Genomic DNA, 56610 nt, shown 5'->3' with positions numbered 1-56610 from the left:
TAGTACGAGAGGACCGGGATGGACACACCGCTGGTGTACCAGTTGTTCCGCCAGGAGCATAGCTGGGTAGCTACGTGTGGAAAGGATAAGTGCTGAAAGCATCTAAGCATGAAGCCCCCCTTAAGATGAGACTTCCCATCACTTCGAGTGAGTAAGATCCCTCAGAGACGATGAGGTTGATAGGTTCGAGATGGAAGCGTGGTGACACGTGCAGTTGACGGATACTAATCGATCGAGGACTTAACTAACTTCTTTAATCGTTGTTTACTCTTATTTAGTTTTTAGGGTACAAACCTTAAAAGCGTTCAAGGAAGTTCGGTTAAAACCGTTCACCTCCTGTGAACAACACCGAACGACCTACGTCGTGTAGGCCTGGTAGTGATGGCGGAGAGGCCCCACCTGTTCCCATACCGAACACAGAAGTTAAGCTCTCCAGCGCCGATGGTAGTTGGGTTTTCCCTGCGAGAGTAGGACACCGCCAGGCAATTATTTTAATTAAACGCTTCACAGTACTTTAATGATAGTTCATCGGCTGTTAGTCGATGGTCGAGATTTGAAGTCTATCTGTGGGGTTATTTATTTGCAAAAATTTAATGGTTTGTTGGTCAAGCGTTATGACACTACCCTTTCACGACGGTAACACGGGTTCGAATCCGTAAGTTACCATGAATTTTCAAGTCGGTTGGGCGACACCATTATTTATGAATAAAAATAAACCTTATAGTAAATAGTATAAATGTGTTGGTTAGTTCGAATCCGCCCTCCACTATATCGATTATTGGGCTATAGCCAAGCGGTAAGGCAACGGGTTTTGGTCCCGTTATTCCCAGGTTCGAATCCTGGTAGCCCAGCCATAATTTTCTAGAATTGCGCACTACTTTTAAATCAGTGCGAAACCTAGGAGAGCATTTTCATTCCACAGTAGCTCAGTGGTAGAGCAATCGGCTGTTAACCGATCGGTCGTAGGTTCGAATCCTACCTGTGGAGCCATTTTTAAACTCTAGACTAGGGGTAAGGCATCGGGTTTTAGATCCCGTGTAACACCGGTTAATCCTACCTGGTAGCCCATTTTATATACATAACAAATTACGAGCCCTTATGGGGCTTTTTTATTTGTAGAAAAAGAAGCAAAAGTAAAACGAATAAACAACCCCTTGTTGGGCTCCTTCTAAATTAGGACCAAAATTAAAGATTCGTCTTTATATGCCTCATAATAAGAAACCGCTCTAAATCATACAGACTGACTCTAGTTATAAAAACTTTCCTGTTTAGACCAATTGCCCCTCAGATCCCCTAAAAGAGTTTTTCGATATGCATAAATTGGACCAAGATATACAAAATCGCTAGTACAAAGACGAGAAGCAAAAACAGAGAGCCAAATATAACAAACAGGTAAGAAGATTGAAAGTACTGCGCTTGAATTTGTTTTCTTTTCTTCAAATACTGAAAAGCTGCCATGATCATGACAGCAACTCCACACACGCTGGATAAGATAGTAAGCAGGACAGCGAGTAAATCACTTAAGGCATGACTTTGGCCGATTGTTAAATGGAAAGTAATCGTTATAAAACCGACGCCAATGATGGCGATTGCTGTCCGTATCCAAGCTAAATACGTGCGTTCATTCGCTAAATGCTGCTGTGCAAACTTTAGTTGATTTTCTTCTTTTTCTTTATTCCAATCTTCACTTGCCATCTCTTACAACCCACCTAGATAATTAGAAATTCTGTATCCTCTAATAGATATGAGGATCTGCGACACAGCGAAACCCAGTATTTCCTGTAGAACTGTCTGGTGTATTGGATGACCTTGCCGCCACCCGGTAACGATTACAGTATGAATGATGACAAAGATACGACCCTCCACGTGTCACCCTGCTTACGCCGAGCTTCGGCCCATTCGGATTATCATTTCCGCCTTTTTGACCAGGTTGATCCGTGAACCAGTCGTTGCACCATTCCCATACATTTCCAGCTGTTTGATATAGTCCAAAGCCATTCGGAGGAAATGATTTCGCGGGGGCTGTAGCAAGGTAGCCATCCTCTTTCGTATTCATCATTGGAAAATCTCCTTGCCAAATATTACAGACATGCTTTCCTTCTGGCATTAATTCATTTCCCCAAGGGTAACGCTTTTGTTCCAATCCACCTCGTGCCGCATATTCCCATTCAGCCTCCGTTGGCAATCGTTTCCCTGCCCAGTTGCAATACGCAACCGCATCATTCCAGGACACATGAACGACTGGATGGTCCATTCTATTCTCAATCGACGAATCAGGGCCTTCTGGATGATCCCATGCTGCCCCTTCAACAACCACCCACCATGGTGTATTTGCTACAGCATGACTAGCATGCAGCAACGTTGTTTCTGATAAAAGTAAATGAAATACAAAAGTCCAGCCGAATTTCTCAGCGTCTGTCACATAACCAGTGTCCTCTATAAACGCTTTGAATTCCGCATTGGTTACAGCACAGGCATCGATGTAGAATGGATCAACTTTTACCTCACGAATAGGACCTTCCGCATCTGCGGGAAACCCCTCTTGATCTTCTGTACCCATTTTAAATGTTCCGCCTGGGATAAAAATCAGTTTATCTCTTTCTATCTTATTTGCTGATTGTTTTACTTTTATACTCTCCGATTCTTTTGCCTTGTTTGTCTGCAGGCGACTGACACTGCAGCATGATGTTTTTTTCATTTACGGTCACTCCCAATCTCCCAACCTTTACCCTTCATACCATTCCGGTAAACATAAAGAAAATAATGATACTTATATTCTTAATAGAAGCTGAATGCATATAAGTCAAAATGCTTTGTTCTGTAAAATTTCGGGTATAGCTAGATAGTAGGTAATAGGTAATTTAACGGAGGTGGATTATGTTGGCAAACAAAAAACCAAACATTGTACTTATTTTTGCAGATGACTTAGGATATGGGGATGTTTCTTGTTTTAACCCTGAGTCAAAAATTCAAACCAAAAACATCGATACACTAGCAGAAGAGGGGATGCGATTTACGGATACCCATGCGACTTCCGCCTTATGTACCCCGTCTCGGTACGGATTGTTAACTGGGCGTTATAATTGGCGTTCCAGCTTGAAGAGCTTTGTCGTGCCAGGAGATTCTCTGGCCTTAATTGAACATGACCGTAAGACAATTGCCCATTTACTAAAAGAAAACGGATACAACACAGCAGCTATCGGAAAATGGCATTTAGGTTTGAACTGGCAGTTGAAGGATGATTTTGATTATGAAAAATATGGATTAAACCCAGATGAATTTCCTGATATAAAAACGCGAATGGGCCGTGATGGCATTTTTGATATTTCTGAAGGCCGAATGGACTTTGAAGGATTGGATATTGACTATTCCAAACCTATTACCTTTGGGCCGAATCAGCTGGGATTTGATTATTTTTATGGAACACCTGCATCGCTTGATCAGCCACCATATGTCTATATTGAAAATGACCGGGTAGTAGAGGAGCCGACTGAAGTAACAGGGGTATTCAGGCTTGATCGGTCGGGACCAAGTGAACAGCAGGCATGGCAAAATGGCGTAGCTGCATCTAATTTTGTTCATTCAGAAGTTCCGGATAACATGCAGAAAAAAGCATTAGAAGTGATTGATATGTTCGCAGAGGAGGATAAGCCATTTTTCTTATATTATCCAACTCATTTGGTGCATGGTCCGCTACTGCCGAATGAAGACTTCGAAGGGAAATCAGGTCTTGGGCCTTACGGTGACTTTGTCCTTCAGCTCGATCATTATGTTGGAGAAATAATGGCTAAGCTGAAAGAAAAAGATCTCTTTGAGGATACAGTTTTTATTTTTACAAGTGATAACGGTGCTTCAGGTATCTGTGATTTTGATGCGTTGAAGGAACATGGACATAATCCAAGTTATATATTTAAAGGACTCAAAGGAGATATTTGGGAAGGCGGACATAGGGAACCAACCATTATTTCCTATCCAGCAATGATCCAAAAAGGCAGCGTTTCCAACCATATGATTAGTTTGGCTGATATATATCGCAGTATTGCAGAAATCATTGATGCCGAAATACCGGATGATACTGCAGAGGATTCCATATCCAATGTTTCCTTATGGCAAGGGGAAAATGAGCCAGTACGAGATGAAGTCGTACATACTTCCGCCAATGGAGGATTTTCCATTCGACGTGGAGATTGGAAGCTCGAGCTGGTTAATAATGGGGGAGGGCTAGCTGATTCCCGTAAAGGAGCAGGAGGACAATTGTATCAGCCTACCGAATTATACAATTTGAAAGAAGACATCAGTGAAACCAACAATGTCATTGATGAGCACCCAGAGCTTGTGGAAAGCCTCAAACATTCATTGACAAAATACATTGTAAATGGCCGCTCTACTCCAGGGACTCCACAGGAAAATAATCGAAACAACCCAACAGGAGAATGGCCGCAGATTAGGTGGATGGAAGGGTATGAAGCGTATATAGAAAGGTTTAAATATGATTGAACGAAGACGGTATATTTCATTAAGAAGAATAAAAGTTGTTCACAAAAACTCACTAACATTTATAGACGTAGTGGGTTTTTAATTGGACAAGGTTTAAGTGTTCACTAAAAAAGAAGTAATCGCAAAACCTGGTCACAGGGGCGATTACTTCTTTTTATTTAGAAATTTATTTGGATGGCAATTCCTCAATACTGTCAATATCCATATATTCCGGTACAACAAAACCTTGTTGTGCTCCTTCTAAATTAGGGCCTAAATCAACAATCTCATCTTTATATGCCTCATAGTAAGATGCCGCACCTACAGGAAGCCAAGCGATTAACATTCCATCCACTTCTCCTTGAGAAAGACTTTCAAACGCGATTCCCATATCAAGAGGTGTTAATTCGACGGTATATCCCAATTCTTCAAGCACAAGCGCCACGACATTTGTGGAAGCAATTTCTGTTTCATAATTCGTATATGCCAATTCGATGGTCTTATTATCAACCGGTTCAATACCTTCTATCCAAGCATCGACTCTATCTCGATTGTTTTCGATCCATTCTTTCGCTGCATCTTTTGGTTCAACCGAATCATCCTGTCCAAATTTGGACATCACTTCATTCATGTCTTCTACTTCCCAGTAGAAGTTGTCTAAAAACTGATATGCGGATGGATGCTCCTCCTCTAAACCGAGACGAGTCATGGTATGTATATTTTCAGATGCACCTAATGTCCCTTTTGGGTCCTCTAAAAATTTCAAATCATATTCACTGAACATCCAGTGCGGCTGCCAGAGGGTAACAACAATAGGTTCTTCATCTTCAATCGCTTGCTGTAATTCCGTTATCATTGCTGGTTCTGTACTTGGCAATAGTTCAACATCCAAGTTGTATGATTCAATTGCTTTTTCTGCTATATTCATCGTTCCGGACCCCGGCTCAATCCCAACGATTTCTTCAATTTCAGCTGCCGCGTTTGCTTCGGTTGTATTCTCACCGGCAGATTCTGCTTGGCACCCTACTAACACCAGAACAATACTGATGCTTAGGAGAGTTATTGTTTTCTTTAATGACATGATTCTAGAAAAGCTCCCTTCTATAGATGTAACCTGTTATGTATTTCATTTCCGTTAAACTTTTCGGAGATAGTTAGTATGTTAAAGGAAGATTAAAAATAGCACAAAGCTTTATTACATCGATTCTAGGGCATTTTAGCGGATTAAAGTTATTTATTGGGAGTAAGGGCTTTTATTGTCAGAATAACTCTGGAATGATGGGGAAAACTTGGGTTTGCTGTTTTGCTTAAGAAAGAACTATCTTTGAAGTTACAACTATTCTTATTGAATGAATGAAAAAAAGGGCAATATAATGTTTGCTAGAAGTGAGGAACAGTTCTCCTCATTTAAAAGAAACACTAAGCCCCAACATGATCCCTTATTTATTCTTCTGGCAGTTTTGAATCAAACCTATTGCTTACTTGTATTTGAACTTTGTCAGTCTTTTTGTTAACTGACCTTTCCATCTTGGGGGCGTTTCCTTTTCTATGCTCATTAGCAATAAAGGCAATAATAATCATCAATGCAACCACAAAATACGAGGATATTGCCAATAAGGCTGTTCCAAGTCCTGCCTGCATTCTCCCGCCATAATAAAGCAATGCCCTCATCCCATCTACCATATATCTCGTCGGTAAAATTAAGCTGAAGATGTGGTGAATGGCCGGAAGTGTTGATAAAGGAACTGCTCCTCCACTTGAAAAAATGCCCATAATATTTACCGGGAACATGACCAACATTCCCCAACCCCCAAATAACAAAGCAAGTGATTTAAATAAAAATAACATGGTTAGTGAACAGAAAAAGCTGAATAAGAAAATAACCCAAATACTTGAGGCATGTGAGCTTCCGAAAAAGCCAAAAACCGCTAACTGTGAAACAGCGGCTACAGAAAAAGCTAAAATAATGATTAGAAGCAGTTCTGTTTTAAGCATTTCCGCCCCACTTAAAGAAACTCCCTCCTTTTTCAGTGCGCCGTTTCCACGAAGGAGATATCCGTGTATCATATTTGTGCCCATTATTCCTGAAATAGAAGCAATAAGAATCAGGACGAACGGTGTCATTCCGTTATAAAGATGAACTGGAATTCCCAGTACATTTTTCGTTGTAGCTCTTACAGGAACTTCTGCTAAAGCTATCTGGTCAGCAGGTATGGATCTATCCTGTTGATTAAGTTCCTTTTTCAAGTTACTACTAAGTTCGCTGGATGCCGCATAGACGATCGTTTCTAGAGCTCTACTCGCAATCATAGATGCCGATTGGCCGATCCCTTCATTCAATAATATTTCTAGGGTTGCCGCTTCTCCTATTCCGTTTCCATTAATAAGCAGATTGTTAATCTCGGAAATATGCTTAGAAAAGTCCTCGGGAATAACGAGTGCACCATATGCTTTATTATTCATTAAATCATGCAATGCTTCTTCTTTATTATCAACTACACTCCATTTAAATGAACTTCCATTTTGTTTTTCAATTAAATTTACTAAAATAATATCTCCAGCAGGTCCTTTGTCTTCGTTTGCAACAATTAATGGAGCGTTTGTTAAATTTTGGATACCACCACCAAATACAGGTAAATAAATACTTATCATAATAAACATAAGAAGTGAAATTAACCAAATTGGAAACCAGGTAGAACTTAATTGAATGATTCTTTTCACGATGGCTCTCCTTAATTTCAATTTCTTGTTGAAAAAATCTTTCACTAGACATAAACGATTTATTTTTCAACTATACCTTTTCTTTTTTTGTATGTATGTAATTTCTATTATGTTTCCGTTCGTACTATTTATTTATCCTATTTATTTTAAGGACCTGAGAGACTGGTACTTCTGCCAATTTAATCGATAATTAGATTACAACCGCGAAAAATAAGATAAAATGTGAAGTAAGATATTGTACAGCTCATACTTCGCATTTTACTTTTTTATTGTTAAACTATAAATATATCAACGAGAGTTAATAGCAATAGCGAAGCGCAATTCATACGCAGGAGAGTTAACTAAGAAAATTGTGCAATACGATAAAATATAATAATAATAATATAAAATTTCACTTAGAATCCATCGTTATCAAGCGCCAATATTAAGTAGGCTTTACGATTGCTTAAATAAAGACTATATTAATAGATATCAAATTGGCGGAAAAGTCTTCCAATATATCTAACTCGCTCGTACTATTAATAAATTCTTAGGTGGGGGAATATGAAGTATGAGATTAAAATTGTATATTCTTATCGTAATAATGGCTTTAGCTGTCCTTGGTTATGGTATTTATTATACTGGGACACAGGCGGCATCGGACAAGCTGATGGAAGCATTATCAACTGAATTGATAGAAAGTGGAGAGATGGAAAACATCAAGCAAACGATTGAAAGTGATCCTGAGTTAAAGGTTTTTTTAGATGACGACTCCAAGTCAGTTGATGAAAGTAAGTTACCATTTACCACCAAAGAAGAAGCCACTAGAGCAGTAGTTAATAAGATAGGAATACCAAAACTCCAAGACATGCAATCCAAAGTACAGCAAGGTCAAATGACGAAGGAAGATCTCATACAAGAAGCCGAAAGGAATTTTACTGAAGAAGAAATAGCAGCATTGAAAGTAATAGCTTATAAGGAACTTTATAATAAATAAGTTTTATCGCATGTATAGAGTTGGTAAGGCTTCTCCATAGTGATGTCTTTTTCATTAAGGTTATATTTTAGTGGTGGTTTTAGTTATGAATAGATTAATCGTTACTTGGCGGTATCTAAAACACAATTGTAATAGATATTACAGATTCTGTTTTAACCTTTCCCAGTTCGTATGTAAACAGTGTACCATGAGTTTTCATGTAACCATATTAAATCAATCCATTAATATTCTTTTTAAAAATGTAAATACAGATGAGAGTATGTAGCTCGCCGTGATTCGGTAACTATTGTGCAATTATCTGTAACTTATTTATATAATTTAGCGATTGATTTAGATGACAGAATTCTTTAGGTTGGACCCCAATCAGATATATATGTCGAATAGCAGTTCAGGGTACTCCCACAAACTGCTTTTTTAATTTGCCTTTGAAAATTTGCTAATGATTCCTGTAGTAGTAAGTCCAATTGTAATGACCATGATTAACGAGTAGCTAAAAGAAACTTTTTGTATCGTAAACCATCCAAATAGTAAGACCATACAGTCTATAAGGAAAATAAAAATTCCTGCGTTAATAGCAGTTATATTCGATAATATTAATGCAAGGAGATCTGTTCCCCCTGTACTAATGTCGTTTAGTAACAGTATCCCTACACCAGTTCCAATAAAAACTCCACCGATAATGGCTCCAGTAAGAAGGAATCCACCACTAGGATTCCAGTATGAGATCGGATGGAAGAAATCAATGAAAAGGGCGGATACTAAAAGACCGTGAACCCCGTTATAAAAAAAGCTTCGATTATAAAAGAAGGCAATTAAATATAAAGGGGTGCTTAGTATTATAATCGTTAATCCAGGTTTAACTCCCAATGCGTATTTTGCAATTAAACCAACTCCCATAATACCGCCATCCAATAGATGATTTGGAATCACAAATAAATTAATTCCCGTAGCAATCAATATACTTCCAAGAAGGATGGCAATTGCTTTTTTTAACATGTAAATTCCACCTTGTCCAAATCGTCTCTGATATTAATCATATGATAAAAAGACTAAGGTAGAATTTAAATTTGGTGGGTGCTTTCTCTAAAAGAATTCAAATCATAGCCCTTTTCTATGATGTCACCTTACATTTTTGAGTAATCGGAAAATAGTATGGAAAGAGGGTTAAAAGGTACCCTCTTTCCTAGCAGTTGCCATGCTCCTAATAAGGAATATATAGAATTTTTCACGATAATTTTTACGTTTATAAACTTTTTTCTAATTTAAAACTATTTTTTACCATTTTAATGTTAAGGACCGTTGAATTCATGTTCTCTCCCTTTTACTCAATAGAATCCCTTAATTTTCTTCTCATTTTATCCATCCATGTTTTTTCTGGAAATACTTCTAGTAATGAGTCGGCAAATTTGGCGATATCATCCCCGACTACGTCTCGTACACTTAAACCATCGCCTGCACTAATCTCAAACATCTCTAAAATGTTTTTTAAAAGCTCCAGCATTCCTGAACCTTTAGCATAGCTCCACATATAGTTTTCAACTGCTTCCATACACTTTGAATCGAATGGAACAGCTTAATAATAAGCAATGACTTCTTGGTAAAAAATAGGATGAATAACTATTGAAAATAAAAAAGACTGGACCTATATTGGATCCAGCCTGAGCTATGATTATTTGTTGTTCCATTGAACTCTCTTGTGTTGAAGGGATTTATTCACAAAGAAGCATTATGATAGTATGGAATAATAATAAGTGGCAGCTTGTTTACAGACGTTCTGAGAGTAAATCATCATTCCATACTATCCTTCTAGTGAACTTGGCCCTCTGACGAACTTAATGTTGTATTAAGCCTTCTATAATGAGAATGATTTATAATCAAACCCGTTCATAGAATTGTTTTAACAGTAACATACATTGTTTATCCAATAATGAGTCGCTCTTTTGGATAGTGATGCTTATGTTTGACTGTCTTGCCCCCTATAAAGAATAAGAAGGTAAATATCCCGATTTTGCCTATAAACATTAATATCATGATTACGACTTTTCCGCCAGTACTCAGGTCAGGTGTAATACCGAGCGAGAGCCCCACAGTCCCAAAGGCAGAGGCAACTTCGAATAAAATTTCCATTAATGAAAAGGCTGGCTCCATACATACTAGAATGATAACTGATACAATGCAAAGCAACATCGCTGTCGTAAAAACGATGAATGACTTGATGATATCTTCATCAGCAATTTCCCTTTTGAATACTTTTATTGTTTTGTCCCCCTTCGCAAAATAGTATATGGCGAGCAGCATAATCGCAAACGTGGTTGTCCTGATCCCACCACCAGCACTGCTAGGGGATGCTCCTATAAACATAAGAAAGCTTAGAAAAAAATGAGTAGGCAGCGAAAATTCGCTGATGTCGGTAATGGCCATCCCACCAGTTCTCGATGATATAGAATAGAATAAAGAATACATAAAAGATTGATGCCAGGTCTTGTCTGCGTAAAATTGACTGTACTCCATAACAAAAATGACAATCGTGCCGATTACAATCAGAAGTAAAAAAGTAACCGTTGTGATTTTCGTAAACAAACTAAACCGGAATGGACTCTTTTCCTTATGCCTAAGCCATTCTCGCACTTCCATTAGAACCGGGAATCCAAGTGAACCGATAATATAGAACACCATATTAAAGGTCAGGACGAAATAATCTTTTGCAAATGGGATTAGCGATTTCCCTGTAATATCAAAACCAGCGTTTGTCATGGCACTTACTGAGGCAAAGAACCCCTGTAAATAAGCCTCTTGCCAAGTTGGAAAGAATTTCATGAAATAGGTACCTATGACAACAGCCCCTATTAGTTCCATCGCTACAAAGAAAAGGAAAATCATTCGTATGAACCGGACAATTCCGGCAACATTGATGCGGTTCTGCTCTGTTGTCATGAGTATTCTTTCCCTGATTCCTATTTTCTTTCCTAACACAAGCCATACCATCGTTCCAAAAGCCATAATTCCAATTCCACCGAACTGAAGAATGACGGCAAAAATAAATGTTCCAGGGACACTAAGCAGTTGACTTATATCAATTGGAGATAATCCAGTTACAGTTACGGCGCTAATCGAAACGAATACTGCATCAATAAATGTTAATTCTGCGTTCGGCTTTTGAGTTATAGGTAACAATAATAAAATGGTTGAAACCATCACGGCTATCAGGTAATACATTACAATGATTTGAGCTACTGTTAATCGTTTTTTTAAGTTTTTTATATTATTCATACTTATCCACTTCATTATTTTTTATTAAACCAAGTTTGGTTAATCCTCATTACAAATCTTCTACTTTTTCTTATTCAGTTAAACAAAAGCCATTAAGTATAAATGATGCTTGAATTACTCTTCTTTCCTACAGACGTATTTTAGGTGATAATATCTTCAATTAATAGGATGGACTTAGATTAATCGAATACCACCTGTGTGATTGTAAGATATCATCTTTTATATGTCTTACATCCCTTTTTCCTGAAAGCGTACAAGATCTACTTTATGACCTATAGCTACAAGTAAGTCTCCTTCGGAAATCTTTTCATCAGGAGAAGGAGAAACCACAACTTCCTCCCCTCTTTTGATAGCCAATATGGTACATCCGTATTTCGCACGTATATCTAATTGTTTTAACGATTTATTATCATTTTTTTTAGTCGCCTCCAACTCTACGATGCTATGATCCTTTGAAAGTTCCACATACTCGATGACTCTCGAAGAATCCAGCTGATGAGCAATACGAATCCCCATTTCATATTCAGGCTGGATGATACGGTCAGCGCCAATACTTTCTAGAATTCTTACATGTTTTTGGTCATGAGCTTTTACCCAAACTTCCTTCACACCTAATTCTTTAAGAATTAATGTACATAGGATACTTGGCTGAATGTTTGCCCCGATTGTGACAATGACTTTTTCAAAATTTCTTATCCCAAGTGATTTTAAAGCATCTTCATCGGTTCCATCTGCATTCACCGCATAGGTTGCATATTTTTCAATATTTATAACCCTTTCCTTGTTAATATCAATTGCTAGGACATCATGGCCCAGCTGATATAACTCTTTGCAAATACTGCTGCCAAATCTCCCTAACCCAATTACTGCATACTGCTTCCTCACTGTTTCTCCTCTTTTCTGTGTGCAACACCAATAAAAAAAGACCACAAAGAGTGGTCCTCGGCTTAACCGTTGACCCTTCTCTCGGAATTGCAAATTAACGCCTACGAGGTTAGCTGCCGGATTAGGGACTGAGAGTATCCCTTCTTACCAATCAGTAAGATTCACCCCTGAATAACAACCTGTTATTCGATGGTTCCCCCGCTCATAAAAATAATTAAGCGACTAAAAGGTGCTTGGATTTTCGTTTTGTTTTAATAAGATATAATCTACTCCGATTATTTTCCGTTGTCAAACTCTTCTTTGGCTAATTCTTTGGTCTATTAGGTGTATAAGCAGGAGATTTATGACATCTTAACGAATATTAAATGAATGTAAAAAATAAGTAAGCGCTATACAGCCGGAATAATTTTTTTTGAGAGTGTAAAGGTACTTGTCATTTCCATCTTATTTACCCAAATACTAGGATATAGAACCATTCTATTAACCATGAATCTAAGTCAGATCGCACACTAGTAACACACATCCGATACTTTAGGTCCAAATGGAGATTGTTAAGTAATATGATGTTTTGTTGTTATATTGAGTAACATAAATTATGTGTTGTGAGTATATTCACAAATAAGACAGAAGAAGGTAATAATGTCATTAATAAAGAGTATCCTACGAGGTGATGGGAGATGTTGAGTAATATTGGTGTTTCAGAATTAATTCTAATTCTTGTAATTGCATTAGTTGTATTTGGTCCATCTAAATTGCCGGAAATAGGAAAGTCAGTGGGAAGAGCATTAAACGAATTCAAAAGTGCTACAAAACATATCATGAATGATGTTGACGAATCATCTAAAAGAGAAGAAAAAAATAAGTAGTCAGAGTTGGAGGAAGGGCTATAACTTTAGATAAAAGAATAAATACAAAAATTTCTTATAAAAATGATGTTTATGTATTTGGACAGGGGGTATATAAAAAGTACATCAAACCGTAAGAGGTTTGAAAGCACTTAGCAACTTAGATGGCAACGGAAAAAGTGGTTCATGATCATCGCATACCGACAAATGTTTGGAGAGAAAAAGGATAGCTGGTTTTCTGTATATATTGCAGGGGACAGCTATTCTTTTTATTGTTTGAAAGCAGCGGCAACACTTAAAAATATATAGAACACCTACTAACCGTATTTTGCCTTTGGAGCTAGTATTGTTGCTGAAGATATGGTAAGTGCCTACACAGAAGTTTCGCGTAGTGAGATTTTTGATGACTACGTAACCGTCTCTTCCTGGCAATCTCGTAATGAGGTGTCATTTTCATTGCATGATTTTCCCAACTCAACCATAATAAATTCATATTCTTACTATGAGGAGGATATGTTTGAAGAAGGTTTTGATACTACTGTTTATTATTATCATGTTAATGATTATAATAATTACTGCTTGTACTGAAGATGAAGTAAGTGAACCGGTCGAGGTCGAACAGAATGATTCTCCTGAACAGGGTACAGTTGAACCGACCCAAGAAGAACGGAATGAACAATTAAAAGAAGAAGCGATTGAAGCAGATTTTGAAAAAATTAATGGAAATGAAGTTGAAGAAGGTACCAAGTTAAAAGCTTCTGGTGAGATTACAAACATTTTTCCGGAAGACTTACGAGGCGGGGACTTCATGCTATCCGTTGAAGAAAGTGAAAATGAAAATGGTGTGTATCATGTAGTTGATATGAAAACTGAAAAAATCCCTATAGAAGAAGGTCAGGTTGTTACAGCGTATGGTGTATACGATGGCAAGGATGAATCAGGTATGCCTATCATAATAGCAACGATAATTGAATAGAAATACAAGAGGCATTCACATTGTGGGTGTCTTTTTTATATGTAAAGGAGCGTGTTAATCAAGACAACAAATATACTCAGCAATAGATACTAATATGCAACTGTCTGAGGAAGGGAAACTAAAAGAAGTAGTTGAGTTAGTTAAACAATGTCTAATCAATGATAGTATCTTTGTTATTTCTTAAGACTCGAAAAAATAGTTTGTAAAAATTCATAATATATTATAAATTTAGACTCGTTTTATAGTACAATGGAGAAACCAATTCAGATTATTTAATATCAAGTGTTATTTACAGCTGTATGAACATATACATTTTATTTTAAAGAAGATAATAATTTAAGGGGATGAAAAGATGAAGACACGTGATCAATTTAGCAAGGAAATTATAGCGTTACATAAGGATATTGTTACCTTAATGAATATGTCGGGGCAAGCACTCATTGATGCAATCGAATCCTTTTACAATCGGGATATTGATAAGGCTAAACTAATCATTGAAAATGACAAAGATATTGATCGACTCGAAATGGAAATCAATGATAAGACAATACTGCTGATTGCAAAACAGCATCCTGTTGCGACTGATCTTCGCAGAATCATTGTTGTGCTTCGAATTGTAACTGATATTGAACGAATGGCAGACAATGCCAAAAATATTGCTTGGTCTACCATTCACTTAGGTAAGGATTATAAAGCTACAGGTGTTCATGAAGAATTAAAAAAAATGCAGATATTGACTCTGGAAATGCTTGATCAATCGATTCATGCATTTGAAAATGATGACATTATGATTGCAGGACAACTTGGAATCATGGATGACCAGGTCGATAAGATTTACAAGGAAATTGTCAGTGAACTATTAGGAGAGAAAGCAACAGATCCTGATCAAATCCAATATGTTATGCAAGTAGTTTTAATTGCTCGATATCTCGAAAGGTTTGCTGATCACATTACAAATATAGGAGAAAGCATTATTTATCTTGTTAAGGGTGTAAACTTTAGTTTAAACTAAAAAGCTAGAACACGAGCGTAGATACCCGAAACAACGTAACAAAAAAATGAATGTTAATTTACTTTAGTTTTAAATAATGGCGCTTTCCTGTATTGGGAAGGCGCCTTTTCATGCTGTAAACTATCAAGAAACCTGATAATTTTTATGTCCAAACACTGTCTTATTCCCTTTAGGTTATACCCATGGAATGGTTAAAGAACAAGAGTAAGAGAAGATACCTCCAAAAACAATGATTATGATGTTCTTTTCTAAGGATAAGGTTCTTAAAAAAGGAAACAAATAAGTGGGGATAGAGATTATTAAAGTGAGGTGATAGAGATGAAATTGAAAAAATTAACTATGGGTATGGTTATTGCATTCCTATCTACAGGGTTATTGTTCGGGTGTGGGACACCAAATGATGAACAGGAGCCAGACCCAACTGAAGAACCTTCTGAACAACAACAGCAAAATGAAAACGATATGGATGGAAATGGTAATCAGTAATTGATATTCAGTGTATACTACCTATGTCTGTTGACTACAACAGCAGGATACTACAATCTAAATAATGTACTGAGAGTATGTTTACTTTGGCGCCTACCTGCACAGGAAGGCGCCTTTTCATACTATAGCCATTAGAGTAATTTTTATGTCCAACGACTGTCTTACCCCTTCAAACTCCGAATTAGTAGTGTTTTCAGTAACCGATACGATAACTGAATTCTCATAGATCTTTTCAACAATACTTTTTATCTCGGGCTTAAAAGAAAATTTCATCACCAATTCCTGCAATATTCTTCTTCTCCATTGTTTGTTCCACCTTTACATAAAGAATCTGTTGGATATTAGATTTTTTTACAATAATCTTTTTTTTACGAAAGAACATCCTATCATTATTGATGTTTTGTTTGTCGTAATGCACAAAAAGTTAGGGTGATGTTAAAAAGAGGCTGGTTTTAAATCAGCCTCCGGGATATCTTATTGTATATATTGCGGTTCCTCTTGTTCCATTTGCTGGATTATTGGCTCTATATTCTGTAAGATTTCCTGTGTTTGCTGGGCAGCATTTTGATACAGCTCTTGTGCTTGTTTGTTATCTGTTTCAAGTGCAAAACCTGAATTTCTGTATTAACTTAGTAAATTATTTTTTGATGGTAATGTTTTTAAAAATGAAAAAACTAGTTGACAGGTAGGAATAATGGGATTAAAATATAAATAATTTTAATGGCCTATAAAATAGCTTTATGGGTTTTACTCTCCATCTTGTGCACATGGTTGAGTACAGTTAAACAACTGTCATTAAGGGGTAATTTCTCTTTTTATAAATTAAATAAGGCATATCCGATTGGAAAACCAAAGGATACAGAAAAATCGTTTTATACGATTTCTGTGTCCTTTTTGTTTTTAATGAAGAGAATTCGGATATTATTCATAGCTCAGAAGTAAAAATTGGAGAGAAATTAAAGGGGTGTGAGAGATGGTTCAACTAAAAGAGGTGTACATGGAAAAAAAGAAATTAGTAAACGATAAAATACCAAGGAAAAAGAAAAAGCGGCATAAAGTATGGAATATAGAAACGCTAATTACTATTTCCACATTTACTTTCATTTTACTTGCTTGGTTTGTGTTAACGGAATTAGAATTCGTTTCATCGTTAATTATGCCTTCACCGGCCACTGTATTACAAAGCTTTCAAGAGGTGATAACGACTGGATATAAAGGAAATTCATTATGGGTTCATATACTCGACAGCATGACACGTTTACTAACTGGATATTTTTTAGCAGCTGTTTTAGGTATACTGCTTGGGCTGGCAAGTGGATACAACAGAAAAATACGAGCTGTTTTCGACCCAATCGTTGAATTTTATCAATCATTACCACCACTTGCTTATTACACCGTATTAATCATTTGGTTTGGTATTGGTGATTTATCCAAAGTCGTATTACTATTTCTTGCTGCTTTTGCACCAATGTTTATTGCCTCGATGTCAGGGGTGAAGAATGTTAAAACAGAGTATATTCAAGGAGCGTATAATCTAGGGGCAAATAAATGGCAAACGTTTTTCTACATTATATTCCCAGCAAGCTTGCCTTATATTTTCACAGGTTTGCGAACTTCAATGGTTGCTTCTTATGGAACGCTTGTTGCTGCAGAGATGGTAGCAGGTGTAAGTGGTTTAGGCTGGATGGTCATTGATGCAAGTCGATTTATGCGGAGTGACATCATCTTCATGGGATTAATTGTTATGGGAATTATTAGTATTATTTTAGACCGTTTATTGAGATTTGCAGAAGGAAAAATAGTCCCTTGGAAAGGAAAAGATTAAGAGGTGATCAGATGGTAAACTTAGAAGTGAAAGCGAAGGTATTAGAACTTAAGGATATTCAATTAACCTATGGAACAAAAGGAAGAGATGTGCTGGCCCTTCAAAATGTTAATTTAGACATAGAAGAAGGAGAGTTTGTGTCTATTTTAGGTCCATCGGGGTGTGGAAAAAGCACTTTACTAAAAATTATAGCTGGCTTTATAGAGCCAACCGATGGTTCCGCACAAATTGATGGTTCTGAAATTAATGGGATTGATTGGAATCGTGGGGTGGTGTTCCAGCAACCTGCGTTATATCCTTGGTTAACCGTCGAGCAAAACGTCCATTTCGGATTAAAAATGAGGAAAAAAGAAGATAAAGAAACGGTCCGTTATTTTCTGGATAAGATCGGATTATCCCAGTTTATGAAAAGTAAACCGTATGAGCTATCTGGAGGGATGAAACAACGTGCAGCCATTGCTCGCGTTTTGGTAAACAATCCCCGAGTGCTGCTAATGGATGAGCCTTTTTCCGCACTAGATGCTTTAACAAGGGAACAAATGCAAAATTTACTACGTGATATTTGGAGAGAAACGAAAAAAACAATTATTTTCATTACTCATGATGTGGATGAAGCCTTATTATTGGCCACAAAAGTCATTGTGATGTCCAGACGTCCAGGCCGTATCGTAAAAGAGTTACTTCCAACATTTACAAATCACATCACTGCGGAAGATAATAGTGTTCGCTTTACAAAGGAATTTCAAGAATATCGAGAAGAAATTCTACACCTCATTAATAGCCAATCGTAAAAGAGAGATTAGGAGGAATACATGATGAGATTAAAAAAATGGAGTGCTCTATTACTTTTCATACTTATAGCCACTTTAGTTGCTGCTTGTGGGAATGCAAAATCAACAGGTACAGCTGGATCAGAATCAGCATCTGATGCAGAATCAGAACAAGACTTACCCGAAGTTTTAAATATCGGTTATTTCGAATATATAGATGACAGCTTAATTGTAAAACAACAAGGCTGGCTGGAAGAGGAGTTAAATCAATTGGGGGTTGAAGTAAACTGGATCTCATTCCAAACCGGTCGTGATGCAAATAACGCGTTATTATCAAAAGCGATCGATATCCAAATTGGCATTGGAGATCCTCCTGTAAGTATTGCGGTCGAATCCAAAACTCCTTATGAAATTTTCTGGGCAGGTCAAACAGTAGGTGAGGCAGAAGCGTTGGTCACTAAAAAAGATTCAGGTATTGATAGAATTGAAGATTTGAAAGGGAAACGCGTTGCAACAACGATTGCATCAACTTCGCATTATAGTTTATTAAGTGCTTTGCAATTAAATGGCCTAACAGAAGCAGACGTACAAATTGTTGACTTAACGGCACCAGATATATTATCTGCATGGCAACGTGGTGATATTGATGCTGCCTATACATGGGATCCAATTTTAACTGAAATCTTAAAAGATGGTACTAGGTTAATTTCCAGTGCTGATTTAGCAGAACAGCGCCATCCAACCGGAACGTATGGTGTCGTTCATACTGAATTTGGTGAAAAATATCCAAAAATCGTAGAATTATATATTAAACAACTAATTCGTGCACAACAACTATATACAGAAAATCCGGATGAAGCTGCAAAACTCTGGGCAGAGGGGCTTCACATTAGTGAAGAAGAAGCAGCGAAACAGGCAAAAGGTTCAATTTGGTTAACTCCAGAACAGCAATTATCAAAAGATTTTCTTGGTACTTCGGGGAATATCGGAAACACTGCGGAATCCTTAAAGAAAATTGGAGACTTTTTAGTTGACCAAAAATCATTAACAACAAAATTAGAAGTGTCTTCTTATGAAGCAATTATTAATCCCGTTTATTTGGAAAACGTTGTAAACAAAACAAATAATTAATAGGGGGTTAGGTAGTGGCAGAGAAGCAATTGAAATTAGGCGCATTCTTTATGCTGCCAGGCCATCATGTATCCTCATGGCGCTATCAGGGGACAAAAAAAGAACACTTGTTTAATTTGAAATTTTTGGCAGCACAAGCAAAACTAGCAGAGAAAGGGAAATTTGATATGATTTTTTTAGCAGACCAATTAAATATCAATGACCCAACCTCCACTGGCTTTGAACAAACATTAAATATAATGTATGAGCCATTCACTTTACTAGGCGCATTAGCAGCTGTAACAGAAAAGATTGGATTAGTTGGAACCGCCTCTAGTACACATAACGAACCATATAATGTGGCACGTAAATTTGCTTCGCTGGATCAACTGAGTGAAGGACGGTCAGGTTGGAACGTTGTAACAAGTGGACAGCTATTAGAATCCAAAAACTTTAGTGACGAGCAACCATTAGCACATAGGGAACGATACGAGCGTGCAGAGGAATTTGTAGAGGTAGTAACAAAACTTTGGGATAGTTGGGAAGAGGACGCAATTGTTTATGATCAGTCCAGTGGAAAAGCCATTGATTCCTCAAAAGTACATTCGATTCATCACAAAGGGGAATGGTTTTCAGTACGCGGCCCATTAACCGTTCCAGCGTCGAAGCAGCATCGTCCAATCATTATTCAAGCAGGGTCTTCGGAATCAGGTAAAGAATTAGCAGCTAAAACAGCAGAAGTAGTCTTTACCGCGGCACAAACGATTGAAAATGCTCGAGAGTTTTATCGAGACTTAAAAGGTCGGTTAGTTAAATATGGACGACAACGTGATGACTTGAAAATTATGCCTGGTGTATTTATAATCATCGGCAGAACAGAAGAGGAGGCAAAACATAAAAAACAACAATTGCTTGACCTGGTACCAGAAGAAGCAGGATTAGCACGGCTTAGTGAACATTTAGAATTTGATTTGAAAGGCTACCCATTGGATGGACCATTACCTAAATTACCTTCCATCGAGAAAGTTTCAGGAACACAAAGCCGAGTTGAATTATTAAAAAAGGTAGCCGAGGAAAATAATTTTACAATCCGTCAACTATACCAACATATTGCTGGTGCACGAGGGCAACGGGAACTTGTGGGCACTCCTGAACAAATTGCTGATGATTTACAATTATGGTTTAAAACAGAAGCAGCTGATGGATTTAATATTTTACCATCCCATTTCCCAGACGGATTCCAGGATATTGTGGATTTATTAATCCCCGAACTTCAGCGCAGAGGTCTTTTCCGTAGAGAGTATGAAGGTGATACGTTACGTGAGCATTTGGGGTTAAAAACACCTCCAAACCACTTTATAAGGTTGTCAGAATAGATTTTTATTTTGAGTATAATAGTCGGAATTGATTTTTTATCTACCAGTCGACTGGAGATATTTTTGGGTCTTTGATTTGATCCGGGAATATCTCTTTTTTTGTTAAAATAGATAGGAGGTGACGATTATTTCGGCCCCTAGAAGAGTAGCCTGAAAGGAAAACAGAGGAATAAAAAAGTAGGCCTTGTTGTTTTGGAGTGGCATTTATAAATAGGAAAGAGGAATAGTTATGGGCAATATTGTAATTGTGTCAAGGGGAATCCATCTTGATTATCGAGATCAGAACTTATTCTTTTCTATTTAGGAAACCTTGCCAAACAGGAGTGATTTTCTATTAATTACATTTCTGTAACTGAATTAAAAAGACTTAAATTTCATAACGGTTTATGACGATGAAATTACACAAATAGTAACAACCGAGAAAAAACAACGAACTAAATGAGTAATGCCGATTAGACAACTAAAGGCAGCCTTTGATTCCGACTGGAATGGAAGGCTGCCTTTTGTAATTAAATCGTTAAAGAAACTGGAGGGAAAAAATGAAATTTAAACTTGGAATTCTTGATCAAAGTCCGATTTTCAAAGGAAAGACAGCTGCTAATGCATTTCAACATACCATTCAATTGGCAATAAAAGCAGAAGAGTGGGGTTATTCCCGCTTTTGGGTGTCGGAGCACCACAACATGGAACAGGTAGCAGGTTCATCTCCTGAGGTTTTAATTTCACATTTAATAGCACACACAAATACAATCCAAATTGGTTCAGGCGGAGTGATGCTGCAACATTATAGTCCGTATAAAGTTGCAGAGAATTTTAATGTTTTATCAACGCTCGCTCCTGGAAGGGTAGACCTTGGAATTGGGAAGGCACCTGGTGGATTACCATTATCAACAAAAGCATTACAAAATGGAAATATAAATAAAGGAAAAGACTTTAATGAGCGCTTAGCTTTTTTAAAAGATTTGATTGACGACTCCGTTAAAGATAATCACCCACTATCAGGTATTCAAGCTTTACCAAAGCCAGAAAAGAAACCAGAAATTTATTTGCTTGGAAGAAGTACTAATAGTGCATCCTTTGCAGCTGATTTAAAAGTTAATTTTGTTTTTGCTGGATTCTTAAATAGTGATGAAAAGGTACTTCAAGAAACTGTTTATTCCTTTAAAAGTAATTTTAAAGAAGGAAAATTTATTGTAGCTTTAGCAGTCCTTGCAGCACCTACTCAAGAAGAAGCAGAGAAATTAGCAGAAGATCATAAATTATTCACACTGCATCTACATGATGGTCGGACATTAACCGTTCAATCTAAAGAGCAAGTAAAGGCATATGAAAAACAAGCAGAAGGACCATTTGAAGTACAAGAAAAGGCAGCGGATATTATAGTTGGAACTCCAGAATATGTAAAGGGAGAATTAACACGACTTCACTATCTTTATAAAATTGACGAATTTATTTTGCATACCCCGATTCGTAGATTAGTTGAGCGTTTTCGTTCATTCCAACTATTGAGACCACTTGAGATTACAGCAAAAGTGGAATCAAAACAATCTTGATTGATTATGAAAACTCTGCAATGGAGGGTAGTAGTAATGAGCAATTTAATGAGCAATCCAATCTATGTCAGTGAGTTGGTTAGTGAGGATTTTGAAATCGTTCGACATGTTTTAGTGGAAAGTTACCAACAGTATGAAAGCTATTTCAGCCCTCAAGCGTGGGAGGATTATTCAAAGAGAATCTTTTCATCTATCGATAATCCGAATGTAGATAAAATTCTAGTAGCCAAACTTGACCATGAAATTCTAGGCAGCTTGCAGCTATTTCGGTCTGGAGAAAAGGCATATGAAATTCCAGAACTGCAAATCCAGGCACCTACTATTCGGTTACTCGGAGTTCATCCTCGTGCAAGAGGTCGTGGTGTTGGCAAAGCTTTATTAAATGCCGCCATTCATGATGCTAAATCTCTTGGTAAATCGAGCGTATATCTGCATACAACTGATTTCATGGATCATGCAATCCGAATTTATGAAAAACATGGTTTTAATAGAGATGAGTCAAAGGATTTTTCAAGAGGAAGTATTGTATCGAAATGCTACAGGTTAGATCTTTAGGGGGGGAATTGGCATGTTTCAATGGAAGCTTTTTACTTCCTCTATGAAAGTGCATTGTCATTATTAAATGAAATTCAGGTTAATCAAGATGTAGGAATAAACCGGATTACCGTAGAGAAGTAATTCAAAAATAGGAGTGGAGAAAATGAAAATTAAAAATGTTTTTCTTTTAGCGATGACCATAATTGGATTATTTGTAATAACAGGTTGTGGAACAGGAACAGAGTCAGCTTCCGAAAATGAGGAAGTGACATTGAAAGTTGGTGCATCTTCTATACCTCATGCAGAAATATTGGAGTTTGTTGCACCAGATTTGGAAGAAGATGGGGTGAAACTAGAAATTGTGATTACTACGGATGGTGTTCAAACGAATCAACAGACTGCGGATGGCGATTTAGACGCCAACTTCTTTCAGCATACACCATATTTGGAACAAGTTAACGCAGATAGTGGGTTAGATTTAGTAGTCGTGGAAGGTATTCACATCGAGCCGTTTGGAGTGTATTCAAAGGAAATTAATTCGATTGATGAATTATCTGATGGAGCAGAAATCGCTGTTCCAAATAATCCATCGAACTTCTCAAGAGCACTCTTACTTTTTGCAGACAATGGAATAATTAAATTGGATGAAGCTAAATCAGGTGACTATGTACTAGAAGACATTACAGAAAATAGTAAAAATCTCAAATTCATTCCGGTTGATCCACCACTCTTAGTTCATTCACTTGATGATGTAGAAGCTTCAGCAATTAATACAAATTATGCGTTAGAAGCTAATCTTAAACCTCAGGAAGATTCATTAATTATTGAAGGAAATGACTCGCCATATGTCAATGTACTAGTATCTCGTCACGACAACAAGGATAGTGAACCTATACAAAAGCTTGCTGATGCACTAAAAACTGAAGAAGTTAGAGAGTTTATTTTAGAAAATTACGAAGGAGCCGTCGTTCCAGCATTTTAATGTAGATAATCGTAATAAGGAGGGTTATGTTTGATAGAATTTCACCAGGTTTCAAAGGTGTTTGAAAGTAATGGCAATAAAGTCGAAGCATTAAAAAATATTAACTTAACCGTTGAAAAAGGCGATATCTTTGGAGTAATTGGTTTCAGTGGAGCTGGGAAAAGTACGCTCATCCGCACCGTAAATTTATTAGAATATCCGACATCGGGTAAAGTGATTGTTGAAGGGAAAAATTTAGCAAAACTGTCTCAATATGAAATACGGGAAGCGAAAAAAGACATAGGTATGGTTTTTCAACATTTTAATCTTCTAAACTCTAAAACAGTTTTCCATAACGTAGCAATGCCTTTATTGCTAAGTGGATATAACAAGAAAGCAATAGAAAATCAGGTATATGAGACCCTTCGTTTTGTTGGATTAGAGGAGAAGGCAAAAAATTATCCGGACCAGTTATCAGGCGGGCAAAAGCAACGCGTTGGAATCGCTCGAGCACTTACAACGAATCCTTCCATATTATTATGCGATGAAGCTACATCGGCACTAGACCCGGAAACTACAAAATCAATCTTAAATTTATTAAAACGGATAAACGAGGAGTACAATATTACGATTTTAATGATTACCCATGAAATGAAAGTAATTAAAGAAATTTGTAATCGGGTTGCGGTAATGGAAGATGGCCAAATTATTGAAACAGGAAATGTCTATAATGTTTTTGCACATCCAAAAACAGATACAACACGAAACTTTGTCAAATCCGTCATTCGAGATGAAGTGCCTAAAAGTGTTTATCAACTGTTTAAAGAAAAGGATCATTTTAGTCGTATCTTCAAAATTGAATTTTTCGGAGCAGACTCCGGACAACCGATCGTTTCTAAAACCGCAAAGATTTACCATGTGGAAATCAATGTTCTGTTTGGGAACATTACGGAATTACAAGGGATTCCTTTAGGTAACTTAATTGTGGAGTTAATTGGAGATAATTACGAAATTAGACGGGCAATTGAATTTATCATTAATAAAGATATTGAAGTGAAGGAGGTTTTCGAGGATGGAAGTGAGCACAGAGTTGATATTGAACGCGTTGTGGGAAACGATTTACATGGTTAGTGTTTCACTATTCTTTGGAGGAATCATCGGGATATTCTTGGGCGTGTTATTAGTAGTAACGAGGGAAGGACACATCCTGGAAAATCGGTTGATTTATTCAATCGTGAATCCAATCGTTAATATCTTTCGTTCGATTCCTTTTATTATCTTACTTGTAGCAATTATTCCTTTTACAAGGTTAATTGTAGGTACATCAATTGGAACAACAGCGGCGATTGTCCCACTTGTACTTCATATTGGACCCTATTTTTCAAGGTTAGTAGAAAATTCGTTATTAGAAGTAGATGAAGGAATTATTGAAGCAGCAAAAGCGATGGGGGCGACCCCACTTCAAATCATTTATCGTTTTTTAATGCCGGAGGCTTTTTCATCACTAATATTAAGTTTAACAACAGCGACGATTGGATTAATCGGAGCAACAGCAATGGCAGGAGCAATCGGTGGTGGAGGTCTCGGTGATGTCGCCATAACTTATGGTTATCAGCGTTTTAGTTCCATTACTATTCTAGTAACCGTTGTTATTTTAGTAGTCCTAGTTCAAGTAATTCAGGAGGTAGGGAATAGATTGGAACGAACGGCTAGGAGAATGTAGTTAAGAAAATAAACCAGTGGGGGTCTCCATAATGAGAAAATGGATTTTTCCTATCTTTCTAGTTTTCGGTGTGTTATTAGTTGCATGTTCAACCGATACCAGCGTAGAAACTGAACAAACCAAAGTTAGAGTAGGTATTCGAAGTTCGGAACTTCGAACATGGGAATATGTAAAGGAGCAAGCTTCGAAAGAAGGAATAGAAATTGAAATTGTTAATTTCTCCTCTGCGTATGATCCCAACCAAGCCCTGATTGAAGGGGATATTGATATAAATGCATTTCAACATGTAGCATATCTAGATTCATTTAATGAGAATACGAATTCGGAAATTGTTCCAATTGGGACAACAATTATTGCTCCGCTTGGATTGTACTCTAGTAAGTATGAAGCTGTAAGTGATATCCCAGATGGAGCACAAATAGCTGTTCCAAATGATGCACCTAACTGGGGAAGGGCATTATTACTATTGCAAGAGGCAGGACTATTAACTGTTGTTGCAGATTTTGATGGATTAGGTGGAAAAGACAAAATTAAGGACAATCCAAAAAACATTGAAATTGTTCCTGTAGATAGTGCAAATACACCTCGTGTAATGGAAGATACAGCTGGTTCGATAATCAATAACGGGGTCTCTTTAGAGGCAGGACTAACATTAAAAGATGCGCTTATTTATGAAAACCAAACCTCAAAACCATATATAAATGTTATCGCGGCTAGGAAACAAGATAAAGAGAATGAAACGTTTCAAAAGATAGTTAAAATTTATCAGTCAGATAATACAGCCACATTTATTGAAGAAACTTATAAAGGAAACTATCTTCCAACAAGTATTACTTTAGAAGAATTAAGTACGTATAAAGAAACCTATTCGAATAATTAAAGATTGGTATTGATTATCCTAGAAGTAATATAAAAATCGTTTAGGGAGAGAAAAAATGATAATAAGACAAATGAAATTAGCAGCATATTTAATTGGAACAGGTATGCATGTTGCCTCATGGCGACATCAAGCATCAAGTCCAAGTGCAAGTATTGATGTGAAGGTCCTGCAAAAACTAGCACAAATTGCTGAAAAAGGGAAATTTGACCTTGCGTTTGTTGCAGATAGTTTAGCAATCAATCATGAGTCACATCCACAAATATTAAACCGATTTGACCCGCTTATACTAATAACAGCCTTAGCTTCGGCAACAGAGAAAATAGGTATTGGGGCCACAGCTTCGACAACATACAACGAACCATATACACTCGCACGCCAGTTCGCTTCAGTCGATCATATAAGCAACGGTCGTGCTGCATGGAATGTAGTGACAACGGCCGATGCAACGGGACAAACAGCATTAAATTTTAGTCGAGAAAAGCATTGGGAACATGATCACCGCTATGAGCGAGCGGAGGAGTTTGTAGATGTTGTGAAAGGATTATGGGATTCCTGGGAGGACGACGCTTTTACTTATAACAAAGAAACTGGTGAGTTCTATGATCCCGATAAGGTACATGAGCTTCATTATAAAGGTGAATATTTCTCAGTAAAAGGACCACTAAATATTACGAGGTCGAAACAGGGTCAGCCAGTAATTATTCAAGCAGGAGCGTCAATTCCAGGACAAAGACTGGCAGCCCGTACCGCAGAAGTTGTTTTTACTCATTGGGATAATATCGAGGAATCCAGACAATTTTATCAAAAATTAAAATCACAATTAAAGGATTTTGGCAGGAGTGAAGAGGAACTTCACATCCTCCATGGGATATCACCGATTGTAGGTGAAACGGAAGAAATTGCACAGGAAAAACATAATGAGTTACAAAAATTGATTGATCCACATGAAAGTTTAAAATTTGTTTCTGGATATATGGGAAACGTAGACTTTTCTAAATACTCCCTAGATACACCGGCAAGAGAAGTGGATTTTCCAAAAGTTAATAGTATCCAAAGCCAATTCAATGAAATGAAAAAGATTATTGAGGAAGAAGATCTCAAAGTTGGTGATTTATATACAAGATTTTTTGGTGCAGCTAAAAGAGATAGATTTATTGGTACACCTACTCAAGTAGCAGATGAAATGGAAAAATGGTTTAACGAAAAGGCCACAGATGGTTTTATGATTCAGTTCCCTCTATTACCAAGGGATTTGGAGGATTTTGTTGAATTAGTAGTTCCCATATTACAGGAAAGAGGTTTATTCCGACTTGATTATGAAGGGGACACATTACGCGATTATCTTGGTTTAAAGAAACCAGAAAATCAATTTGCAACAGAAAAAGATACGATTTAGATTAAAATACTTTGTCTTAGATGCTTTATTGTTAAAGGTCGTTATCAAAAAACTTATATGAAATAAGGTTAACGTATGGAAAAGGGATTAAGGAGGGTGTTTCTAAAAAACGTCTAATGAAGACCTTTTGTAGTCACCCTCTTTTTGTGGTTGCTTTTTATAATTGGTCATCTATTTAAAATAAGAGACTTTTTTCAAAGCAACACAAATCGGAACAGCAATGATAATTCCTAATACATTTTGAACGAGATCCCCTGGAATAGAAGCTAAAGGTGCAATCCAATTACCGTATAGAATGCTTTCGCCAATGTAATATACAGCAATCATAAATGGAATGGAGACAATGGTTGCCACTAAATTTAAAACGATGCTATTACCTTTATGACCATTTAACCAAGCAATTCTACCAACGATGTATCCCTGCAAACCACGGGCTACAATAGTAATAGGCGCCCACAATACCCAACCCCCAACCATATCAAATAACCCCATACCTATCGCACCAGCAAGAGCTCCTTTTTTAGGACCAAATAGGATAGATGCAATAAACAACATAGCTGTTCCTAGATGAACTAGACCCCCATTTGAAGCAATTGGCAGTCTGATATTTAAAAAGACAGTAGAAACAAACACAAGTGCAATTAACATAGATGTTATAATTAAATCTAGAGTTTTTTGACGTGAACTTAAATGACTTTGAGTATTTTGCATATCTTTTACCATCCTATTATAATTTCCTATAAATTTAGCAAAAGACTGGTATTTATGAAAGTGCCAATTTAATTAAAAACGTTGGGGTCAGTTTGGGTGTTTTCTACATTCTTTTCTTTGTGATAAGATAAATGAAGTTTATTTTGGCCAAGTCTATGGAGGTTAGTATGAAAAAAGTTGCTGTATTACAGGATTTATCATCTTTTGGAAAATGTTCATTAACAGCTGCGATTCCGGTGCTTTCGGTAATGGGAGTGCAAGCAATTCCTTTACCAACGGCTATACTCTCTGCACAAACCGGTTATCCAAGTTATTTTTACGAAGATTTTACATCTAAAATGAATTATTTCACAGAGGAATGGAGTAAGCTCCATGTCACCTTTGATGGAATCTATACCGGCTTCGTTACTGGCAGTGAGCAAATCAATAATATTTTTCATTTTCTAGATAAATTCTATACAAAAGAAACGAAATTACTTGTTGATCCGGTAATGGGTGACGTAGGAGAAGTCTATAAAATTTTTACCGATGAATTGCTGGCAGAAATGAAAGAATTGGTAAAACTTGCTGATGTCATCACACCGAATGTAACGGAGTGCTGTTTGTTATCCAGATTGTCTTATGAGAGACTACATAAGTATTCAAATAAGAAGGACTATATGAAAGCCATAGAAGAAGCGGGGAATACCTTGCAGCAGGAAACAGGTGCACAGGTTATTATTACTGGAGTGAATCCGCCATCAGCGGCTTATAATAAGCAGTTTATCGGAAATATGTATTTAAATGGAACTAAAACCTTTTATCGTGCGATGCCGTACAATGGCAAAAGCTATTCTGGCACTGGTGATTTATTTGCATCGGTGGTTATGGGAGGCATGATGCGCGGAGAGGACCTGGAAAAAGCTGTAGAGCTTGCGGAGGGGTTTTTGGCGGAGGCTATCCATGATGCTTCTTTGGAGGGAATTCCTGAAATAGAAGGGGTTAACTTCGAGAAGTATTTGGGGATGTTGTTATAGAAAAGGTTCTCTAATTAGAAGCAGTGATCGATATCGATAGCCATGTAAAAACCTTAGAATGGACTAGAAATTGAGATAATGGTACACGGTGATAAGCACCGTGTACCATTTTGCTATAAATGGGGCAACAAGAGTTTCGTTGGGCCATTTTTGTCTAAAATTCTTAAATATATAGCAATATAGTTTGAAGGATGTAAGAATATTAGAAAAAATGTATCTTGTGAGGTAGAAAGGAAAATGAATAACATTTTGTTTAAGATTATGACTAAATACAATTCCCACAGCGAAGAAGAACAACAGGATATCGTTCAAAACATTTCTTATAGAAAAATATAAAAAGGGAACAATGCTCCTCAGACAAGGAGATGTCCCAAGTAAATGTTATTTTGTATTAAAGGGTTGTATAAGGCAGTATGCTATACAACAAGTAAACAAACGCATGTAAATACATCATTAAATGTTTAATTAGTGTTTAGCATCATTAGATGATAAAAAACAATAGAACTGCAACATTAGATGGTTAATAAATCAAAGCCGTTTACTTCTCTCTATGGATTAGAAATGTGAATCAACCTAATCTTATATGCAATTTAACTAAAAAGTATCAATAAATCAGATTTTTAAAAAACGTACTTGACTTATCGGATTTGTTGGGATATATTATGTTATAACATTTTAATAATTCTTATCAAGAGAAGTTGAGGGGTCTGGCCCTATGAAGCTTCAGCAACCACTGACATTGTCGGAAAGGTGCTAATTCCAGCAAGATTGATTCTTGAGAGATAAGAGTGGAATACATATACGGTAAACACCCTCTTTTCTCTATTTACAGAAAAGGGGGTATTTTTTTATTGCATCCGGCATGGGCAAAGACTTGCTGGTGAAATTACTATAGGACTGGCAGTAAGAATTGTTGGCAAATGACAAGGGTTTTCACGATGAGGAGAGTCTAGACTTTCATGGCAGGTGAGACTGTATACTAGCCCGAGTCCAATACTGGCAAAACCCTACAGTAATTATAGGTTACATAAATTCAAGAAAAACACCTAAGATGCGCTTAGAAAGAAAGCGATCAAAAATTTAAATTAAAAGTTAGGAGCTAATAACATGACAAATAAAAGAATCTACTTAAATGCATTCGATATGAATTGTGCTGGACTTTATTCACCGGGATTATGGACGCATCCTGCTGATAAATCCTCAACCTATAAAGAAGCCGATTATTGGGTACATCTGGCTAAAGTGTTAGAAAAAGGACGTTTTGACGCTATTTTTCTCGCTGATGTTTTAGGAATATACGATGTTTATCAAGGTTCACGTGACGCCGCTGTTCGTCAAGGGGCTCAAGTTCCGGTTAACGATCCTGCTTTTATAGTTCCTATCATGGCTCAGGCAACAAAGCATTTAGGTTTTGGTTTAACCGCATCGACAAGTTACGAACATCCTTATATCTTTGCTAGAAGAATGTCTACATTAGATCATTTAACCAATGGACGTATAGGCTGGAATGTTGTTACGTCATATTTAAATAGTGCTGCTGTAAATATTGGGTTAGATCAGCAAATTAGTCATAGTGAACGTTATGAAATTGCAGATGAATATATGGAAGTAGTTTACAAATTATGGGAAGGAAGTTGGGAAGAAGACGCTGTTCTTGTAGATAAGGAAAGAAAAATTTATGCAGATCCAGAAAAAGTACATGACATTAGACATGAAGGAAAGTATTTTAAAGTTCCAGGAGCACATTTAAGTGAACCTTCTCCTCAAAGAACACCAGTTATTTTCCAGGCTGGAGCTTCAAGTAGAGGAAGAAAGTTTGCATCTAAACATGCTGAGCTTGTATTTATTAGTGCTCCAACAGCAGAAATTACGAAAAAAACCGTAGACTCCATACGTGAAGAGGCAAAACGTGCCGGACGTCATCCAAATGAAATCAAAATCCTTTCATCACTTACACCAATATTAGGTCGAACACAGAAAGAAGCAGAAGAGAAATATGAAGAATATCAAAAACATATTAGTTATGAAGGTGCCTTAGCACTACTAGGTGGATGGACGGGCATTGATTTTTCGGTATATGATCCAAATGACAAAATTGAATATGTCGATAATGATGCAATGAGATCTGTAGTTGAAAACTTCACAAAAGTGGATCCGAATAAACAATGGACAGTAAAAGAATTAGCTAATTTCGTAGGTATAGGTTCTGTTGGTCATGTTGAAGTAGGTACGCCAGAAAAAATCGCAGATACAATGGAAAAGTGGATCGATGAAGTTGGAATTGATGGATTTAATATTTCTTATGCAATCACACCAGGAACCTTTGAAGAATTTGTAGATGGTGTAGTTCCCATTTTACAGGACCGTGGTCTCGTTAGAAAAGAGTACGAAGAAGGCACTTTCCGAAACAATCTATTTGGATATGACCGTTTACCAGACCATCATACTGCAGCTCAATATCGTGAGATTAACTCGAAATTAAAATTATAAGATTTCTATAAATAGAGATTTAGAATAAGCATTTTAATAAGCTATACAGATAAAGCTAGAGGGGATTACAATTTGCCATAATCCCCCCTCTTAAATTAACTATTAACTTTTTAATAGCAATGAAATTTTTTTCGGAGGTTATTTAAATGCTCAATATCAATTTAAAATTAAAAAATATTATATTTTTAATTTACTACTCTTTAATAACTATTTGCATGACATTCCCGGGGATATTTGATTTAGCTAATAAAATCAATCCTTGGGTCTTCGGATTACCGTTTGTAATATTTTATCTTTTTTTATGTATTGCTCTTTTATGTGCAGGACTATGTATACAATTTTTTATTGAAAGCAAATTAGGTGAGCTGGATATTGAAGTTACCCCGATAGATAACAATGATGTTAGTGGAGGTGAGAATCGTTAAATATCATCCCTTTATTAATGATTTTTCTTTTCTTTGCAGTTATGCTTTTCATCATTCGGAAAAATTTAGGTGTCAGTTCTTTTGAAGATTATGCAACAGCAAGTCGTTCTTTTGGTTTTTTTGCTTTAACCTTTTCCGTTTTAGCAACATGGATTGTAGGAGCCATGTATACTTCCTGGGCAGGAATGGCTGTAACTTATGGATTCACAGCTTTATACTGCATAGCATATGCAATAATCACAATGATTGTAATGTATTACGTTGCTCCAAAAACATATATATGGGGTGCGAAGTATGGCATTAAAACTCAATCCGAATTATTAGGGTTTAGGTATCAAAGTAAGACTGTACGTATGCTTACTGGAATTTGGGGAATTGTATTTACGATCCCCTGGCTAATTGTTGAAATTGTAACACAAGGATATGTTTTTGAGTATGCTTCCGGCGGCCTCATCCCTCAATTTTGGGGCATGGTTCTAGGTATAGTTGTAGTAGCAATATTTGTTTCACTGGGGGGAATGCGATCCGTAGTAACAGCAAATGTCTTTCAAGGGTTAATACTAATCTTTGGTGGTACTGCCTTAATGATTTACTTTATATATAAGTATTTCGGTGGTTTTTCATCAGGATTTGATATGGTAGCTAATGAGTATCCTGAAATGCTCACTTATCCTGGCCCTGGCTGGGACCCGCCGACCCCGTATTGGACATCTATAGTGATTTTAAGTGGTTTAGGAGGTTTTTTGTGGCCATGGGCGTACAATAAGCTATTTGCAAGTGATAGCATTCGAACAATAAAGATTTCTGCTTTGCTAGCGCCAATTATATACGCAATCTTCTTCTCTATTTTTGTCTTTACTGCTATCTTTATTCATTCTTATGATCAGACTCTTTCTGATGTGCAAGGTGCCTTTTTATGGTTAGCCAGTGAATCTGGACCTATCGCACTCGGATTTCTAGGTGTCATAATTATGGCAAGTAGCGTTGGAACAGTTAGTGGTATAATACAGGCCATTAGCACAACTGTGTCACGAGATTTCGCCCAAGTGATAAATAGGAACATTTCAGATAAGAGAGCAATAAATATAGCAAGGATCTCAGTGATTGCTATATCACTTATTTCTTTGCTTATCGGTACCGCTGACTTGGGATTAATGGTTTTTCTTGCTTTATTCACTTACGATGGAATTATCTTGCTTTTCCCAGTTGTTATTTTAGGTTTGTACTGGAAGCGTGCTAATAAAGAAGGAGCAATAATAGGATTGATTGCTGGTACAGCACTATCCATGTTCCTTCGCTTCTTTAATCCAATCTTTATTGAAAGTTGGGGCTGGCAACCGGGAGTTTACGGCTTAGCTCTATGTTTTATTATAATGATAGTTGCTGGGTACATGAAGAAACCAGGTGTTTTTGTAGAAAAATTATGGCAAGACACAGAGGTTCTTTATACAAAAAATGTAAAAGTTCCTACATCAAAGTCAACTTCCCGTGTCAGCTAAAAGTGCATTTGGGCTAACATTTAAATAATGTTTTTAGTCTAGTCAATATAGACTTCTAAAATATTGCCTAGCGCTATAATTCTTCAATATTTAGTTGTAACGACGTGTTTAGTATCAATGTTAATTAATTTCCCTTTTATATTGGTAAGTCATGATTGTAAAAATATTTAGTAACAACCGTTAAATCAATATGGATGCGCATTGCAGTTTGAACAAAAAGAATCAATTTAGGAGGGGGTTTTGTAATGGATGTAAGAGAGTTTCGTAATGCGATGGGTAATTTTGCCTCAGGAGTGACTGTGATAACTTCTAAGGATGAGAATGATAATTTTGTAGGATTAACAGTAAATGCATTTTCTTCACTGTCCCTTGACCCAGCGCAGATATTATTCTGCATTGATAAAGGATCAAGCAGTTTGCCAGCGATTAAAAAGGGAAATGCTTTTGTAGTTAATATCTTGCAAGAAAAACAGGAGTTGGTTTGTCTTGGTTTTGCAAAAAAAGGCGGAAATAAATTCAAAGATGTTCCAATTTCTTTATCTGATGAGGGAGTACCGGTGTTAACAGACAATTTAGCAACCATTCACTGTCATGTTTATGAAATTTACGAAGGCGGCGATCACCTTATTGTTGTAGGGGATGTAGGTGATTTCTCTTATGATGAATCTAAAACACCACTTCTCTTTTATCGTGGGAAACTAAACCCTAAATTTCAAGAAACTATGGCTTAATTTTAAAGCAAAAGGCTGATTAAATTACAAAACTTTGCTGATTTTTTCAGTCTTTCACTTATTTAGGATACGTATGTACCAAATCTGCATCATTTGAAACCCGAATCCCTTCAGATTAATTAATGTTTGGAATTTGTTTAAGCCCATGCTATTATGAGGAACATTGTTTTTATGAGAACAGTTAAACTTAAAAGGCTGGAACTAAAACATCCCCATAAAACATACAAACTACGGCCTTCTGTGTAAACTCAGCTGGATCAATAGCGACTAACATATGATCTGTATCAGTCTCTCGAATAAATTTCGCCCATCGACTTCCATTCTTCCCTTTAATATAATGGAATAATGAATAACCATTGTTTTCCTTGGGTTGAGATAAGTAAGTAGCTCTGCTGCAACTGTATATATCCTCGGAACTCCTCCACTAAATAGACTTTCATTCCATAATGAAACCTAAACAATATAGTCACACCAGAAGAGACAGCAGGCCTTCTCTCTACATGAGTTATTACGAAAGCTTGGTGTCTTGGGTATTAAGGGTCAGTCCCCGCCTCGTTGATTCATTTGTTAACTATCATTAAATTGTGATATCAAGTAAAGGTTAAACCTTCAAAGGGAGAATGGGATCCAACGTTCCTTATGCTTCATCTTCGTATTTCCTAATCCTTCAAAATACTGCTAAACTTAATGTAAGGAAAATCAAGTGGTGATGATATGACGAATGTGATAAAAATATCGGTGCGACATTTAGTGGAATATGTGTTTAAAAGCGGGGACATTGTGTCTGGATTCCGGACCACCACTGCTTTAACAGATGGTACAAAAACGCACCAAAAAATACAGAAAACCTATAACGAAAAGGATCAAAAGGAAGTGTACGTAAAGACGGAAATTCCTTATGAAGATATGATTTTACAAGTGGACGGGCGCTGTGATGGTCTTCTTTTTGACGAAGATGGCCTAGTGACGATTGATGAAATTAAATCGACTTCGGGTTCATTGACGGTGATAGAGGAGGATTCGTATCCTGTACACTGGGCACAGGCTATCTTTTATGGATACATTTATGCCAATGACCATGAGCTGGATAGAATTGACATCCAGTTGACGTACGTTCAGGTGCAGTCTGAAGAACAGAAAAGGTTCAGACGCAGCATGTCCCGACAGGAGCTTGAGGACTTTGTGCACGATGTAGTCAGAAAGTATGTACCATATGCGAAAGCGCTAATAGAGCATAAGAAAAATCGAGATAGCACAAGCAAGGAGCTTGCTTTCCCTTTTGGAACATATCGGGAGGGCCAGCGCAAACTAGCGGGATCTGTGTACAAGACGATTTTGGATAAAAAAGTGCTCTTTGCCAAGGCTTCTACTGGAATTGGGAAGACCATGTCCACTATTTTTCCAGCTGTCAAAGCGGTTGGGGAAGGGCTTCTCCAGCGTTCTTTTTATCTAACTGCCAAAACGATTACGAGAACGGCGGCAGAGGATGCGTATCGGCTGTTAATAGATAAAGGACTCGACATGAAAGTGGTCACGATTACAGCAAAGGATAAAATCTGCTTTCAGGAGGAAACCATTTGCAAGGCAGAGCATTGCCCTTTTGCAGAAGGATATTATGACCGGATTAATACTGCCATATTGGATATCTATGAAAATGAATCGTTGATGACGAGACCGGTAATCGAATCTTATGCACGCAAGCATCGCGTTTGTCCTTTTGAATTTTCGCTGGACCTCGCCTATGCTGCAGATGCAGTTATCTGTGATTACAATTATGTCTTTGATCCAAGGGTTTCATTGAAGAGACTGCTGGAAGAGCAGAAAAAGAAAACCGTTCTCTTGATTGATGAGGCACATAATCTAGTTGATCGGGCCAGGACCATGTACTCTGCAGAACTGAACAAGGAAATGTTTGTAGAGGTGAAGCGGGAGTATAAGGGAAGAAATGATAGCATAGCAGAAGCGGCAAAGTCTATCATTGTTCATCTGGTAGGAAAACGGAAGCAGGATAGTTTTGTAGAGAAGAAGCTGGACGAGGAGCTTGCCTTACTAGTAGAGAATTTTGCAGAGGAAGCGGAGATGGAACTGATTCGCAATGAAGATGCCAGTGAGATTCTGCTGGATGCCTATTTTGCGGCAGATGCCTTTGCAAAAATCTGCAGATTATATGACGAACGGTTTGTCACCTATGTGGAAATAGAGGAGAAAGAGGTAGCAATCAGGCTTTATTGCCTGGATCCGTCCTATCTTTTACAGCAGTTTGGAAAAGGGTTTCGGGCCAAGATTTTCTTTTCAGCAACCCTGGCACCTGGAAACTACTACAAAAATCTATTGGGTGGAAAGAAGGAAGATTATGTTCTATCTATTCCTTCTCCATTTGCAAGAGAGAATACAGAGATCCTGATTCAGCCGTTGTCCACCCGCTATCGTGACCGAAAAGAGACGCTGCACCCAATGGTACGCTTTATCCAGGATGTTTTGAATAAACAGGAAGGAAACTTCTTGGTATTTTTCCCTTCCTACAGCTATATGAATATTGTGCACGACGCCTTTCGAGAGGTGGCTCCTGATGTGAGGACGATTATTCAGGGTACTGGAATGTCGGAAAGTCTGAGAGAGGAGTTCCTGGCTGCATTTGAAGAGAAAGCAGACGAAAGACTGGTAGGATTTGCTGTACTCGGAGGTGTCTTCTCCGAGGGAGTCGACCTAAAGGGAGACCGGTTGAACGGTGTCATCATTGTGGGAGTGGGACTACCGCAAATTGGAATGGAAAGAGATATTATCAAGGATTATTTTACATCCATCGGGCATAACGGGTTTGATTATGCCTACGTATATCCTGGCATGAACAAGGTTCTTCAGGCGGGTGGACGGCTTATTCGATCTGAGTCCGACAAAGGCACCATTCTGCTCATCGATGACCGATTTCTGCAGCCGAAGTATCAGGCGCTTTTGCCAGAGGAATGGCGGCATTTTAGGGTGGTGGGAGATGGGCTGTAACTATTAGTGTTAGCCTGAGATGTGGGGGTCTCGGGAGTAACGTGGAAATTTGCATGAGAATTTGATGGGTCAAGAGAAGGCAGGTCTATGGCGGGATTTCTATGCATAGAAGCATTGTCGTCTATCTAAACAAAAAGAAATAGCCACCCTGCCTGCCATGTAAGGTGAGCTATTTCTATAAATGTTTACCTATGCCAGCCGCTATTTAGCGGCATGTATGTTGCTTAGGATGAGTGTTCCAGCACTCATCCTTTATTTTATTATAATTCTATTTATACTCTACATGATACTTTATTATAATTCTAATTATTAGATGTTGAAGTGTTAATTAATGGGTAGGGTTTATGGGTCAGTCCCCCACTGAACTAAAGGCTCAGTGAGGCGGACTGACCCTATGTGCTTTTGTGCTATCAATCTTATATTAAAATGCTAAATTCCTATTAATATCCTGCACCATAACCCCAACCATATCCATGTCCATGGTAGTGTGGATAATGTGGGTAATGATGATAATGAGGGTAATGATGATAATGCGGGTAATGATGATAATAAGGATAATATGGGTATGGTCTTGGTCTAGGATACGGATACGGGTAGTAGCCTGTTTGTGTTGGGAATTGTCTTTCTTCTTGCTCTAATTCGTTTCCAAACTCTTGTTGATTTTTTTGGGAAAATGATTCTTCTGGATTAAATTCTTGAAAGCTCACAAAAAAAATACCTCCTTTATAATGTGTACACTGTATCTTATGAAGCTTTTTAAAATGTGAAGTTTGTACGATTAAATTTCTTAGGCAAATATACTGAGGTTAAAAAAAGGGTGGTTCTTTCGCTTCATTTTGAAAATAAGATGAAGCCAAGAACCGCCCTTTTGGCGTTTATTTATAATAAAAAGTTATGCTGTTGCTTTATCTTGTTCTGCAGTTGGCTCCCATTTATCAAGCATTGCCGCATTGGCTGTATTGCCAAGAACATTTAATAGTGTTCTGAATCCCTCGGTTAGGCGATCGATACCTGCTACGATGGCGATTCCTTCTAACGGCAGCCCTGCAGCGGTTAAAACGGTTGACATCATAATGATTCCAGCACCGGGAACACCTGCTGTACTAAAGGAGACAATAACCGTACTAACCATAATGCTAATAATGAGAGTAGGTGTGATCTCTACATTGAAAAGCTGTGCAACAAATAGGGCGTTAAAACCTTGCATGATGCAGGCACCATCTCGTTTTAATGCCGTTCCTAAAGAAATGGCAAAACTAGCTATTTCCTTTTTCATCTTAAATGGACCCTGAGCATTTTCGATTGCAACTGGTAAAGCCGCATTGGAGCTTGATGTACCAAACGCAATACCGAAAGCTGGCAGGAAGCTTTTCCAAAAACGTATGGGAGAAATCTTCATTAGGCTTAAGAATAAGAAATAAACAAAAATCATCACGATAACTGCTAGAATTAAACCAATAATATACATAATTAAGTTTTGAACAAGTTCGATTCCTTGGGTTGCAATGATCGAACAAATGAGGGCAAAAACCCCAATTGGTGAAAGTTTCAAGACTACGGATGTGATTTTTCCAACAATCTCATGAAAGCTTTCTACAAAGGTTATAAATGGATTTGCCTTTTCTCCAGCAAGACGAATACCAATGATGATCAGAATGGCTGTGAAGATAATTTGCAATAAGTTCCCAGAAGAAAAAGATTCAAATGGATTTGTTGGAATGATGGAGACCAGCCAATCTATGATTCCTTGACTTTCAGGTGCTTCTTGCTTGCTTAATTCACCAATGTTACTTACGGAGTTGCCAGGCTTTAAGATGGCAGCAGTTGCAATCCCAATTACAAGAGCAACTAAGTTCGTTACAATATATAAAGATAATAATTTCCCAGTAAGCCGTCCGACTTTCTCCGGGTTTTTAATACTTGTAAAACCAACAATCAGTGAAGTAAAGACAATTGGTACAACCACAAACTGAATACTTCTTAAAAATATTGCCCCTAATGGCGATAATACATATTGGTCCAAATTTGGAACAATATTTGGGAAAAAGAGATTAAGAATAATTCCTGCAATGATACCGAGTAGTAAACTGACCGTAATTTTGGTTGATAGTTTCATATAAAACACCTCGTAATTCCAACTAATTTCATAAGATTAATAGTTAATATAGATGAACCAGTATTTTTTGTCAAGACAATTTTTGACAAAAGATTCAATAATGCTGGAATCGGAGTTGAAACACGAGTGAGGAATTAACGTTTAGGAATGTGGAAGATTGCTGGGGAATGGATGCAAGAACATCTCTAATAAATATACTAAAGAGAGATATCCTACTGAATAGACAGAATATCCCTTTTCATATTTCATCTAGCTTCAACTTCTCAATAGTACTCATATTTTTTCATGCCTATCATAGGGCGTTTAAGGAGAGTAGTAGTTATCCGAAGTGTAGGTATACGAGGAAGTTCCTTCCGTTAGATGTTCTGATTTATAATTTCCACGGCAAATATGAACGTAAGTCTTCATATCATTAGGAGTAGCAGATAATGTTTCATTGGTTGCATATTTGAATAATTTTAATGCTAACTCCCTATCTATACCTTTAACTTCTAATAATCCAAAATCCGTGAAAAATGAATTCCAAGCTGTATCATCAAATTGTATTTTCAAACAGGTAAGCTGTGAAAGTGGGTTCCTCTATGAGGTTAAATCTTTGCTAGGCGGTATCCTCTGTAGAATTGAAAAAAGATCAACTTTTCACGTTCTAGAAGGGTCTTACCAGAAGTTTCTGTGTTAGATGGACCTTTCAGAAAAATAATAAGGTACATACATAAATTGGAAAAAATGGTAATATAGTACTGTGCTATTCTACTATTAGAACTAAGAAAGGTATAATGTATTACTATGAAACTAGATAAAATTAAAACATTGGGCCTAATACAAATTTTTTTAAAAACTAATAATTCTAAAAGTACTTTATTCGAATTACAAAGAGACAATTTAGTTTATTTTATTATTAAAGATATTATTGGTGAAAATAATGATAGGGTTGTAATTATTAAGGACAATTGGGCTTCTCCTAGAAATCGTGCTGAGTGGATCCGCAAATACCTTTTAATTCAAAAGGACTCTCGAATAAATAGAAAGTCTATAAAAAAATGGTTCCAAGCTAATGAGTCGCTTGAAATAGAAGAAAAATTGAATCTCGGCATAATTGATCTTTCAAAAGAAACGGAAAAGACATTTAAGTTGCTCCTATATGAATCTGATAAAAACAAAAAATTGAAATATATCGTTGAGGATTATTTAAGTGAAAGAGTTACGATTTCTCCTAAAGTAAAGTCTAATTTGATTCGTATGTATCATAATGCTATTGATCAACATTTGTTTAATAAGAAAAAGACCAAAAGAATCGGTGTTATCAGTCCTTTCACTTATGGAAAATCTGCATTAATCAATAGCTTACTTCAACTAAACTTGTTACAAGAAGATATTTTAGTGAAAACAGCTAAAATCACAACGATAACACATAATGAGGATTATTGGTTGAAGAAAGAAAATCCAACGATGTTTACTATAGAAAGATATAAAAATGAGTTGAATTTTAAAGAGAGACTTTCCAATTTAAGTACATTGAATGAAAAAGGAAGTCACTTGATAGATACAACAATAAATAATTTAAAATTAAAACAAATAACTTTTGTAGATACACCTGGCTTGTTCGGGAAATTCTTTGAGCATGATGAGATTACGGAAAGTATGATCAAAAATTTGGACTATATTATTTACTTGTTAAATCCAACACAACTTGGATTCGAACCATATACTAGAAAGATTGTAGAATGGCAACAAAAATATCAAAAACCATGCATTTTTGTTATGAATAAAATGGATTTAGTAAAATCGAAGGAAGACAGAGATAAACTACATAAAGAGTTTAACAATACATTAAGTCGTAAGGTCCATCATGGTGGGATTTTTTACGTTTCAGCTTACTTAGCGCTAAAAGCACGTCTATACAAAAAAGGTGAGATTGATCTATTAGCATTAAAAAAAGACCCTTTAATATATGTAACGGATGGAGAGTGGGTAATTAGTGGTCGTAGCTTTAAGGAAGAACACGTTGATATTCTTGAAGAATCTAGTGGCATTTTACAGTTAGAAAAATTTTTGAAATCGGTATAAAGGAGAAAATGCTATAATGCGATTACATATTTATTCTTTACAAGAAACTACTTATGAAAGTTTTTTATCCTTTATTGATCAAAGCCTTCCTTTTAAGATACATTGGTATCCACTAAATGAAGAAGTGACAGTAGAGGGAATTCCACACTTTTCCATTTTCTTATTAAGCATTCAAGGTGCAAATAGTATTTGGTTAATGCAACATATTGAGAAACTTAAAAATATGGGGGCACATGACCAAAATTTTTACTTTGTTTTATATAATAAAGAGTCTGCACCACGACAATCAGATATAGAATTAGTGGTAGAAGATTTACATAATAATTTGTCAGAAATGCTTGTAAAACCAATGATTGATACCATTTCAATACGAGCATACGATGCATTTGTGCAAGGTGAATCTCGTTTTCTGTATTTTGATGACATATTAAATGAACATCGAACAATTAAACAACTCGAAACAAGCGATTCAGCAGATTACTTGAATTTTCAAAAATATATTGGGAAAAGACAGGTTGAAATCATTCTAGAAGAATGGTCAAGAAGCCCATTTCTACTATTTTGGAAAAAAAGTAATTTAAAGACACTACTCGTTTATGATGTACCAGAAGTTGTTGTGAGTAGTCTTCTTATGCATTACAATTTCAATTTAATAACAGCTAGTAATGAGGATGAATTTTTAAAAATCCAACAAGATAAAGAAATCATTTCAATTACATCAACAGATCATGACGAAGCAACGGATTTACTCCCGAATCAATTTATTCTAAGTAATTCATGTACTAAGTCGACAGGGAACAAATTGTATTTTAATGAAGAAGTATACACTTTCGCAAAATTACCTGTTGAAAACATTATTGAAAAAGAAGACTTAGTGTTCCTTGATGCAAAAGGTTATCCAAAACCAAAGTCTAAAATTAAAGATTGGGATACAGAAATTGCTAATATATCCGGATTAAAAACAGTAATTAATAGAGTAGGAGCGTGTATCCAGTGATAGAGTCAACAAGAATTAAATTTGAGAAAACAAATGAATATGTTCAAAATGTTTTAATCGAAACAAATCTATCAGAAGAAGTAATGAAATCTACTGAAATAGAATCAAGCTTGGAACGTTTAAATAACGGAATCTTTAGAATCGCTGTAGTTGCTCCATTTAGTGCTGGTAAATCAACGTTTATAAATAGCTTATTAGGATTTGATTTACTTTCTACAAGTATTTTAGTAGAAACTGCTGCTATTACAACCGTTAAATATGGCGAAACACCTCGTGCCGATATCAATTATCATGACGGTTCACAAGTTGTGATTGAAGGGAATCCAGATGATTTATATGGATTTAAAGCAGAAATTAAACGGTATACCACTGTAAACCGTGAAGATGATGAATTTGAGGTGGAAGCATCTATTGCTAGTGTGGATGTTTACTGGCCAATTAAGCTATGTAAAAGTGGTGTGGAAATTGTGGATACACCTGGATTATTTGCTCAGCATGAGTCACACAGTGGTATTACCTTTAATATCTTAAATTCTGTTAATGCTGTTATTTTCATTATTGATCCAACAACTGTTGGAGAAGTGAATTTTATGAAAGTCATTCGAGAATATGTAGATAACGCAAAACGTACAACACTAGATAATTCAGACAAGCATATTTTCTTTGCAGTAAATAAAATTGACCAATACCCAGAAGCAGAAGTTGAAAAAGCTTTTGACGAATTACTAAAAGTACTCGATGGTATTGTTATGGCACCAAAAATCTTTAAGGTTTCTTCTTATTTTTGCTTAATAACAAAAATGTATGAACAGGGCTTTATCGATATTAACGACATTCGTCGAGATGAAACAATCAAGTTTGTGGATGATGAAGGTTTCCCTGTAGCAGGGCGTGCCATTGAAGAAAGAGATGTCCCAATAATTCGTGAAATCAGTAACATTCAATCCGTGTATGATAGTTTAGGAATCTATTTTGAAGAGAAAAATGGCTATTTAATTAGTGAAGTATTCCAAAAACTAAATCGTGCAGTTGAACTTGAATTGGAATCTGTAGAAAAAAATACTGAAATTGAAAAAAAGAAATACACTGAAGACAGTGGTGTATTAAAAGAAAAGGTCGATAATCTAACTAAGGTATTTAAATTAGAAATTACCAAACTGCGCATTAATATCGAGGAATTAGTGGAGGAACGTTTGAGTAATTCAAGTAACAGAAAATCCATTATGTATAAAATACGTAAATTATATAATTCAAATGTACTTGATATGGTAGAGAACTTAGATAGTGAATTAATAAGAGAATGGCGTAGTAGTAAACGACAAATTAAGAAAAATAATGCAGAGGAAATCTTGGATAACTTTTTTGGTTTAGTAGATTTAAAAATCGAGAACATGAAGTTTCAAACAAATCAAACAAGTTTCAGCATCATCTCAAAAGGAATAGAAAAACTTGTAACCTCATGTGAAGAATTAGTCCATGAAATAGAACAAAATTTTAATCGCTTATTTGAAATAGAATTGGGTATTTCTCAATCAAAAAATTCTTTCTTTGATTTCGATGAATTATTAGAGGAGTTAAAACAGGAAATTGAAAACCTTTATAAAGGGAATGCTGCTTCAGAAATAAAAGAGAATATTGATAGTAATTTAAGCTCATTAAAAAGTAAAAATACAACAATCCGTCGGGCACCTGGAGTATTTAACTTGATAAAAAGTATTTTCGGAAAAGAAAAGAATATAAAAGAATTTAATCGTGATGATTTTGTTGTTGATATTGAAGTAGAAGTAAAACTTGCTTTAGAAGAATTAGAAGCAGAATTGACAGCTATACTACGTCAAATGTCAACTAGGTTGTATAATAAAATAGATACGATTATTCCAGAAGTTATAGAAGAGCATTTACTAGAAGTAAGAGTACAAAACTATATAAAATGGCAACAGAATCAATTAAATCAGCTTGCTACGGAACAAAAACGTAGCAAGGAACAATATGAATTATTACTTTTAGAATTAAACGAAAAACAACAGGAACTCAAGCGTTTAATTCAAAAAAATCGTTCAGTATACGAAGAAATCAATACATTAAAAGAAGCGGAGCTGGTTGGATGAATTTCCAAAAATATGAAAGAGAAATGAATAACTTCTTAGATGAGAATTATCAAAATTTAAAAAGAATAAAGGTTGCAAATTCAGAGTTTGCCTTTAAAGAATTAGTACAAACTGAACAAGCAGATATTAATAACTACACTATAAGTCTTGTTCGTAAAATCGCAATTGATGTGCGTAAAAGTTTCGTAGAAGAATTAGGTGATGAAAAAGGATATGAACTGGGTGAAAAATACAAAACGTCAATAAAACCGCCTGTATTTAATCAAATTGAGGTGATTTTTAAAAAAGAAATTCCTATAAATAAACAGGACATTTTAAATGCAACCGAACAACACACAGTACAGCGAAAGACAGTTCAAAAATTTGAATCAAAATCTCCTGCAAATCAATATCGTGCTAGAAATTTTGCAGTCGGAACAGGTACTGCTACAGCTATTATCGTATATCCTGCAGCAAGACTATTAACAAGGGCCTCTTTTGGAACTTCATTATTTGTAGTTGGTCTTTCTGCAATTGTGGTAGCAGGTATTGTGTATACGGTAATAAAATACGTGGATGATAATGGGAAACAACAAAAAGAATATGTGCCACAAACCCAAGTTCAAGCTCCGACACCAAAAACAAAACCTTCTGCAAATGCAGGAAGGAAAGCAATTGATCAAGCATCAATGAGTAATTTACTTGATGTCAGGAAAGCGGAGGCCAAAAAAGTATTATTAAAAACAATTAAAGATGCAGAAAAAAAATACATACAAATGCAAGTACATACAGTTTAATATAAGTAGGTGAAATCATGCTGAAACGTAGTGATATTGAAAAAATTCAATTAGCTCAGCAACGTCTATACAAACGTCGGTTTAAAAATATAGAAGAAGGACTTTTATCCGAAAGGAATATAGTACCATACAGCTATACTATTAAAGAAATATTCATTAAGCAAGATGAGAATGTTTCACTTACAGAGCAACTTCAAGGGAGTGTAGAGGCTCTTGCAAAAGCTTTATATCATGTTCGCGGACGTACTATTTTTTCTGTTTTAGGAAAAGGCAATGGACAAATCTCTTTGACTATTTCTAATACCCAATCCGATAATCAGGTTGCAAGCTTAAATTCTACTTTTTTAGGTTCTATTCGTGTAGAAAAACAAGCTATACAATATAATAAATGGGACAAATATGCTGCTATTACATTTACACCTGCTCTTAATAATGAAGAGAAACAAAGCTATATCAGTGTATTTGATAGTTTTTTAAAAGCTAATTCATATAAACCATTTGAAATTAAAATGGTGATACAGCCAATAAATATGGATGAAACACTATTAACCTTGTCTTCCATGTATGAGGAAGTCTACCCTCTTCAAAAAGTGCAAACATCCAATACAACTTCCGAAAGTATTCAAGTACAAGAAGGGGAAAATACAGCGAATACAGAATCAGCTATTTTAATTTCACGTAATAATTCAACCAATACAAGTACTACGGAGAGTAAGGATACTTCATCAGATGAATCATTTGAATATGCCAGTTATGCAATAGAAAAATATTGTGAACAACTACAGTATTTAATAGACCGTCAATTATTAGCTAGTTCAATTGGACAATTCCAAGTAGCAGTATATATTGGAACAAATGAAGATATGGTGTTAACGAGTCTTCAAAATAGTATTCAACAATCTAGTTTTGAACAAGAATTTGGAGAACCTGCTAAATTACGATTCGATCCTAAAATCCAAACATATTTTGACCAAGCTGCATTTCCACCAGATGAAAATGATTTATCTGCTTTTTTAGGATATGCATCTTCTTGGACAAATGTATTAACATCAATAGAATTAGCGCGATTAATTCAATTGCCAAGTCAATCCTATGATGGATATGAAGTGAAACAACAAAATGACTTTGAAGTGTCAACCATTCCATATGAACATTCAGATGCCAATTGGCAAATGGGGAAACAATTTGTACGTAATATTTTGACTAACACGGATGTCTCTTACCCTTATAAGAATCTACGTCAACATTGTTTAATTAGTGGGATTACAGGGAGTGGTAAAACGAATACGGTTATGTCGTTATTAGAATATAGCCCTGTTCCATTCCTAATTATCGAACCGACAAAACAAGAATATCGTCACTTGCTAAGTACAGATCAAGAAATCAAAGTATACACACCAGGGAATGAAAGACTTTCTCCGATTCGCTTGAATCCATTTTATTTCCCATTAGGTATTTCTGTCATGAGCCATATTGATTCATTAAAGGCCGTATTTATGTCTGCTTTTTCCATGTATGCTTCCATGCCTAATATACTTGAACAATGTTTATATTCGATTTACCAAAAAGTTGGCTGGGACTTAAATACTTCTATTAATGTATTTTCGACAGAGGAACTTACATACGAGCATTTCCCAACATTAACCCTTTTATATGAGGAAATTGATGATTATTTAGATAACTCCGGTTATGCAGAAGAACAGAAATCAAATATTCGTGCGGCCCTATTAACTCGTATTAAAAGTTTGATGACTGGAAGCAAGGGGAAATTATTAAATACGAATGAAACGATTGATTTTTCTGATTTGCTTCAATCAAAAACGATTATTGAATTAGAAGAAATTGCAGATGAAGACGATAAAGCACTAATTATGGGGTTATTCTTTATTCGTTTATCCGAACAGTTTAAAATAGAGGCAGATTCATCTTTAGATGCGGAATTAAAACACTTTACCATTATTGAAGAGGCACATCGTTTATTTAAAAATCACCATGAGAGCCAAAATCCTGAAATAGCGAATACAAAAGGAAAAGCAGTTGAATTTTTCTGTAATATATTAAGTGAAATTCGTTCTAAAGGTGAAGGTATTATTATTGTTGACCAAGTACCAACGAAGTTAGCGCCTGATGCATTAAAAAATACAGATACCAAAATTATTCATCGACTAGTTTCTCAAGATGATGCTGAATACGTAGCGCAAGCCTTAGCGATTTCTAACGATGAGGATTTATTATTCTTATCTCAACTTAAACGCGGAGAAGCTTTATTCTTTACAAGTGGCATGTATAAGGCAGGCCATGTATTAGTTAATCCTGCTAAGGAAAAATTGAGTTACGTTTCTTTTGATCAATTAAGAGGACTTGCTCTTACTTACAATACATTTGTACAAAATGAAGAGCATATCCATCCAATAGCTGAATATTTACTAAATCAAAATGATCGTTTCGTTGAATTTGCCTTGCTTCAATTTAGAAAATTCTATCACAATGCTTTATATGGTGATGCAAATAGATTAAATCATGTTGTAAAAGTATTTTCTGAAGAATTATTAAAATACACCGTTAAAATTGGATATATTATTCCATCTCAACAAGAAAACGCATTTTTAGTTACTTTTTCTAAAGGGTTATTAAGTAAATATCTTCAGGAAAAAGTCTATTTTGCTAATTATAATCTTATAAAAGAAGAAGTTAGATATTACATGGAAGTTTTATTATCGAACTTAGACTATTCATGGTCTAAAAAAGAATTAGAAGTATTTCACAAACAACGAGAAAATTGTGTATATCCATTACTGAACGTAGCAACTGATAACATACTATTTGATGAACCCATATTTAAATGGATGGGAACAACACGAAAAGTGATTGACGGCGAGATTTACAATTTACTTAACTTTATCGATATTATTAGCAGTTTATTTGATGTTGTTAACCCTGATATAGAGACAATAGAAAATGCTAAAAATGTGTATGCAAAAACTAAAGAAATGATGGCTAACGAATTCATAGAATGGCATTGGAATAAACAAACAAAAGCTTTCATACTTCGAACAGTCGCACATATCTTTGGTAAGAATCAAAAACCTTTATTACAACAAATGGAAGTTTGGATGGAAAGGGATGCTATGGAATGGAAATCTTCACAACTGTCGCTACAGGTCTAGAATCAGTTGCAACGGGATCTGAAAAATTATTCGAATCAGCAGAACCACTTTTTAATGAAGGGATATATCATAATTTAGAAAATTCCAAAAATATGGAGGCAACTCTTAATTTGGAACCCGTAAAGATAGAAGCTGTTACACTAAAGTCAAATGAAGTTGTGATCGACGAAGGGGTAAACTATAAAACTTTGGAAGAGGCGTTAACAGAGGCTAGTCCAGAAGAGATAAAGATTTATGAAGATGCCCCATTAAAAGAAACAACTGTTAATAGTCGGGAAGTTTTAACTCGAACAGATATTGATTATGAAGCAAAAGATCAATTTGGGCGTACTAATTTAGAACGTATGGAAGAAGGACTTGCTCCGTTAGTAGATGGAGAACCAATCGAATTACATCATATCGGTCAAGAAATGGATTCCCCATTAGCAGAATTAACACGAACCGAACATCGTGGTGAAGCAAATTACTCTGTTTTACATGATGCTGCAAAAGATAGTGAAATTAATCGTACAGTGTTTAACCTAGAAAAGGAAGCACATTGGAGAGCACGTGCAGAACAAATTAAAACAGCTGGAGGTATAGGATGAATTTAAAATCATTATTTGAAAATAAGAAGGTTCTCTCAACAGGAGGCGTTGATAGTCATACGGTTGAACAAGCGGAAAGTAAATTATCATTCACAATGCCTATTGATTATAAGGAATTGCTATTAAATTATGGAGCAATATCGGTAGGAAGTCACGAAATTGCTGCATTAGGTGTTAATGGTTACCTAAATGTAGTAGAATTAACATTAAAAGAACGTGCATTAGCTAAAAATCAATTAGATAATTATATTGTAATTGAAAACTTAGCCACAGAAGGGTTATTAATTGTTCTTGATGAAGAAGGACAAGTATACGAATATGAGAATAACACTATTGAGAAAATTTATTCGGATTTTAAAGCTTACTTAAAAGAAGAAGTTCTTTAAAAATTGAGTGACAAATAGGGGGTTCAGAAAGTCAGTGAGAGCTGATTTTCTGGAAGTATTTTTTAAAATAGATGGAAATGCAACCATTGAAAGAAACGTAACTTAAATTAATATTATATATAAGCTTGAGAAGCTATATCTTCCGTATGTTTTAAAAATCACCAAAACAATGAAAAAGGCTCATTTAAAATAAAAAATATAAAGCCAGCTAAAAATATGGTGTCCCCTAAGGATGTAAATATGACATAATTGTACGGACGATATTTTAAAAAGAAATTACATAATCATCAAAAGATAAGAAAGGGGCACTTACCTCTCTCTTTTTTTGATATTGTCATATTCAAATAGCGTTTTTCAAATTATCAAAAATACTATATTTCCCTGGGGGACTAGTGAGTTTTTATTATAAGGTTTTTGGCCTCGAACCCACGAGGCGGGAACTGACCCTATCAACTTACGGTTGCATTCTATCCCATACTTGATCAACGATGTTAATTACATGTTTTAGCTTATTCCACTGTTCTTCTTCTGTTAAGACATTTCCCTCTTCCGTACTAGCAAATCCGCATTGAGGACTTAAAGCTAAGCGATCGAGTGGTACATATTTTGCAGCTTCATGGATTCTGTTGGTGATGGAATCGATATCTTCCAACTCGCCAGTTTTAGAAGATAGTAGTCCTAAAGTGATGATTTGGTTTTCTTTTGTTGCATATTTTAGAGGTTCGAAATCACCACTGCGTTCATCATCGTACTCTACCATCAAGTAATCATAATCTAGCTGACCAAATAGAGTTTCAGCAATCGGTCCATAGCTTCCTTCTGTTAAATGCTCTGATTTATAATTTCCACGGCAAATATGAACGTAAGTCTTCATATCATCAGGGGCAGCAGATAATGTTTCATTGGTTGCATATTTGAATAATTTTAATGCTAACTCCCTATCTATTCCTTTCACTTCTAATAATCCGAAATCCGTAAAGAATGAATTCCAAGCTGTATCATCAAATTGCAGATGTCTACAACCTGCTTCATATAACTGTGGGATTAATTCTTTATACATTTTAATAATATCGTCAAAAACTTCTTCCTCGTTATTATAAAACTCTCGCTCGGTTTCCGTCACATCTCTATATGTAATCAAGTTTGGGCTAGGAATGGTTAGTTTGACTTCGACACCATACTTCTTAGCAATTTCATTCGTTGCTTTGAATTCGTCTATGAATCGGTGCTTGCCTAATTTAATCTTTCCTGTGATAGAGAAGTTGATGGCATCCGTTTCTGTATTGTTATTAAATACTAAAGGATCACTTTCCACAACATCAATTCCTTCACATGCAGTAAAGAAATCTAAATAATACCATGCGCGTCTAAATTCTCCATCTGTTACAACGCTAAACCCTAGTTCAGCCTGTTTAGAGATAATCTTTTCAATTTCGCTATTTTCAATCTTCGTTAATTCTTCATCTGTAATTTCACCAGAGGCGTGTTTTATTCGTGCATCCTTAATCGCTTGAGTTCTAAGAAGACTCCCTACATGATCTGCTCTTAATGGTAATTTGTTTGTCATAGTTATTCTCCTTGTCTATCTAAAGTTGTAATTCTATTGAATTATTTGCAAATTATCAAATATGTGATAAGTATAACACAAGCAAGTTCGATAGCTTTAAACTTAAAAACTATCATTTGATATAGTTTTAAGCTATAGCAGAAGAAAGAGATAAAACGGTAGACCCCTCCTATGTTGGTTAGCTTAAAGGTCTTTAGGAGTTGTTATTAAATCTTATAGGACTGGGGTATATTACCAATATAAATTGAATTTTTTGATGTAGCTGTTAACGTGTATATTGAGAGCTAAATCTTACTACAGACCTTTACATTTAAGTAAGTATATTTCAAGAATTAAAGGAATGTTATACTCATATAAAAAGTTCTGCTTTGAAGAAGACAAAGGGGTGGAAAAATTGAATCTAGTAAATGTAGAAAAGCATATATTAAAAGATGATTACTTAGACGTGGCATTTCGCCGTTATCAGGAATTCAAGAAAACAAATACATATAATGAATGGTATAAACAGGAGATTTTATCTGAGCTCAATCATTATATGCAGCACACCGAAATCAAGAAAGAAAATATAGTTGGAATTATCAAGAAGATTAAAGACAGTAATCCACAAGAAGGAAGTTTTGTGCATTGGAGCAATACAAGTGACTTACTTGAGTACACCAATGAAAAACCCGAAGAGGTAGCAAGTCTATTGAACGATCTATATAAAAATGATAAAAAATCCATCCAAGATAAAATTGAGGGATTTCGAAATCATGGAAAGCAAAGTAATTCGACAATTCGCTTGGGAGCCCCTTTATTCGGATTCCTTCTAGCTGCGTATGACTATACGAAATATCCTTTATATAAAGAAGAAGTTTTTAAGGATATCAAGAAAGTATTACTGATAGATACGAAGTTAGGAACTGTAAGTAAAAATTATCAAGATTTTTATGATATCTGTTTAGCCACCCATCGTTACCTTAAAGAAAAAGGCCATTCTATAACCATGTTGGATGTTCAAGACTTTTTCTTTTGCTTAACTCAGTACGAGCAACCAAAAGTAGAGAGTGCGGTGGATTATCTTTCTTCAATCGCAAAGGAGCTGGCAAGGTATAAACAGAATGATCAAGCTTTCCTAGATGCCGTTAAGCAAATTGATCGAGCAGAATTAGAGAAGAAAAGGGAATCATATCGGAATTCCCAAAAAGTAAATAAGATACGATTTAACATTATTAATCAGATTCTACATGGAAATGATTTGGAACTTGAGGATATAGAAAGAATGAAAGAGGATATAAGGCAAGAAAATGAAAAAAACGTTTTACGATCCTGGACAAATTTCACAATTCTATTTTCTATTTATTACGAGCCGATAAAAGAAAAAGTGAAAAATGAGCTTGGTACGATTCATCATTCCATAAGAAACTTAAACAATGTAACTGATCTAGATTTAGTAAAGGACGATGTATTAAACGGGTTTGATTGGAAACAGCACTTTGGTGATACAGAAAGTTGGCTTGCAGTTTATCCCGCTGATAAGCAGTCACATAAGGAAGCTGCTCAATTGTTTCTTTCGATTGAAGAGAGCCGTATACGTTACGGTCTTGTCTATGGTACGGAACATCCCAAGCGAGGAGAAGAAAATATAGACACCTTGCAAAATTCAGAGCAATTTACTTACCAGCAAATGAAAGAAAAATTTATGGAAGTATTACCACAATTTCTCGAGGGAAATCAAATGTCTTCCGAAAATAATCCATTTGAAACTTTATCAGAAACATTCTCCGGTATTTTTCGTTCGGTAGAAGAGGCGAAATGGGCGTTTGATTTTTCTTTTCAGACATTAGAAAGAATTGGTATCACTGAACCAGGAGATCCAAGGGTCGCGGTTACCTTTCCATCGAGAAAAAAGTTACATATCGATTTCTGTAATTGGTTAATATTGGGTTTTAGAGAAGGTAAAAATGGTCAATCAGAAATTCAGTTATCGTTGATAGAGGATAAAATAAAAGATACTCCTTATAGTAGACAAATGTTTACGACAAAAGAACAAGAATTGCCAATAGCTCTTGTGCAAATCCCGCTTCAAGAGTTTCAAACCAATAGGCATTTACAGAATGTTTACGAGGAAACTTTGAGATTCGTTAAAGTTAGATTCCAAGGGTATACTCGATCCCCATATAGAAAATTCAATATAGAAAAATTAGAAGAAGCTGTTTTTGATCCGGACAAAAGGATTAAAGTATTTACTGAAGAAATAATCAACATCCCAATGGAAATAGAGGAAGAGGAAACGAAATATTTTTGGCTAACAGCTAATCCTTCCATCTGGAGTGTGGATGAAATTAAAGATGGAGGAAAAGTGAATTATACAGCCTATAATGAAAAGGGGAATAAGCGTAGGATATTTACAGCATTTGAAAATGCCAAGCCAGGTGACAAAATCTTGTTCTACGAGTCGACACCACGAAAAGAGATTGTTGCTCAAGGGGAAGTAGTAGAAGGGCTACACTTAGTTGAAGAAGAAGGATTTGTTGAACCAACAGAAGGTGTATCTTTCCGGTATGTAGAAGATATCACACCAATCAGCTGGGAAGCTGTTGCCGAAGTGGAGGAGCTACAGCTTAGCTCTCCAATTAAGAATGGTGCTCAAGGCAGTTTGTTTGAATTAACGAAAACAGAATTTGAAACGATTCTGTCCTTGGAAGAACCAAACATCGTAGATAACGAAGTCGAGATACCTCCTATTAATTTTGAGCAGGAGATAGATATCAAAGGTTTATATTTTGAAGAGAAAGATTCTCTTCTAAGACAAGTAAAGACAGCATTAGCAAACGGGAAGCATATTATTCTCACTGGACCTCCAGGAACAGGGAAGTCAAAGTTAGCTAAGGAAATCTGTCAGTCCTTTGATGCCGATTATAAAATGGCAACAGCCACTTCCGATTGGTCGACGTATGAGACAATTGGTGGATACCGGCCGAAAAGTGATGGAACATTAGCCTTCAATCCCGGTCTCTTCCTAAGGTGCTTTAAAGATAATTATACGAATAAACCAATCAATAAATGGCTGATTATTGATGAAATGAACCGTGCTGATATCGATAAAGCGTTTGGGTCTCTATTCTCAGCTTTAACAGGAGATGCCATAACCTTGAACCTTCAATCAGAAAGTGGACAACCCATTGTATTACGTCCACAAGTGGATGAGGAAAAAGTGATACCGAATGATCTTGAATATATCATTCCTAATGACTGGCGGTTGATTGGTACGATGAACACACTTGATAAGGCTTCTCTTTATGAAATGAGTTATGCTTTTATGAGAAGGTTTGCTTTTATACCAGTTGGTGTACCTAAAAAGGTTGACGAGACACTTATTCACGAATTTCTGGAGAAATGGAATATAGAGGATTATGCGTTTGCAGAAGAACTGGCTTTTATTTGGAAACAAATTAATCAATACCGGCAAATAGGACCGGCCATTGTAGAAGATGTAGCCAAGTATACAGCAGTGGATACAGATTTCACATCAGCGATTATTTTATATGTTCTCCCACAGTTTGAAGGATTGTTGGAACAAGAAATCCTTGAGTTTATTGAACGATTAAGTGAATTACCAGTTATTGAAAAGGAACGATTAACGCAATTTGCTCAAGATTTCTTTCATATGAAGGGGTAGCTTATGAAAAGAAGTGCTGAAGAATTATTAGAAGAAATAAGTGATTTTTTAGTGATTTATTTGAAGTCAGGACAGGTGGGGATTAATTCTTTTCTTAAAAAGACTGATCTACCTATTTCCCAAATGGATCAACTATTGAAAGTTCACTTTCTATTAAAGGATGAAGTAAAACAATTTGTCCGGGAATTGCCAAAGCTAATCAAACGATTTAAGACATCCACAACGTTAAAGCAGGAGACCTATCACGGACTTGTTAAAGGGCAAATTAATTGGAACAGAACCATCAACGATCGGTTTCGAATAAATGCAAAAGATAAAACGATTTTCTCAGCCAATGAACGGAACCGGGAGTATGCAATCAAAGAAAACCTTGTACTGCTGGAAGTAGTACAAACGTTATATACTATCTTATTTAGAGAAGTGGACAGTAATTATCTAGAAAAATACGCATGGTTTAAAGAATGGGGCGTACTGAAAAGTATTGTTAGCAATACCCTTTATAAAAATATTTACTTGTCAAGGGTGCGAATGGTAAAAGGTCGCGTTACCGATCGAATGATTCTGGATACTCTTAAACATCGAAACCCCTTATACCGGAGTGCAGCATCTATCCTCCAGCAGTATAGAAAACTTCTATATGGGGAAATCGATGAGCAGGAGGTACAGACCCTATTAAGAGAGACATTTGTCTATCCGAAAGAAGTGGATGTGCTATTTGAGCTTTATTGGGTGGTGAAATTAATAGAAGAAAATACGGAAAACGCCGACCTTCAATTAATGGATGGAAGAAATAATCTGGTTGCCCAATGGAGTGATGATTATTGTTTATATAAGGTGTATCATGACTCCACTGGCTCAAATCAGATTAAATTCCATATTTCTACGGATGAGTTAAAAGAGCATGAACATCCGTTTATTTCTCGTAGATTAAGTTCAATAGAAGAAGCCGACACTACTGCAAAGAAACTATTTAATCAAAGTTTTGACACGAAGACCTATTGGAGCGGAAGACCGGATATCTTAGTAGAAATGTATGACAAAAAGACTAATGAACTGCTTAAAGTAGTCATTGGTGAGGTTAAACATACAAACAGAATTGAATATGCGATTACTGGATTACGGGAATTGGTGGATTATATGAAACTTGTTCAAGATAAGAATGGACTATTCTTGGAAGATAAGATGGAGTTACAGGGAATTTTATTTACTGGACGAGTGGATGAAGAGGAGAATAGGGTGAATAATCTAAGTATTGGAGAAGGGAGAGATGGGATTAGTTGGTGTGTTGATTGATGTTGAAACTAATTGAGGATGGAGGGACAGGTGCAGCATCCGATGGTTACGCTATAGCGGACATTTTACCTGTCCCTGTAAAATAATAAAACCTCAAATTCCTAAACCCACGATTTCTTGCTTTGCGCAGATTGTTAAAATCTACTTTCGCAAGATTTTATTCAGACCCGTATGTTATACAAATTCTACTTATAAATAATGTTTATTTAATAGGTATGTTTTAAGGCAATTCTCT

The 56610-nt window shown here is 36.0% G+C and carries 44 protein-coding genes, 2 tRNA genes, 2 rRNA genes, 3 pseudogenes and 2 riboswitches (1 of these 53 running past the window's edge); of the genes and pseudogenes, 37 read left to right on the top strand and 14 right to left on the bottom strand.

The features are described 5' to 3' along the window. From D8M04_RS13805 to D8M04_RS13790, 4 genes are all read left to right on the top strand, one after another. A 23S ribosomal RNA gene (locus D8M04_RS13805) occupies nucleotides 1-248 on the top strand; the annotation flags it as partial. 123 nt (nucleotides 249-371) lie between these two features. Further along, nucleotides 372-484, top strand: a 5S ribosomal RNA gene (rrf, locus tag D8M04_RS13800). A gap of 295 nt (nucleotides 485-779) precedes the next feature. Continuing rightward, nucleotides 780-854 (top strand) — tRNA-Gln (locus D8M04_RS13795). A gap of 61 nt (nucleotides 855-915) precedes the next feature. Continuing rightward, a tRNA-Asn gene (locus tag D8M04_RS13790) sits at nucleotides 916-990 on the top strand. A 303-nt stretch (nucleotides 991-1293) separates the two neighbouring features. Here D8M04_RS13790 and D8M04_RS13785 read toward each other — a convergent pair. Beyond that, nucleotides 1294-1695: a YidH family protein gene (locus D8M04_RS13785; protein ID WP_121523923.1), complete on the bottom strand. Its 402-nt coding sequence runs from the start codon at nucleotides 1693-1695 to the stop codon at nucleotides 1294-1296. A 40-nt stretch (nucleotides 1696-1735) separates the two neighbouring features. After that, complete coding sequence (locus tag D8M04_RS13780) at nucleotides 1736-2698, bottom strand: formylglycine-generating enzyme family protein (RefSeq protein ID WP_121523921.1); 963 nt, start codon at nucleotides 2696-2698, stop codon at nucleotides 1736-1738. A gap of 182 nt (nucleotides 2699-2880) precedes the next feature. Between D8M04_RS13780 and D8M04_RS13775 the strand changes: the two genes are divergently transcribed. After that, nucleotides 2881-4497, top strand: coding sequence for a sulfatase family protein (locus D8M04_RS13775; RefSeq protein WP_222928594.1), 1617 nt, complete (start codon nucleotides 2881-2883; stop codon nucleotides 4495-4497). 166 nt (nucleotides 4498-4663) lie between these two features. On the opposite strand, the gene D8M04_RS13770 is transcribed toward D8M04_RS13775, so the two are convergent. Beyond that, nucleotides 4664-5557 (bottom strand): glycine betaine ABC transporter substrate-binding protein, encoded by an 894-nt coding sequence (locus tag D8M04_RS13770; protein WP_121523917.1) that lies wholly within the window; start codon nucleotides 5555-5557, stop codon nucleotides 4664-4666. Nucleotides 5558-5919: 362 nt separating this feature from the next. Next, on the bottom strand, nucleotides 5920-7197 hold the full coding sequence (locus D8M04_RS13765) for a YhgE/Pip domain-containing protein (protein WP_121523915.1): 1278 nt from the start codon (nucleotides 7195-7197) through the stop codon (nucleotides 5920-5922). A gap of 550 nt (nucleotides 7198-7747) precedes the next feature. On the opposite strand from D8M04_RS13765, the gene D8M04_RS13760 reads away from it, so the two are divergent. Next, nucleotides 7748-8173 (top strand): hypothetical protein, encoded by a 426-nt coding sequence (locus D8M04_RS13760; protein ID WP_121523913.1) that lies wholly within the window; start codon nucleotides 7748-7750, stop codon nucleotides 8171-8173. A 414-nt stretch (nucleotides 8174-8587) separates the two neighbouring features. Here the strand turns inward: D8M04_RS13760 and D8M04_RS13755 are convergent, their stop codons facing one another. The 4 genes and pseudogenes from D8M04_RS13755 to D8M04_RS13740 all read right to left on the bottom strand — a co-directional run bounded on the left by D8M04_RS13755 (nucleotide 8588) and on the right by D8M04_RS13740 (nucleotide 12328). Next, a complete protein-coding gene (locus D8M04_RS13755) occupies nucleotides 8588-9169 on the bottom strand; it encodes a YitT family protein (protein WP_121523911.1) in 582 nt (193 codons plus the stop codon). Between the two features lie 325 nt (nucleotides 9170-9494). Continuing rightward, nucleotides 9495-9746: pseudogene (locus D8M04_RS13750) on the bottom strand (DUF1048 domain-containing protein); the annotation flags it as partial. A gap of 344 nt (nucleotides 9747-10090) precedes the next feature. After that, on the bottom strand, nucleotides 10091-11443 hold the full coding sequence (locus D8M04_RS13745; RefSeq protein WP_158595133.1) for a TrkH family potassium uptake protein: 1353 nt from the start codon (nucleotides 11441-11443) through the stop codon (nucleotides 10091-10093). Nucleotides 11444-11671: 228 nt separating this feature from the next. Next, nucleotides 11672-12328 carry a potassium channel family protein gene (locus tag D8M04_RS13740; protein WP_121523907.1) on the bottom strand — a complete coding sequence of 219 codons (657 nt, stop codon included), beginning with the start codon at nucleotides 12326-12328 and terminating at the stop codon, nucleotides 11672-11674. An 83-nt stretch (nucleotides 12329-12411) separates the two neighbouring features. Next, nucleotides 12412-12559, bottom strand: a riboswitch (cyclic di-AMP (ydaO/yuaA leader). Nucleotides 12560-13005: 446 nt separating this feature from the next. Between D8M04_RS13740 and D8M04_RS13735 the strand changes: the two genes are divergently transcribed. The 4 genes from D8M04_RS13735 (at nucleotide 13006) to D8M04_RS20210 (ending at nucleotide 15647) form a co-directional block, all read left to right on the top strand. Further along, nucleotides 13006-13194 (top strand): twin-arginine translocase TatA/TatE family subunit, encoded by a 189-nt coding sequence (locus D8M04_RS13735; RefSeq protein WP_121523905.1) that lies wholly within the window; start codon nucleotides 13006-13008, stop codon nucleotides 13192-13194. Between the two features lie 496 nt (nucleotides 13195-13690). After that, a complete protein-coding gene (locus D8M04_RS13730; RefSeq protein WP_158595132.1) occupies nucleotides 13691-14149 on the top strand; it encodes an aldo-keto reductase family protein in 459 nt (152 codons plus the stop codon). Between the two features lie 352 nt (nucleotides 14150-14501). Continuing rightward, the gene (phoU, locus tag D8M04_RS13725) at nucleotides 14502-15161 is read left to right on the top strand and encodes a phosphate signaling complex protein PhoU (RefSeq protein WP_121523901.1); all 660 of its coding nucleotides are present in this window, start codon (nucleotides 14502-14504) and stop codon (nucleotides 15159-15161) included. A gap of 318 nt (nucleotides 15162-15479) precedes the next feature. Next, the gene (locus D8M04_RS20210; protein WP_187695451.1) at nucleotides 15480-15647 is read left to right on the top strand and encodes a hypothetical protein; all 168 of its coding nucleotides are present in this window, start codon (nucleotides 15480-15482) and stop codon (nucleotides 15645-15647) included. A 474-nt stretch (nucleotides 15648-16121) separates the two neighbouring features. Here the strand turns inward: D8M04_RS20210 and D8M04_RS13715 are convergent. Continuing rightward, nucleotides 16122-16256: pseudogene (locus tag D8M04_RS13715) on the bottom strand (DUF1657 domain-containing protein); the annotation flags it as partial. Between the two features lie 364 nt (nucleotides 16257-16620). On the opposite strand from D8M04_RS13715, the gene D8M04_RS13710 reads away from it, so the two are divergent. From D8M04_RS13710 to D8M04_RS13660, 11 genes are all read left to right on the top strand, one after another. Next, entirely contained in the window at nucleotides 16621-17472 is an 852-nt protein-coding gene (locus D8M04_RS13710; protein ID WP_246001257.1) for an ABC transporter permease, read from the top strand. Nucleotides 17473-17483: 11 nt separating this feature from the next. Continuing rightward, nucleotides 17484-18263, top strand: a complete 780-nt coding sequence (locus D8M04_RS13705; protein ID WP_121523989.1) for an ABC transporter ATP-binding protein — start codon at nucleotides 17484-17486, stop codon at nucleotides 18261-18263. A gap of 24 nt (nucleotides 18264-18287) precedes the next feature. Then, a complete protein-coding gene (locus tag D8M04_RS13700; RefSeq protein ID WP_222928593.1) occupies nucleotides 18288-19373 on the top strand; it encodes a taurine ABC transporter substrate-binding protein in 1086 nt (361 codons plus the stop codon). Nucleotides 19374-19387: 14 nt separating this feature from the next. Beyond that, nucleotides 19388-20728 (top strand): LLM class flavin-dependent oxidoreductase, encoded by a 1341-nt coding sequence (locus D8M04_RS13695; RefSeq protein WP_246001255.1) that lies wholly within the window; start codon nucleotides 19388-19390, stop codon nucleotides 20726-20728. Between the two features lie 539 nt (nucleotides 20729-21267). Continuing rightward, nucleotides 21268-22281 carry an LLM class flavin-dependent oxidoreductase gene (locus D8M04_RS13690; RefSeq protein ID WP_121523896.1) on the top strand — a complete coding sequence of 338 codons (1014 nt, stop codon included), beginning with the start codon at nucleotides 21268-21270 and terminating at the stop codon, nucleotides 22279-22281. A 36-nt stretch (nucleotides 22282-22317) separates the two neighbouring features. Continuing rightward, nucleotides 22318-22836 carry a GNAT family N-acetyltransferase gene (locus tag D8M04_RS13685; protein WP_246001253.1) on the top strand — a complete coding sequence of 173 codons (519 nt, stop codon included), beginning with the start codon at nucleotides 22318-22320 and terminating at the stop codon, nucleotides 22834-22836. A gap of 145 nt (nucleotides 22837-22981) precedes the next feature. Continuing rightward, on the top strand, nucleotides 22982-23800 hold the full coding sequence (locus D8M04_RS13680) for a MetQ/NlpA family ABC transporter substrate-binding protein (protein ID WP_121523894.1): 819 nt from the start codon (nucleotides 22982-22984) through the stop codon (nucleotides 23798-23800). Nucleotides 23801-23830: 30 nt separating this feature from the next. Next, a complete protein-coding gene (locus tag D8M04_RS13675; RefSeq protein WP_121523892.1) occupies nucleotides 23831-24910 on the top strand; it encodes a methionine ABC transporter ATP-binding protein in 1080 nt (359 codons plus the stop codon). Next, nucleotides 24852-25502 (top strand): methionine ABC transporter permease, encoded by a 651-nt coding sequence (locus tag D8M04_RS13670; RefSeq protein ID WP_121523890.1) that lies wholly within the window; start codon nucleotides 24852-24854, stop codon nucleotides 25500-25502. The genes D8M04_RS13675 and D8M04_RS13670 overlap by 59 nt, the downstream gene beginning before the upstream one ends. Before the next feature lie 31 nt (nucleotides 25503-25533). Beyond that, entirely contained in the window at nucleotides 25534-26382 is an 849-nt protein-coding gene (locus D8M04_RS13665) for a MetQ/NlpA family ABC transporter substrate-binding protein (protein ID WP_121523888.1), read from the top strand. Between the two features lie 55 nt (nucleotides 26383-26437). Continuing rightward, a complete protein-coding gene (locus tag D8M04_RS13660) occupies nucleotides 26438-27778 on the top strand; it encodes an LLM class flavin-dependent oxidoreductase (RefSeq protein ID WP_121523886.1) in 1341 nt (446 codons plus the stop codon). Nucleotides 27779-27949: 171 nt separating this feature from the next. Here D8M04_RS13660 and D8M04_RS13655 read toward each other — a convergent pair whose 3' ends face one another. Further along, nucleotides 27950-28489, bottom strand: coding sequence for an ECF transporter S component (locus D8M04_RS13655; RefSeq protein ID WP_121523983.1), 540 nt, complete (start codon nucleotides 28487-28489; stop codon nucleotides 27950-27952). 167 nt (nucleotides 28490-28656) lie between these two features. On the opposite strand from D8M04_RS13655, the gene D8M04_RS13650 reads away from it, so the two are divergent. From D8M04_RS13650 to D8M04_RS13620, 7 genes and pseudogenes are all read left to right on the top strand, one after another. After that, entirely contained in the window at nucleotides 28657-29505 is an 849-nt protein-coding gene (locus D8M04_RS13650) for a pyridoxamine kinase (protein WP_121523884.1), read from the top strand. A gap of 237 nt (nucleotides 29506-29742) precedes the next feature. Beyond that, nucleotides 29743-29947, top strand: a pseudogene (locus D8M04_RS20480) (cyclic nucleotide-binding domain-containing protein); the annotation flags it as partial. Nucleotides 29948-30187: 240 nt separating this feature from the next. Continuing rightward, a riboswitch (SAM riboswitch) is annotated at nucleotides 30188-30294 on the top strand. 318 nt (nucleotides 30295-30612) lie between these two features. After that, nucleotides 30613-31995, top strand: a complete 1383-nt coding sequence (locus D8M04_RS13640) for an LLM class flavin-dependent oxidoreductase (protein WP_121523882.1) — start codon at nucleotides 30613-30615, stop codon at nucleotides 31993-31995. A 146-nt stretch (nucleotides 31996-32141) separates the two neighbouring features. After that, nucleotides 32142-32420 (top strand): hypothetical protein, encoded by a 279-nt coding sequence (locus D8M04_RS13635; protein ID WP_121523880.1) that lies wholly within the window; start codon nucleotides 32142-32144, stop codon nucleotides 32418-32420. A gap of 41 nt (nucleotides 32421-32461) precedes the next feature. Then, nucleotides 32462-33919: a sodium:solute symporter family protein gene (locus D8M04_RS13630; protein WP_158595131.1), complete on the top strand. Its 1458-nt coding sequence runs from the start codon at nucleotides 32462-32464 to the stop codon at nucleotides 33917-33919. Between the two features lie 245 nt (nucleotides 33920-34164). Then, nucleotides 34165-34650 carry a flavin reductase family protein gene (locus D8M04_RS13625; protein ID WP_121523877.1) on the top strand — a complete coding sequence of 162 codons (486 nt, stop codon included), beginning with the start codon at nucleotides 34165-34167 and terminating at the stop codon, nucleotides 34648-34650. A 714-nt stretch (nucleotides 34651-35364) separates the two neighbouring features. After that, nucleotides 35365-37650 carry an ATP-dependent DNA helicase gene (locus D8M04_RS13620; RefSeq protein WP_121523876.1) on the top strand — a complete coding sequence of 762 codons (2286 nt, stop codon included), beginning with the start codon at nucleotides 35365-35367 and terminating at the stop codon, nucleotides 37648-37650. A gap of 440 nt (nucleotides 37651-38090) precedes the next feature. Here D8M04_RS13620 and D8M04_RS20205 read toward each other — a convergent pair whose 3' ends face one another. Both D8M04_RS20205 and D8M04_RS13610 read right to left on the bottom strand, forming a co-directional pair. Further along, on the bottom strand, nucleotides 38091-38357 hold the full coding sequence (locus D8M04_RS20205) for a hypothetical protein (RefSeq protein ID WP_187695450.1): 267 nt from the start codon (nucleotides 38355-38357) through the stop codon (nucleotides 38091-38093). Between the two features lie 185 nt (nucleotides 38358-38542). Further along, a complete protein-coding gene (locus D8M04_RS13610; protein WP_121523874.1) occupies nucleotides 38543-39766 on the bottom strand; it encodes a dicarboxylate/amino acid:cation symporter in 1224 nt (407 codons plus the stop codon). A 786-nt stretch (nucleotides 39767-40552) separates the two neighbouring features. On the opposite strand from D8M04_RS13610, the gene D8M04_RS13600 reads away from it, so the two are divergent. The 7 genes from D8M04_RS13600 to D8M04_RS13570 are packed head-to-tail and all read left to right on the top strand — an operon-like array spanning nucleotide 40553 to nucleotide 49854. After that, nucleotides 40553-41833, top strand: a complete 1281-nt coding sequence (locus D8M04_RS13600) for a dynamin family protein (RefSeq protein WP_121523870.1) — start codon at nucleotides 40553-40555, stop codon at nucleotides 41831-41833. Between the two features lie 16 nt (nucleotides 41834-41849). Then, nucleotides 41850-42830, top strand: a complete 981-nt coding sequence (locus D8M04_RS13595; RefSeq protein WP_121523868.1) for a hypothetical protein — start codon at nucleotides 41850-41852, stop codon at nucleotides 42828-42830. Next, nucleotides 42827-44938: a dynamin family protein gene (locus tag D8M04_RS13590; RefSeq protein WP_121523866.1), complete on the top strand. Its 2112-nt coding sequence runs from the start codon at nucleotides 42827-42829 to the stop codon at nucleotides 44936-44938. Before D8M04_RS13595 ends, D8M04_RS13590 begins: the two co-directional genes overlap by 4 nt. Next, nucleotides 44935-45714, top strand: coding sequence for a hypothetical protein (locus D8M04_RS13585; RefSeq protein ID WP_121523864.1), 780 nt, complete (start codon nucleotides 44935-44937; stop codon nucleotides 45712-45714). The genes D8M04_RS13590 and D8M04_RS13585 overlap by 4 nt, the downstream gene beginning before the upstream one ends. 17 nt (nucleotides 45715-45731) lie before the next feature. Then, nucleotides 45732-48881 (top strand): ATP-binding protein, encoded by a 3150-nt coding sequence (locus D8M04_RS13580; protein ID WP_121523862.1) that lies wholly within the window; start codon nucleotides 45732-45734, stop codon nucleotides 48879-48881. Continuing rightward, nucleotides 48848-49468 carry an HNH/ENDO VII family nuclease gene (locus D8M04_RS13575; protein ID WP_246001252.1) on the top strand — a complete coding sequence of 207 codons (621 nt, stop codon included), beginning with the start codon at nucleotides 48848-48850 and terminating at the stop codon, nucleotides 49466-49468. The genes D8M04_RS13580 and D8M04_RS13575 overlap by 34 nt, the downstream gene beginning before the upstream one ends. Then, nucleotides 49465-49854 (top strand): SMI1/KNR4 family protein, encoded by a 390-nt coding sequence (locus tag D8M04_RS13570; protein WP_121523860.1) that lies wholly within the window; start codon nucleotides 49465-49467, stop codon nucleotides 49852-49854. The genes D8M04_RS13575 and D8M04_RS13570 overlap by 4 nt, the downstream gene beginning before the upstream one ends. Nucleotides 49855-50308: 454 nt before the next feature. Here the strand turns inward: D8M04_RS13570 and D8M04_RS13565 are convergent, their stop codons facing one another. Further along, on the bottom strand, nucleotides 50309-51421 hold the full coding sequence (locus D8M04_RS13565) for a 5-methyltetrahydropteroyltriglutamate--homocysteine S-methyltransferase (RefSeq protein WP_121523858.1): 1113 nt from the start codon (nucleotides 51419-51421) through the stop codon (nucleotides 50309-50311). Between the two features lie 394 nt (nucleotides 51422-51815). Here D8M04_RS13565 and D8M04_RS20275 point away from each other — a divergent pair, with 394 nt between their 5' ends. Both D8M04_RS20275 and D8M04_RS13555 read left to right on the top strand, forming a co-directional pair. Continuing rightward, nucleotides 51816-55082, top strand: coding sequence for an AAA family ATPase (locus D8M04_RS20275; RefSeq protein ID WP_222928592.1), 3267 nt, complete (start codon nucleotides 51816-51818; stop codon nucleotides 55080-55082). Between the two features lie 3 nt (nucleotides 55083-55085). Beyond that, complete coding sequence (locus D8M04_RS13555) at nucleotides 55086-56375, top strand: hypothetical protein (protein ID WP_121523856.1); 1290 nt, start codon at nucleotides 55086-55088, stop codon at nucleotides 56373-56375. Nucleotides 56376-56595: 220 nt separating this feature from the next. On the opposite strand, the gene D8M04_RS13550 is transcribed toward D8M04_RS13555, so the two are convergent. Next, on the bottom strand, nucleotides 56596-56610 hold the final stretch of the coding sequence (locus tag D8M04_RS13550; RefSeq protein WP_121523854.1) for a type II restriction enzyme. The gene runs 1278 nt beyond the window's last position; 15 of the gene's 1293 nt are visible here — the last part of the coding sequence; its start codon lies beyond the right edge, outside the window; the stop codon is at nucleotides 56596-56598.

The organism is Oceanobacillus piezotolerans (assembly GCF_003665065.1).
Classification (GTDB): domain Bacteria; phylum Bacillota; class Bacilli; order Bacillales; family Amphibacillaceae; genus Oceanobacillus; species Oceanobacillus piezotolerans.
Note: the sequence above shows the minus strand (reverse complement) of the source record. Positions and strands in the feature narration are given on the sequence as shown.

What these genes read in the sequence shown, in the direction of transcription:
- D8M04_RS13785 (WP_121523923.1), bottom strand. Translation starts at nt 1,695, where the DNA reads ATGGCAAGTGAAGATTGGAATAAAGAAAAAGAAGAAAATCAACTAAAG.
- D8M04_RS13650 (WP_121523884.1), top strand. Translation starts at nt 28,657, where the DNA reads ATGAAAAAAGTTGCTGTATTACAGGATTTATCATCTTTTGGAAAATGT.
- D8M04_RS13780 (WP_121523921.1), bottom strand. Translation starts at nt 2,698, where the DNA reads ATGAAAAAAACATCATGCTGCAGTGTCAGTCGCCTGCAGACAAACAAG.
- D8M04_RS13685 (WP_246001253.1), top strand. Translation starts at nt 22,318, where the DNA reads ATGAGCAATTTAATGAGCAATCCAATCTATGTCAGTGAGTTGGTTAGT.
- D8M04_RS13575 (WP_246001252.1), top strand. Translation starts at nt 48,848, where the DNA reads ATGGAAATCTTCACAACTGTCGCTACAGGTCTAGAATCAGTTGCAACG.
- D8M04_RS13745 (WP_158595133.1), bottom strand. Translation starts at nt 11,443, where the DNA reads ATGAATAATATAAAAAACTTAAAAAAACGATTAACAGTAGCTCAAATC.
- D8M04_RS13690 (WP_121523896.1), top strand. Translation starts at nt 21,268, where the DNA reads ATGAAATTTAAACTTGGAATTCTTGATCAAAGTCCGATTTTCAAAGGA.
- D8M04_RS13565 (WP_121523858.1), bottom strand. Translation starts at nt 51,421, where the DNA reads ATGACAAACAAATTACCATTAAGAGCAGATCATGTAGGGAGTCTTCTT.
- D8M04_RS13600 (WP_121523870.1), top strand. Translation starts at nt 40,553, where the DNA reads ATGAAACTAGATAAAATTAAAACATTGGGCCTAATACAAATTTTTTTA.
- D8M04_RS13640 (WP_121523882.1), top strand. Translation starts at nt 30,613, where the DNA reads ATGACAAATAAAAGAATCTACTTAAATGCATTCGATATGAATTGTGCT.
- D8M04_RS13620 (WP_121523876.1), top strand. Translation starts at nt 35,365, where the DNA reads ATGACGAATGTGATAAAAATATCGGTGCGACATTTAGTGGAATATGTG.
- D8M04_RS13655 (WP_121523983.1), bottom strand. Translation starts at nt 28,489, where the DNA reads ATGCAAAATACTCAAAGTCATTTAAGTTCACGTCAAAAAACTCTAGAT.
- D8M04_RS13680 (WP_121523894.1), top strand. Translation starts at nt 22,982, where the DNA reads ATGAAAATTAAAAATGTTTTTCTTTTAGCGATGACCATAATTGGATTA.
- D8M04_RS13700 (WP_222928593.1), top strand. Translation starts at nt 18,288, where the DNA reads ATGAGATTAAAAAAATGGAGTGCTCTATTACTTTTCATACTTATAGCC.
- D8M04_RS13610 (WP_121523874.1), bottom strand. Translation starts at nt 39,766, where the DNA reads ATGAAACTATCAACCAAAATTACGGTCAGTTTACTACTCGGTATCATT.
- D8M04_RS20210 (WP_187695451.1), top strand. Translation starts at nt 15,480, where the DNA reads ATGAAATTGAAAAAATTAACTATGGGTATGGTTATTGCATTCCTATCT.
- D8M04_RS13660 (WP_121523886.1), top strand. Translation starts at nt 26,438, where the DNA reads ATGATAATAAGACAAATGAAATTAGCAGCATATTTAATTGGAACAGGT.
- D8M04_RS13625 (WP_121523877.1), top strand. Translation starts at nt 34,165, where the DNA reads ATGGATGTAAGAGAGTTTCGTAATGCGATGGGTAATTTTGCCTCAGGA.
- D8M04_RS13635 (WP_121523880.1), top strand. Translation starts at nt 32,142, where the DNA reads ATGCTCAATATCAATTTAAAATTAAAAAATATTATATTTTTAATTTAC.
- D8M04_RS13705 (WP_121523989.1), top strand. Translation starts at nt 17,484, where the DNA reads ATGGTAAACTTAGAAGTGAAAGCGAAGGTATTAGAACTTAAGGATATT.
- D8M04_RS13570 (WP_121523860.1), top strand. Translation starts at nt 49,465, where the DNA reads ATGAATTTAAAATCATTATTTGAAAATAAGAAGGTTCTCTCAACAGGA.
- D8M04_RS13670 (WP_121523890.1), top strand. Translation starts at nt 24,852, where the DNA reads ATGGAAGTGAGCACAGAGTTGATATTGAACGCGTTGTGGGAAACGATT.
- D8M04_RS13755 (WP_121523911.1), bottom strand. Translation starts at nt 9,169, where the DNA reads ATGTTAAAAAAAGCAATTGCCATCCTTCTTGGAAGTATATTGATTGCT.
- D8M04_RS13630 (WP_158595131.1), top strand. Translation starts at nt 32,462, where the DNA reads ATGCTTTTCATCATTCGGAAAAATTTAGGTGTCAGTTCTTTTGAAGAT.
- phoU (WP_121523901.1), top strand. Translation starts at nt 14,502, where the DNA reads ATGAAGACACGTGATCAATTTAGCAAGGAAATTATAGCGTTACATAAG.
- D8M04_RS13555 (WP_121523856.1), top strand. Translation starts at nt 55,086, where the DNA reads ATGAAAAGAAGTGCTGAAGAATTATTAGAAGAAATAAGTGATTTTTTA.
- D8M04_RS13595 (WP_121523868.1), top strand. Translation starts at nt 41,850, where the DNA reads ATGCGATTACATATTTATTCTTTACAAGAAACTACTTATGAAAGTTTT.
- D8M04_RS13580 (WP_121523862.1), top strand. Translation starts at nt 45,732, where the DNA reads ATGCTGAAACGTAGTGATATTGAAAAAATTCAATTAGCTCAGCAACGT.
- D8M04_RS13710 (WP_246001257.1), top strand. Translation starts at nt 16,621, where the DNA reads ATGGTTCAACTAAAAGAGGTGTACATGGAAAAAAAGAAATTAGTAAAC.
- D8M04_RS13735 (WP_121523905.1), top strand. Translation starts at nt 13,006, where the DNA reads ATGTTGAGTAATATTGGTGTTTCAGAATTAATTCTAATTCTTGTAATT.
- D8M04_RS13585 (WP_121523864.1), top strand. Translation starts at nt 44,935, where the DNA reads ATGAATTTCCAAAAATATGAAAGAGAAATGAATAACTTCTTAGATGAG.
- D8M04_RS13760 (WP_121523913.1), top strand. Translation starts at nt 7,748, where the DNA reads ATGAGATTAAAATTGTATATTCTTATCGTAATAATGGCTTTAGCTGTC.
- D8M04_RS13770 (WP_121523917.1), bottom strand. Translation starts at nt 5,557, where the DNA reads ATGTCATTAAAGAAAACAATAACTCTCCTAAGCATCAGTATTGTTCTG.
- D8M04_RS13665 (WP_121523888.1), top strand. Translation starts at nt 25,534, where the DNA reads ATGAGAAAATGGATTTTTCCTATCTTTCTAGTTTTCGGTGTGTTATTA.